This is a genomic window from Pseudomonas avellanae BPIC 631 (assembly GCF_000444135.1).
Lineage (GTDB): Bacteria > Pseudomonadota > Gammaproteobacteria > Pseudomonadales > Pseudomonadaceae > Aquipseudomonas > Aquipseudomonas avellanae.
In genome coordinates, this window is sequence record NZ_ATDK01000231.1 from 1 (window position 1) to 50136 (window position 50136).

The window sequence follows — 50136 nt, forward strand, 5'->3', positions numbered from 1 at the left end:
CTGCTGCTAAGCTTATCCACAATTGCTGGGACAGAAATCAGCAATCCGTCCTGGGTCAATTTTCAATCGGCAGGGTGGGTCAGTTTTCAATCAGCGCCAACAGGTGGGTACACAGAGTCTGAGCGAGCGAGCGCTCGCGACTCGAGCAGCGCTAGACCCTCGAACAGTCCGCAGGTACCGCCTACTTCGACGGCTCCTGCCGGGCGTGAAATGCTTTTGCTACGGTCCACGGAGTTGTTGCGCCGAACCAGAGAGCGGCTCGAGCAGAGCTTTTCGACAGCGGAGGAAGACAAGCAGCAGGCTACTAGCATCGTTCAACGTGGCAGAACGAGGGTCAGGTCAGGGGCTGGTCTTCATCGGTTAGAAATACTTACTCACCAATCTGTGGAACGCGGCTGTTCATCGTCCAAGGCCTTGAGTAGTTCAGATGACGACGTGTCCTCTGCTGAGTCCTCTGAGGCGGATATCGACGCAGTATTTAACTATAGAATTGCAGCGTTGAATAATGCGAACGCTAGTCAATCTTGTATGGGCTTGGCAATCCAATGGCTGCGATTGCGTGATGAGGGGGAGGCGAGTTACAGAATGGAGGCGCTGGATCTTGACCATGCTTCGGACATCCAGAACCAATACGAAAATGCAGCAGGTTCAGTGAGCGGGTCGCGGGAGCAGCGAGAAGCAGGTCGAATATCGGCGCGCAAAACCCTTTTGCGAAGTCAAGATTTGCAGCCTGTAGGTGAACCCTCGGTATTCCATGCGGATCGGCAATCGACCGCATTGCAAAAAATTGCGCGCGATGGTAGCGCCCATTTGATCAGCTTGTGCTTTGAAAACAATGGAAAGCGTGTAAGGCATGCCATCACTGCTTCCAGCTCCGAAGGCAGTGTGAACCTCTTTGATCCAAACTATGGCGAGTTCTCTAGCACTTTGCCGGAGTTGCCTTCGATGTTCCAGAATCTGATGACCAGATACGGCAGTCGACTGAATGGGCACCTGCAATTGGAGAGCATGGTTATTCAGCGTGTGCAGTGACGCAGCTCGATGTATAGGGATTTCAAAGTTCCTATACAGTGCAGTCCGCCGAAAAAGGCATCCTGGCCAAGTAACGTGGAGCTTACCGGGCTCGCAAGAAGACCCTGTCCGACGAACAGGCCGTCGCAGTCCGGCAACTGGGCTTCCGGGAACTGAAAGCCCAGTTGGCTCGTGAGTTCGGTATAAATAGGGAAACCCTCTACCAATACCTTCGCACGGATAACTGACACATGCCCCGTCGCTCGATCCTCTCGGCCAGTGAGCGCGACACCCTGCTTGCACTACCGGACAGCCAAGATGACCTTATCCGCTATTACACCTTCAACGAGTCCGACCTGTCGCTGATCCGTCAGCGACGGGGTGATGCCAATCGCCTCGGCTTTGCCGTGCAACTTTGTCTGTTGCGCTACCCTGGTTACGCGCTGGCCAGCGACAGCGTGTTGGCCGCTTCGATCAAACAGGGCACCGTCACCGCCTCGTTGATGTTGCGCAAACTGGGCAGTTACCCACGCCAGAACGGACTAGCCGTCGCCCTGCGGGAGTTGGGCCGTATCGAGCGCACGCTATTTATCCTGGACTGGCTGCAAAGTGCCGAGCTGCGCCGCCGTGTGCATGCAGGCCTGAACAAAGGCGAGGCGCGCAACGCCTTGGCCAGGGCGGTGTTCTTCAATAGCCTCGGTGAAATCAGGGATCGGAGCTTCGAGCAGCAGCGCTATAGGGCCAGCGGATTGGACCTGGTGACCGCTGCCATTGTGCTGTGGAACACGGTCTACCTGGAGCGGGCCACCCAAGGGCTGACTGAGGCCGGAAAGCCGGTGAATACCGATCTGTATAAGTAACTGTCGCCGTTGGGTTGGGAGCACATCAACCTGACCGGCGATTACGTCTGGCGGCAGAGCCGCAAGCTGGAAGACGGAAAATTCAGGCCGTTACGACAGCTCGGAAAACCTTAGCGTACGATTTTTTCCGAATTCTCTAGGCTCCCCAGAAGCAGCCTGTCGCCGATGATCGCATTCGAGCCTTCCGACGTTCATGGATAACTGGTTCTGGTTAGAAGCCTACGGCAGCTATCTGAACCCTTCCGCTCTGGCACTAACGACGGCCACTGCCTATGGACATCGAAGACCTAATTTAAACCCTCACAAATATTCATCCAAATCGATGTCCATGGGTTGACATTTTTCCTTTACATCGATGAAGCGTTTGCCGATCTGACGGGCATACCGGGCGACATGACCGAATTTGGCCGACGCATCCGGTCGAAAATCCTCAAATGCACCGGTATACCAGTTGGCGTTGGCATTGGGCCTACCAAGACGCTTGCCAAGCTGGCGAACCACACCGCTAAGAGACTGCTGGCCCAAACAGGTGGCGTCGTTGACATCTGCGACCTGCACAAGCGCAACTGGGTGCTGCGCAATACGTGTGTGTCAGAGGTGTGGGGAGTGGGAAAGAAGATGAAAGCGCATCTGGAGGCCATGAACATCCGAAGCGCAATGGATTTGGCCAATGCTGACGCGCGTACCCTACGTACCAAATTCAGTGTCGTCATTGAAAAGACTGCGCGAGAGCTGGCCGGCACGTCGTGCTTGGAAATGAGCGAAGCTGATCCGCCCAAACAGGAAATCTGCAGCAGTCGAATGTTTGGGCAGCGCCTGACCACCATCGAGCCGATCAAGGAAGCGGTGGCCGCCTACACGCAGCGCGCCGCTGAAAAACTGCGTGCCCAGAATTCACTGTGCAAGAAGATGCGCGTCAGTATCCGCACAGGTATGTTCAACCCGGATGAACCTAAATATGCGAATGGTGCGCTGGTCGAGCTGCCGTATCCCACCAATGGCGTGCGCTTGCTGACAAAGGGGGCAACTGAGGCGGTCAACCGGCTTTTCCGCCCAAGCTACAAGTAGAGCAAGGCCGAAGTGCTGCTGCTGGATCTTCGCCAGCCTGGCGAGTTTACGGATGACTTGTTCGCGGAGTCGCAGCCAGCAGCGGCAGAGAAGGTAATGGGTGTACTGGACGAGATCAATGCTCGTTGGGGGAGAGGTACGCTTAGAGCTGGGAGTGTGCCTTCCGATCCGGACTGGGCCATGCGCCGGGACTTGATGAGCAAAAGTTATACAACTCGACTGGATCAGTTGTGGGTGGTCAGGGCCGATTGATGTGTGCACTACTCGCGAGCATCACGTCGTTCATTTTTGTCAGGAGAGTGGTGTTCGTTGGCAGGACGCCAAAGGATGGAGAAAATGAGAATTGCGGCAAGATTCTAGAATTGCGGCAATTTAAACAAAAAAGGCCTACGCACTGAAAGCACGTAAGCCCTTGATATATATGTGGTGCCCCGAGCCAGGGTCGAACCGGCACGTCCAAAGGACGAGGGATTTTAAGCCCCATGAAGTGCCCTCCAATGGCGCAGTGATAGTCAGCGGATAACGCAGAAGCAATACTTGTCCCTATGAAGTGCTTTACTCAACAGCAGGCTGCTGTGGCAGCCTGCTGTTAAAGTCATCCTGTTTTAACGTTTCTTCGTAAGCGATCAGTGCTGATCCTTGAACGCAAGCCGGGACTCATGCAGCAGTGGCTCGGTATAGCCCGAAGGTTGTTCCATACCTTTGAATACCAGCGCGCAGGCGGCTTTGAAGGCGGCGGAGTTCTTGAAGTCTTTGGTCATCGGCCGGTAGTGAGAATCGCCGGCATTCTGCCTGTCCACCACCTTGGCCATGCGCTCCAGTACATTTTGTATGTCCTCCTTGCCTGCGATGTCGTGCAGCAGCCAGTTGGCCATGTGCTGGCTGGAGATGCGCAGGGTCGCCCGGTCTTCCATCAGCCCGACATTATGGATATCCGGCACCTTGGAGCAGCCGATACCTTGCTCCACCCATCGCACAACGTAGCCCAGCAGGCCCTGTGCGTTGTTTTCCAGTTCTTCGAGAATCTGTTCGCGGGTCCACTCCGGTTTGCCCGCCATGGGAATGGTCAGCAGGTCGTCAAGCAACTCATCGCTGACATCAGCCAGTGCCTGTTGCTCGAGTTGCTCCTGAACCTGATGCACATCGACATGATGGTAATGCCACGCATGCAGTGTGGCGGCAGTGGGCGAAGGCACCCAGGCGGTGGTCGCGCCTGATTTCGGATGAGCGATTTTCTGTTCCAGCATGTCGGCCATGCGATCCGGCATCGCCCACATGCCCTTGCCGATCTGTGCCCGGCCGCGCAAGCCGCAGGCCAGACCGACCTGCACATTGTTGCGCTCGTAGGCCTTGATCCACGGCGTGTTTTTCATCTCGCCCTTGCGCAGTACGGGGCCTGCCTGCATGGCGCTGTGAATTTCATCGCCGGTGCGGTCGAGAAAACCGGTGTTGATAAACGCAACCCGTGCAGAAGCCGCATTGATACAGGCCTTGAGGTTGACGCTGGTGCGTCGCTCTTCGTCCATGATGCCCATCTTCAAGGTGTTGCGTGGCAGGTGCAGCACGTCCTCGATGCGGCTGAACAACTGGTCGGCAAACGCCACTTCGGCCGCGCCGTGCATTTTCGGTTTGACGATGTAAATGCTCCCGGCGCGGGAGTTGCCATGCCGGCTCAGGTCGTGCAGGCCGATCAGGCTGGTGATCACGCCGTCGAGAATGCCTTCGGGAATCTCCTTGTCGTCCTGGTCGACAATCGCCGGGTTGCTCATCAGGTGGCCAACGTTGCGAATCAACAGCAGCGAGCGACCGCGCAGCGTCAGTTCACCACCCGCTGCGGCGTGGTAAACGCGGTCGGGGTTGAGGCTGCGGGTGATGGCTTTGCCGCCTTTATCGAGGGTTTCGGTCAGGTCGCCTTTCATCAGGCCCAGCCAGTTGCGGTAGACCAGCACCTTGTCGTCAGCGTCAACGGCGGCGACCGAGTCTTCGCAGTCGACGATGGTCGACAGGGCCGATTCCAGCAGTAGGTCCTTGATGCCGGCGGCATCGGTCTTGCCGACCGGATGCTGCGGGTCGAACTGGATTTCGATATGCAGACCGTGATTCTTGAGCAGAATCGCCTGTGGCTGGTCAGGCTCACCTGTGAAACCGACGTATTTTTCCGGGTGTTGCAGAAGCGTCTGGCTGCCATCCGCCAGGGTGACGCGCAGCTCGCCTTCTTCAATGCGATAGCGGTTTGCGTCGCTATGGCTGCCGTTAGCAAGGGGCGCACTGGTGTCGAGCAGGTCGCGGGCAAACGCGATGACCTTCGCGCCGCGCAGCGGATTATACCCGGCGCGGATTTCAGCGCCGTTGCTGGTCGAGATCACGTCGGTGCCGTACAGCGCGTCGTACAGCGAGCCCCAGCGTGCATTGGCAGCATTCAGCGCATAGCGCGCGTTGCTGGCGGGCACTACAAGTTGCGGTCCCGCCTGCTCGCTGATTTCCAGATCGACATTGGCGGTGGTGGCTGCAACGTGTTCCGGCACGGGTTGCAGGTAGCCAATCGAGTGCAGAAACTCGCGGTAGGCGGGCATGTCGGTGATCGGCCCGGGGTGCGCCTTGTACCATTTGTCCAGTTGGCCCTGCAAACGCTCGCGTTCGGCGAGCAGCTCGCGGTTGACTGGCGCGAGGTCATGAACCAGCGCATCGAAGCCTTTCCAGAATGCCTCTGGTTCCAGGTCAGTACCGGGCAGCACTTCTTCATCGACAAAACGTTGCAGGCTGACGGCGACCTTTAGGCGTTGGCATTTGACGAAATCGGTCATCGAGTGGGCTCCATGTAGGGGGCGTGTTATGGGGCGTATGGCAGGTAGTTCTGATGAGCGCGCTCAGTCGGCATTCAGTGCCGCGATGCCTGCCTTGGCCACTTGTGCGTCCTGCTCGGCCTTGACGCCGGAAACGCCCACTGCGCCGATCACCTGACCGTCGACGATGACCGGCACGCCGCCTTCCAGCGAGGTCAGCAGCGGAGCGCTGAGAAAGGCCATGCGCCCGCTGTTGACCATCTCTTCATAGCCCTTGGACTCGCGTTTGCCGAGTGCCGAGGTGCGGGCCTTTTCAATCGAGATGTAACTGCTGATCGGCGAGGCGTCGTCCAGGCGCTCGAATGCCAGCAGGTGGCCGCCGTCATCCACGACAGCGATGGCCACTGCCCAGCCGTTGGCCTGAGCCTCGTCGCGCGCGGCACCGAGCATCAGGCTGACTTCGGTCTGGGTAAGGACGGCTTTGATTTTCATGGGGTTCTCCAGAGCAAGGGTTATTGACTATGAGTTCAGCTCGATTGAAGAGTGCCAAGGGCTTCGTCAATCAGTTCGATCCAGTGCCGGACCGGTGTCCGGTTGGCGCTTGCCAGATGGGGCTGGCAGCCAACATTTGCGGTGACGATCACCGCTGGCTTGCCGCTTTCCAGTGCGTTCATGCGGTTGTCGCGTAACTGGCGGGCCAGCACCGGTTGAGTGATCGAGTAAGTGCCCGCCGAGCCGCAGCACAAATGGCCATCCGCCACGCTGGCCAGGTTGAAGCCCAGCCGCGCCAGAACACGCTCGACCTCGCCTCCGAGTTTCTGTGCGTGCTGCAAGGTACACGGGCAGTGAAACGCCAGCCGTGTGTCGGCCTTGATGCCAAGGCTGTCCAGCGGCTCGTCGCGCAGGACTTCGACCAGGTCTTTGGTTCGGGCGCTGATGTGTGCGGCCTTGTCGGCATAGGCCGGGTCGTCGTGCAACAGATGACCGTAATCCTTGACGAAGGCGCCGCAGCCGCTGGCGGTCTGGACGATGGTTTCAGCACCGCCCTGAATGGCCGGCCACCAGGCATCGATATTACGCCGCGCCCGATCCAGCCCTGCCGCCTGTGCATTCAAGTGGTAGTCCACTGCGCCGCAGCAGCCGGCCTCGCGGATCGGGCTGACGCTGATGCCGAGGCGATCCAGCACCCGTGCGGTGGCCGCATTGGTATTGGGCGACAGACCGGGCTGTACGCAGCCCTCCAGCAGCAGAATGCTTCGAGCATGGCGGGGTGCCGGACGCAGCCCGGCAGTCTGCGAAGTCGCCGGCAGTTTGCTTTTCAGCGCCTCGGGCAACAGCGGCCTGAAGGTCATGCCCAGCCCGGTCAGAAGTTTGAACAGCCCGGCATTGGGCACGACCTTGCGCAAGCCTTCGCGCAACAAGCGCTGGCCAAGTGGCCGGGGCACAACGGCATCGACTGCGGCCCGCCCGATGTCCAGCAGGTTGTGATAATCCACGCCCGACGGGCAGGTGGTCTCGCAATTACGACAGCTCAGGCAGCGGTCCAGGTGCAACTGGGTTTTTTCCGTGACTTGCTGGCCTTCCAGTACTTGTTTGATCAGGTAGATCCGCCCACGCGGCCCGTCCAGCTCATCGCCGAGCAGTTGATAGGTGGGGCAGGTGGCGTTGCAAAAGCCGCAGTGCACGCAACTGCGCAGGATGCGTTCGGCTTCTTCGGCGCGGGGCTGCGTTCGGGCGTATTCGCTCAAGGTGGTCTGCATGCTTTAAAGCTCCCTGTACAGTCGGGCGGGGTTGAAAATGCCCTGCGGGTCGAGCCGGGTCTTGAGGGCCTGGTGATAGCGCAGCAGCGGCGCGGTCAAGGGATGAAAAGGGCTGTCGTCCCGGCCCTGGCTGTAACAGGTCGCATGCCCGCCGACCGAGGCTGTCATGGCCCGGATGGCGTCGCCGCTGGCTTCGGATTTCAGCCAGCGCTGTGCGCCGCCCCAGTCGATCAGTTGTTCGCCCGGCAGGTCGAGCACGCCCGTGTCGGCAGGCACACAAACCCGCCACAGCGGGCGAGGGTCGAGAAAGAACGGCAGGCGCTGTTCGTTCAACTGCTGCCAGTACGTGGCGTCGATCAGTTCGCCGCCGAGTCGCTCGTGCGCGGCTGCCACCGAGCCTTCGCCGCCTTCAAGGCGCAATCGCAGCACGCGACCGTCGTGGCTGGCAGCGCTGATCGGCATCGGTTGCTGACCCCATTCGGCAAGGCAGGCCAGCGCGCGAGCGCTGTCCATTTCCAGCGCGATGCTGCTGCACAGACGCGGTTTGGGCAGCACTTTGAGTGACACCTCGGTCAACACGCCAAGGCAGCCGAAACTGCCGGTCAGCAGACGCGAGACGTCATAGCCGGCAACGTTTTTCATGACTTCGCCGCCGAAACGCAGGTGCTTGCCCAGGCCGGTGATCAGCCGCGTGCCCAGCACGAAATCACGCACCGATCCGCTCCACGGGCGGCGCGGACCCGACAGACCGGCAGCGACCACGCCGCCGAGTGTCGTCGCGCCAATGTCGGGCGGCTCGCATGGCAGCATCTGCCCTGCGGCGTCCAGCGCCTGCAACACCTCGCTCAGCGGTGTACCGGCGCGGGCAGTGATCACCAGCTCTGTCGGGTCATAGCTGACAATGCCGCGATGCGCGCGGGTGTCGAGCGGTTCGCCGGTGACCTCACGACCGAGGAATGCCTTGCTGTTGCCGCCCCGGATGCGCAGCGGCGTATTGTCCTGCAGCGCCTGATTGACCTGTTCGAGCAGCGCCTGGCTGGCGTCCCTGTCCACTGTATTCATCAGAAACGCTCCAGTTCAGGGAAGGGCAACTGGCCTGCGTGGATGTGCATGGCGCCGAACTCCGCGCAGCGCTGCAGGGTCGGGATGTTCTTGCCGGGGTTGAGCATGCCGCTTTCGTCGAACGCCGCCTTGATGGCATGAAAGAAGGTCAGTTCGTCGCTGTTGAACTGCGCGCACATCTGATTGATTTTCTCGCGGCCGACGCCGTGTTCGCCGGTGATGCTGCCGCCGACCTCGACACACAGTTCCAGAATCTTGCCGCCCAGCGCCTCGGCGCGCTGCAGTTCACCCGGCTGATTGGCGTCGAACAGGATCAACGGATGCATGTTGCCATCACCGGCATGAAACACATTGGCGACGCGCAGGCCGTATTGTCCGGAGAGTTCGCTGATGCCGCGCAGTACCCCCGGCAATGCGCGGCGCGGAATGGTCCCGTCCATGCAGTAGTAATCCGGCGACAGGCGGCCAACGGCGGGGAAGGCGTTCTTGCGTCCGGCCCAGAAACGCACCCGTTCGGCTTCGTCTTTGGCTTGGCGTACTTCGGTCGCGCCAGCCTGGGTCAGCACCTCGCGAACCCGCTCGCAATCGGCATGGACATCGGCTTCGACGCCGTCCAGTTCGCATAGCAGAATGGCTTTGGCGTCGACCGGGTAGCCCGCGTGAATGAAGTCTTCTGCGGCGCGAATCGCCAGGTTGTCCATCATTTCCAGGCCGCCGGGAATAATGCCCGCCGCGATGATATCGGCCACTGCACGGCCAGCTTTTTCCACCGAATCGAACGCGGCGAGCAACACTTTGGCCACCTGCGGTCGGGGCAGCAGCTTGACCGTGACTTCGGTGATGATCCCGAGCATGCCTTCGGAGCCGGTGAACAAGGCCAGCAGGTCGAAGCCCGGCGAGTCCAGCGTATCGCTGCCCAGCGTCATGGCTTCGCCTTCGACGGTGAGGATCTCGACTTTGAGCAGGTTGTGCACGGTCAGGCCGTATTTGAGGCAGTGCACGCCGCCTGCGTTTTCCGCCACGTTGCCACCGATGGAGCAGGCGATTTGCGACGAAGGGTCGGGGGCGTAATAAAGCCCGTGAGGCGCAGCCGCCTGGGAAATGGCCAGGTTGCGCACGCCGGGCTGTACCCGCGCGAGCCGCGCGGCCGGGTCGATAGCGAGGATCTGGTTGAAGCGCGCCATCACCAGCAGCACACCTTTTTCCAGGGGCAGCGCGCCGCCCGACAAGCCGGTGCCCGCACCTCGGGCAACCACTGGCACGCGATGCGCGTGGCACAGCTGCAGCAGCGTCTGCACTTCTTCAAGGTGACGCGGCATTACCACCAGCATCGGCGTGGCGCGGTAAGCCGACAACCCGTCGCACTCGTAAGGCCGCAGCTCTTCGGTGCGGTGCAATACGTCCAGGTCGGGCAGTTGGCGTCGCAGCTCATCGAGCAATTGCTGCTTGTCGACAGCGGGCAGCACGCCGTCAATGCGTTCGTCGTAGAGAATATTCATCAGGCCACCCAGCATTGTTTTTATCGGGTTAACGCATCGTAGCTCATTCGGTGCAAGGCTTGAGTTGACAGGTGAGGGCGGATCGCGCAATTTACGCATTGCGTAATGCGGTTACAAAAATAACAACAGGCAATGTTCCGTGCGTTGAGCAGGCGACTTCCGTGGACCTATTCACTTATTACCGTTCGACATCCAGCTACCGCGTGCGCATCGCGCTGGCCCTCAAAGGGCTGGAGTACACCGCGATCCCGGTCAACCTGCTGCTTGGTGGCGGTGAGCAGCGCACACCCGGCTACAAGGCCGTCAACCCGCAGGGCAGGGTGCCTGCATTGAGGCTCGACGATGGCGGGGTCATCACGCAGTCACTGGCGATCATTGAATACCTGGAAGAGCGCTATCCACAGCCAGCACTGTTGGCAGAGGACCTTGTGCAGCGCGCTCGCCAACGGGCAGTGGCGGCGTTGATCGGCTGTGACATCCATCCGTTGCACAACGTTTCGGTGCTCGATCGGTTGCGTGGTCTGGGCCATGATGAGCCGGTTATTCTCGCCTGGATCGGTCACTGGATCGGCGAAGGCCTGCAGGCCGTCGAGCAGTTGATAGCTGAGGATGGTTTCTGCTTGGGTGCCAGCCCGGGCCTGGCGGATATTTACCTGTTACCCCAGTTGTACGCAGCCCATCGCTATAACGTGGACCTGAGTGCGTACCCGCGTATTCAGCGAGTCGAACGCCTGGCGTTGCAATACCCGGCCTTTCAACGGGCACATCCTGATGCACAACCGGACAAGCCGGAGTAGGCTGCCCTCATGAAGCATTTTGGTCTGCAACTCATCTTTGGTGACTTCCTCGCGCGCAGCGTGCGAGGAATTCCGTGTGCGCCGCCCGCAGGACAGTGATCGCGTCGATTGCTCACTCTCACTTTCCTGCAAGGAGCCAGTCATGGCTGATCTCAACGAAGCTGACAAGTACAAAAACCCGATGGGCCTGATGGGCTTTGAATTCATCGAATTCGCCTCACCGACCCCCAATAGCCTTGAGCCCGTCTTCCTGATGATGGGCTTCACCAAGGTCGCGACCCACCGTTCCAAGGACGTGACCCTGTATCGCCAGGGCGCGATCAACCTGATCCTCAACAACGAGCCGCACAGCCTGGCGTCGTATTTCGCGGCCGAGCACGGGCCTTCGGTGTGCGGCATGGCGTTCCGCGTCAAGGACGAGCAGCACGCCTATAACCGGGCACTGGAACTGGGTGCGCAGCCGCTGGAGATTGCCACTGGCCCCATGGAATTGCGCTTGCCTGCCATCAAGGGTATTGGCGGTGCGCCGTTGTACCTCATCGACCGGTTTGGCGAAGGCACGTCGATCTACGACATCGATTTCAACTTTATTGAAGGTGTTGACCGTCATCCGGTCGGCGCGGGCTTGAAATTCATCGATCACCTGACCCATAACGTGTATCGCGGGCGCATGGCGTACTGGGCGAATTTCTATGAAAAGCTATTCAACTTCCGCGAACTGCGCTACTTCGACATCAAGGGCGAATACACCGGCCTGACGTCCAAGGCCATGACCGCGCCGGATGGCATGATCCGCATCCCGCTGAACGAAGAGTCGTCCAAGGGCGCAGGGCAGATCGAAGAGTTCCTGATGCAGTTCAACGGTGAAGGCATCCAGCACGTGGCGTTCTTCACCGATGACCTGATCAAGACCTGGGATGCGCTGAAAGCCACCGGCATGCGCTTCATGACCGCACCGCCGGACACCTACTACGAAATGCTCCAGGGCCGTTTGCCTGATCACGGCGAGCCGGAAACCGAACTCAAGTCGCGCGGCATCCTCCTGGACGGCTCATCGGAAGGCGGCGAGCGTCGGCTGCTGTTGCAGATATTCTCCGCCACCCTGATGGGGCCGGTGTTCTTCGAGTTCATCCAGCGCAAGGGCGACGACGGTTTTGGCGAAGGCAACTTCAAGGCGCTGTTCGAATCCATCGAGCGCGACCAGATCCAGCGCGGCGTGCTGACGCCGGATTGACTGACTTACTTGTGCCGATGAGTCCAGAAAGTTGAGTTCCTGCAGGAGCAGACCGGGCAACGCTTCGCTTGTCCGCGATCTGCCGGGAACCGGCAGCAAACCCGGCTGCCTCGGTGTACCAGACACAGCCGAGGTCGCCGGTTCCAGGGCTGCTTTGCAGCCCATCGCAGCCGTCGTCACCTCCTGAAGCTCCCACGCCCTCCGGGCAGAAGCCCTGTTCTCCACGCCCAACGAGACTCAGGCATGACAATGATCGCCAGAACCAAGGGGCGAGAACGGTCGTGACTCAGCTGCGCAAGTGGTTGCCCCCCATACGCTCACTGATCGCGGTCGCTGTTTCCAAAAGACGTCGCGCCGCCTGACCCTGCGCCTCATCGTTCAACACCGACCCCGGCCCGACCACGGTGATCACGCCCACCAGCTTGTTGCCCATCGCAAACAGCGGCGAGGACGCTGCATTGATGCCCGGCATCAGCATGCCCTGAATCTGATGCACGCCAGTACTGCGGATCTGCTTGATGTGGCGCTCGACCTCGTGCAACTGATCAGCACTCAGACGAGGCGTCTCCTGCTCGCGCAGCAGCGCCGTTTCACCCTGAGCCAGAAAGCTGTCGAACACCAGGCCGGTAGACGAGCTGAGCAACGGCAGCACCGAGCCGATTTGTGTCACCAGCGTCACCGCGCCCATCGACGGCTCGACATACACCACCGTCGGGCCTTTGTTGCCCCACACGGCCAAAAAGCAGGTCTGATCGAGTTCGTCACGCAGGCTGGCCAGCCACGGCGCCGACACTTTCAGCACGTCCAGCTTGCCCAGCGACGCCAACCCGACCTGCAGCGCCTCGCGGCCCAGCCCGTAATGGTTGTTGACGGCGTCCTGCTCGGCAAAGCCGCTGGCGATCAACGCCTGCAGGTAGCGATGGACTTTGCTGGGCGGCATGCCCAGATGTTCGGCCAGCTTTGACAGGGACGTGGAGGGCGACAGTTCAGCGAGCGCCTTGAGCACGCCCAGGCCGACTTCGGCAGCCTGAACCTTCTGCTGGCGTCCGCCTGCCGGGCTTTCGGTTTCTTGAGTCATGGTCATGCGCCCGTCTGGAGAGGCAGCTTTATAGCTTGACCGGCTTTCAAACTCAAATTACGTTATGCGTAATTGTTTTACGATGTTTCATTTATTGCTGTGTGACCCAATAACAACAAGAGGTCCAGATGGCTATTCATTCCAGTTTCGACGCATTGGCCTGTCAATCGGGCTTCGCCAACCAGTTCAGCAGCGAGGCGCTGCCTGGCGCCCTGCCGATCGGCCAGAACTCGCCCCAGAAACACCCGCTGGGCCTGTATGCCGAGCAGTTCTCAGGGACCGCTTTCACTGTCGCCCGCAGCGACGCCCGACGGACCTGGCTGTACCGCATCAAACCGTCGGCGGCTCATCCGCGCTATCAACGCATGGACCGGCAAATCACTGGCCGTGAACAAGGCCCGATCAACCCCAATCGACTGCGTTGGAACGCGTTTGATATCCCGGCCGAGCCTGTCGATTTCATTGACGGGCTGATTGCGCTGGCCAGCACTTCAGCGGCAGATCAGGCCGAGGGCGTCAGCGTTTATGTATACGCAGCCAATACGTCGATGCAGCGCGCGTTTTTCAGCGCTGACGGAGAATGGCTGATCGTGCCGCAACAGGGGCGACTCAGAGTCGTCACCGAGCTGGGTGTGCTGGACATCGGCCCGCTGGAAATCGCTGTGCTGCCGCGCGGCCTGAAATTCAGCGTGCAACTGCTCGACGGCAGCGCTCGGGGTTACCTGTGCGAGAACCACGGCTGCGCCCTGCGCCTGCCGGAACTGGGACCGATCGGCAGTAATGGTCTGGCCAACCCGCGTGATTTTCTAACGCCCGTGGCCTGGTTTGAAGAGCGTGACGAGCCTGTGCAACTGGTGCAGAAATTTCTCGGCGAACTGTGGACGACGCAACTGGAACACTCGCCGTTCGATGTGGTGGGCTGGCACGGCAACAACGTGCCGTACACGTACGATCTGCGGCGTTTCAATACCATTGGTACGGTCAGCTACGATCACCCCGACCCGTCGATCTTCACCGTGCTGACCTCTCCAGGTGCCGTCCACGGGCAGGCCAACATTGATTTCGTGATCTTCCCGCCACGCTGGATGGTCGCTGAAAATACCTTCCGGCCGCCGTGGTTTCATCGCAACCTGATGAACGAATTCATGGGCCTGATCGACGGTGCTTACGACGCCAAGGCCGAGGGCTTCATGCCGGGTGGCTCGTCGCTGCACAACTGCATGAGCGCCCACGGCCCGGATAATGTCACCGCGGAAAAAGCCATCGCTGCCGACCTGAAACCGCACAAGATCGAAAACACCATGGCGTTCATGTTCGAGACCGGCAAAGTGCTGCGCCCCAGCCTGCATGCGCTGGCGTGCCCGCAGTTGCAGGCCGATTACGATGCCTGCTGGAACGGCATGGCCAGAACTTTCAACAAGGAATCATTCTGATGAGCGCCTCTTCACATCGCCGCAGCTGGGTCGCGTCGGCCAATGGTCACGCCGATTTTCCGCTGCAGAACCTGCCGCTGGGTGTGTTCAGCCACGGTGACACCGGCCTACGCGGCGGCGTGGCCATCGGCGAGCTGATTGTTGATCTGCGTGCAGCGTTGGCCGCCGGGTTCTTTCAGGGCCCGGCTGCGCAAGCGGCCGAGGTCGCCAGCCGCGATCAGCTCAATGATTTCTTCGCGTTGGGCGCGGCAGCCCGGCAGGCATTGCGCACCGCTTTGTTACAACTGCTGGATGAAAACAGCCCGCAACACGATCTTCTGCAAGCCACAACCGGCGTGCTGCTACCCATGAGCGAGTGCACGATGCACCTGCCGGCGCAGGTCGGTGACTACACCGATTTCTATGTGGGCATTCACCATGCGCTGAATGTCGGCAAGCTGTTCCGCCCGGACAACCCCTTGCTGCCCAACTACAAGTACGTGCCCATCGGCTATCACGGCCGGGCTTCGACCCTGTGCATTTCCGGCACACCCATCAGACGGCCCAACGGCCAGACCCTGGCGCCCGGTCAGGACGCCCCGGCCCTGGGCTCTTGCAAACGACTGGATTACGAGCTGGAGCTGGGCGTATGGATCGGGCCAGGCAACGCGCAGGGCGACGCCATCGGCATTGATCGCGCAGCCGAGCACATCGCCGGTTTTTGCCTGCTCAACGACTGGTCGGCGCGTGACATTCAGGCCTGGGAATACCAGCCGCTGGGCCCGTTTCTGTCCAAGAGTTTCGCCACTACGATTTCGCCCTGGGTGATCACCGCCGAAGCCCTCGAACCGTTTCGCAGCCCTCAGCCGCCGCGACCGGAGGGCGATCCGCAGCCGCTGCCGTACCTGTCTGACCAGAACGATCAACTGCGCGGGGCGCTGGACATCGAGCTGGAGGTCTTGCTGCTTACCAAACGGATGAAAACCCAGAGGCTGGCGCCTCATCGACTGGGCTTGAGCAACTCATTGAACATGTACTGGACCGTCGCGCAGATGGTTGCGCATCACAGCGTCAACGGCTGCAAGCTGCAAGCGGGCGATCTGCTCGGCACCGGCACGTTGTCCGGCCCCCAGGCGGGCCAGTTCGGCAGCCTGCTGGAAATGACCGAGGGCGGCAAACAGTCCGTGACGTTACCCGGTGGTGAAACACGAACGTTTCTGGAGAACGGCGACGAGGTGATTCTGCGTGCCCGGTGTCATCGCGAAGGGCAGGTATCGATTGGCTTTGGCGAGTGCCGGGGCAGGGTGACGGGTTGAGCGATTGCTCGGTCAACCGGGTATTTCGTACCAGCCGAGGAACATGTTCAGGGCTGACTCGACCACATTGCTCTGTTCTTGCGGGGTGAGCAATGCGGCATTGAAGGTCACTTGCGGCCAGAACGCGAACGACTTGAGCAGGGCGTGCATCTGCGTCGCTGCAAAGCCTGGATCGACCGCTTTCAGGCGGCCGTCCTTTTGCGCGGCGCGAATCCAGGCGCTGAAGGTTTCTTCGCGCTCGTTGATGCGTGCCATCCACACCTGAGCACGTTCCGGCGAGTGTATCGTGGCACCTACCACTACCCGCGCAAGGTCCAGAAAACTGCTGTCAGTGAGGTTGCGTATTTTGCCCCAGAGCAATTCCAGCAGTTGCTCGCGCAGGCCGACGTGCGGGCGATAAACCACCTCCGATTGCGGCGGAGCGCAGTTCCACAGGCGCTGAAGCATTTCGGCGAACAGTTCTTCCTTGCTGGGAAAGTGGTTGTACACCGTGCGTTTGGAAACCTGTGCCCGTGCGGCGATACGGTCCATGCTGGTGATCTCGAAACCACGATCGCCAAACTCGGCAATGGCCGCCTGGACGATGGACTCGCGTTTCTGATCGGTGAGGCGCATGGGTTCGGTCATAGGTTCGCTTCAAACGTGTGTTTAGAGAAAATTACACTCGGCAGTTTACTTGTCGCCAAGGATCATGCAAGCTTAAAACTATACCGTGTAGTGTAAAACACTGTTACATATTTTTCATCGGACATCCTGCAACGGGATTCACGTACAAAGTATGCACGGCTGGAGCCTCAACCTGTCCCCAGGAGTCAGCAAATCATGGCCTCGACACACCCGAAAAAGGATGTCTCTTCACTGCCTGTCTTGTCTCGTCACGAAGGGCGCTATCAGAATCACACGCCCATGAAACCATTGGGCTTTTTTCGCATGCTCGGCATCTTCTGGGATCAGGCCTTCAACAAGCCCAAGGACACGCGCCCGGCGGGAGATATCCCGGTACAGCCGCTGTCGCGTCAGCAATTGCTCGCAGCACCGAACAACACCGTGTATCGCCTGGGGCATTCGACCGTGCTGCTCAAGTTGCGCAACCGGTTCTGGCTGACCGACCCGGTGTTTGCCGAGCGTGCTTCGCCGGTGCAATGGGCCGGGCCGCAGCGCTTTCACCAGCCGCCGATCAGCCTTGAAGAACTGCCGCCGATCACTGGCGTGATCCTCTCGCACAACCATTACGATCATCTTGACCACATGGCCATCAAGGCACTGGTCGACAAGACCGAGCACTTCCTCGCACCGTTGGGCGTGGGCGACAAGCTGATCGAATGGGGCGTGCCTGCGCACAAGGTGCAGCAACTGGACTGGTGGCAGTCCACAGAAGTGGCGGGCATAACATTCGTCGCCACGCCTTCGCAGCATTTTTCCGGACGCACCCTGCGCGACAGCAACCGCAGCTTGTGGGCCTCCTGGGTGATGATCGACGACGATCAGCGGATCTTTTTCAGCGGTGACAGCGGCTACTTCGACGGCTTCAAGACCATCGGTGAGCAGTACGGGCCGTTCGACCTGACCCTGATGGAAACCGGTGCCTACAACGTCGAATGGCCGCAGGTGCATATGCAGCCAGAGCAGACCCTGCAAGCCCACCTGGACCTGCGCGGTCGCTGGCTGCTGCCGATTCATAACGGCACCTTCGACCTGGCGATGCACGCCTGGCACGAACCGTTCGACCGAATTCTGGCCCTGGCCTGGGAGCAGAATGTGTCGATCACCACGCCGATGATGGGCCAGCCGTTCTATCTGCAATACCCGTGTCGCGCAATGACCTGGTGGCTGGGGGTCGATGAAGCGGTCGCGCCCGAGTCAACCCAGGCGCATCCGGCGAGTGGCGAACGGTCCTGTAACTGCCGTCGGCAAAATGCCTGATATCGTCGGACGAGGCGCTGCTTGATTGCATTTTGATGCTATCTTTCTCGCGCAGACCTGCTCGGCCGGTCGCAGCGCCAGCGAGATGCCTCGATGCTCAACAGTAATGCCCTGAGAAAGCTGGACATGCAGGACCTGATGGTCTTTGTCTCGGTGTATGAGCAGCGCAACCTGACGCTGGTTGCGGAGGCGCTGCATGTCAGCCAGTCGACGGTCAGTTACTGCCTGAAAAAGCTGCGTGCCAATTTCGAGGATGACCTGTTCATCTGCACCCGCAACGGCATGCGCCCGACCCGCAAGGCGCTGGCGATGCACGACCACGTGCAGCAGATTCTGCAGCGGGTCAATCTGTGTCATGACGGCCTGAACCTGTTTGACCCGACCCGCAGGCACACCACGTTCACCGTCTGCGCTCCCGAGTATTTCGAGCTGCTGGTATTGCCGCATTTGCTGCGTGACTTTGCGACTGCCGGGTTCTCGGTCACGGTTAATCTGCAGAAACTGGACAAACAACTGCCGGCCGAGTCGCTGAGCGATGGTCGCGTCGATCTGGCCCTGTGTTTTGGCCCCGGGTTTCATCGCCTGCCAGACAGCCTTGTTTCGCAGGTATTGCTTGAAGATGACCTGGTCTGTGTCATGGACACGCGATTTGCGCCGCTGAGCGCATTGATCGACACGCAGACGTTCACCCAGCGTCGCCACGTGTACCCGACACCGTGGACATCCGACACCAATATCGTCGACGGCTGGTTGCAGGGGCAGGGGCTGTCGCGGGACATCGTCACCCGTGCCGACAGTTACCGTGCGGCGCTGCAATTGCTGGAAGGCACCGATCTCATTCTGGTGCTGCCACGGCGCATCCAGACCCTGCTGGGTAACGAGCCGTGGATATCCGTTTTCGAGCTGCCGCCCGACCTGCCGGGTTTCAGCCTGGACATGGTCTGGAGCGAAAACGCCGATCAGGCCGAGGCCAGTGGCTGGCTGCGTGAGCAGATCGTGAAGGTGTGCGCCGAGCGCGGGTTGCTTTGAGCTGTGCGTCGCGCTCGTGGTGGTACACACATCTGTTTTTGATTTCAGCCGCAGGCCGAGGGATCGGGCGACACGTCGCTTGTGTGGGAGCGGACCGGGCGACGCTTCGCTTGTCCGCGACCTCTTGTTTTTTGTAGGAGCGGACTTGTCCGCGAACTGCCGGGCACCGGCAACAAAATCTATACATACGGTACATCGGACACAACCGAGGTCACCGGTTTCAGGTCCGCTTCGCAGCCCTTCGCAGACAAGCCCGCTCCCACGCCCTTCGGGCAGAAGCCGTTCTCTGAGCTCTTCGGGACTTGTGCATAGCGACCAGTGCTCAACTACCGGACTTGTCTTTCTGCGGATCAGGTGAGGTAGCAGGCCGGGGTTGTTCGCCCTGCTGGTTGAGCGCTTTGTTCTTTTCGCCTACTTTGCCGGCGTTTTCCGGTTTGTGATCAAGGTCTTCGCGTTTGGATTCATCTTTCATGACCGTTCTCCAGATAGGTAGGCTGTCTGAATATTGGTCAGTAGGGGATCAGCAAGATTCGATTTATATGACGCGCGGTCCGGTACGGTATTTTCAGACACCGAACCGCGCAAAACGCATCAGCTCAGCAAGGTCAGTACATCTTTGGCCGCCTGCGCAGAGCTGGCCGGGTTTTGCCCGGTGACCAGCTTGCCGTCGGTCAGCACGTAAACGCTCCAGTCATCGCCCTTGGAGTAGTCGCCGCCCAATTCCTTGAGTGCATCTTCGACCAGAAACGGCACCACGTCGGTCAGGCCAACGGCTTCTTCTTCGCTGTTGGTAAAGCCGGTAACGCGACGGCCCTTGACCAGCGGCTCGCCATTTTGTGCTTTGACTTTACGCAGCACGCCGGGCGCGTGGCACACCAGGCCATGCGGCTTGTCAGCCTTGGCGAATGCTTCGATCAGAGCGATGGAATGCTGGTCTTCTGCCAGGTCCCATAGTGGGCCATGGCCGCCCGGATAAAACACGGCGTCGAAATCGGCAGCGTTGACTTCGGCGAGAAGGCCAGTATTGGCCAGCACTTTCTGAGCATCGGCGTCTTTGGCGAAACGCTCGGTTTCAGCGGTCTGTGCGTCAGGCTCATCGCTTTTCGGGTCAAGCGGCGGTTGACCGCCAGCAGGCGAAACCAGCGTGACTTCGGCGCCGGCATCCTTGAACACGTAGTACGGCGCAGCAAACTCTTCGAGCCAGAAACCGGTTTTCTTGCCGGTGTCGCCCAGTTGGTCATGGGAAGTCAGAACCATCAGGATTTTCATATGCACGCTCGTTGTTGAAGGGTTGAGAGGGTGTAGACAGGCAAAAGCCCCAGGAGTTATCAGAAACTTTACAGCCCAAACGAAACAAGGCCGGATGTCGACGTATTGGCGTACGTCGAGGCCCGGCCTTGTTCAGCAAGCAGCGCTGAAAGTTTCAGTGATGGATCATTGCTCTTTGGTCAGGTTCACCAACGGCTCTTTGCGCACTTCGGTCTCGCGACCGTCCTGAATGCGCTTGATCTGCCCCAGCGTCTTGTCGACAGCTCCCTTGTCAGCCAGCAGGCTGTAGGTGATCTGGAACTGACGTTGTTCTTTGGGCGCGATGGTCGGCACCAGGTTCAGTGGGCGCTGAAAGCGGCGGTTGTAGGAGAAACTGGTGCCTGGCTCCAGCCCGGTTACGTAACCCTGGCCTTTGGTGTCGGTGTTTTTCCACAGCGAGAACACCGGCAGCTGCTGTGTATTGAAGCCGACCGCTACGCCGAGGTTGCCGGCCTTGTTGTGCAGCACGGTGACGGTGTCGCCCTTGGCGTCGCCATAAGGCACGATGTTGTAGACGGTTTCGTCGTAGTCCGGCGTCGGTGCGCGGTAAGTCTGCCAGTCGCCCAGATCACCCTTGGCCTTCTCGTTGAACGGCGAGACCTGTTTGACCGGCGCTTCAAAACGCGCGCCTTGTTCCAGGAACGGCGTGCTGAAGTTGCTGTGGTAGAGCGCCTGGTATTCCTTCGGATAATCGCCGTTGTTGGTCAGCGTATCGTTGAGCGAAAAGCTCGTGCTGCCGGGCTCGGTGACCAGTTCGGTCTGCACCGAGAAATCGACTTTCTTGAATGCCTGTTCCTTCAGCTCACCCTTGAGGCGGATCGCATACGGCGGTTTTTCGTCGATCTGCAGCGTGACCTTGCTGGCCGGAATGTTGGCCGCGCGACCGTGCAGGGTCAGCAACTCGCCATTGTCCATGCCCGGATGACCGACCCACTCGTAGCCGCAGCGGGCGACCAGTTCGTTGAAGCCTTCCAGCCAGCCCAGTCCGCCACGGCCATTGAGCTCGATGAACGCCGGGTTGACCACATCCTTGACCGGCGAATCCCAGCCCATGCGCACATCGCCCACCGACGCCTGCAGCACGTTCATGCCACGGGTCGGCACCACCGAAAGCTTCATGGTGCCGTTATCGATATCGATGATGCTCACGCCTTCCTGACGACCACCGTGCAGGGTGCGCAGGGTGATGGTGAATGGCTTGTCGGTCTTGACGCCCAGTTGCTGACTGGTGATCTGCTGGTTCTGCGCAGCCTTGTCGGTGTCGAGCAGCACGTAATCCCAGGCAAAAACACTGGAAGCGGCGGTCAACGCGCCGAGGCCTACGAGCAGGGGAAGGGATTTCATGGCGGTGGTCCTTCTGAAATTATTGGAATTATGGTGTTGCGTCTGAGCGCCTATTTAACGCCCAGTTAAACGATTCAGCAACTGCGCGATATTCAGCGATTGCACTGGCCTCTGTGGGGGCGATCATGCTCGCGAAAGCGGACGGATTGGTACACGAAATATTCAGCGACTGCACCGGCCTCTGTGGGAGCGACCGGGGCGGCGATCCGCATTGCTCGCGAAAGCTTGAGGCGTACTCACCCCGGCATCTGGCCGGCACCAGCCTCGCCCAGCAGCCGCTCGATCTGCGCGTGCTCCCAGCCACTGAGCAAGCTGACCGGGTCAGTACGCAGCCAACTCTCGAACGAGCCTTCCCGGCCTTGTGGGCAGCAACAATATCGGCAACGGGTCGGGCTGCTGTCGGTTATTTCCAGGGTGATTAGCCAGCCTTCTATGTCGACCTGCTGCAACCCCGAGTCAGAGGCTTCGCCGATCAGCCGCAGTGACCTTGTGCCCATCGCCGCATCCCGCAGTTGCTGGTAAACCTCACGCGTGGTCAGGGTTCTCATCGAATTCGCCCGGTTGCATTTGCATGGAGTAAAGCACGATTTTGCCCTGAGCCCGATAAGGTTAATGAGTCATTCAAACCGGCTGAAAAACCATCAGGATTTCGCCGCTGCACCAAACAGGTTTTCGACCTCGGGCCGGGTCTGGTTGATCGCCCCCAGTTGGCGGATCAGCTCGGCCTGCCGGCTGCCACGTATGCCCGCGGTGGTCATGAGCGCATCGCGCACGTAGGTGTAGACACCGCTGACGCCAAACGGCGTGACATGGTGCACGTGCTTGCTGATCCCTTCGGTGATCGCCTTGAAATGTTCGCCAGCATAATAGGTGCGACGTGCCCAGGCCGACTCGAAAACCAGTTCCATCATGACGATATTCAGCCGCGATGCTTCGACCTCGTGATCAACCCCTGGCGCAGGCGGTGCAGGCTCTGCGTTGTCATAGGGTTGCGCCAGGTGCAGGCGCAGCTTGAGCACTGCATCGGAACTGGCCATCTCGCGTGCGAGCTTTTCTACCGCGTCGCGGGCAGCGGGCAGATTGTTGCCGTCGAGGTGGAAATGCAGGTGCATTTTGTCCAGCGTGGCTGTTTCATTGGGGATCGGGTTGGCCAGGCGATCCACCAGCGTGCTGGAACCGTCCGGCACATCGTAGGCGATGGTTTCTTCGAACATGTTTTGCTCGTCGGAGAACAGCAGAGAACTGGCGTCCTTGAATTGCGTCTGGTCTGCGGCAGACAAAAAGCCGATTTCCACGCCGCCATCCAGTACGTAACCCTCCAGAGGCCTGACGCCCTCGATGATCGGCCACAGGTGACCGTCCTTTTCGCGGCTCAGGTGGTGCTGCACGTACCAGCCCAACCCCGGAAGACGGGCGCACAACGGGCCGTGGACATCTCGCCAGTAAGTAGCAAACAACTCGTGAGGCACGCCGTTCTTGCGCAGCACGGTGGTGTAGGAATTGATGACGATGTTCTGGTCTCGAGTGCCGTAGCTGCCAGTGAACGCTGAGTTGTGCATGGGGCTCTCTATCCTGAAGGTGTCTACCTCAGGCGTCTCGCCGGGAACGTAAGTTCAAGGAGATTTACCGGCGGGCACATGCTCGTGCAGCAATGCAAGGCGAAACGAACAGATGACCCCGATACGCGCCCGCCAGGGTATGCACTGCCACAATCGACCACATGACGGCCAGCATCGCGACCAGGCCCACGCCGAACACATCGAAAAAACTCAGGTTCAATGTCGCGCCAAGCTTGAGAGTTGCCAATGCATACACGCCGAGCGGAAAGGTAAAGGCCCACCAGCCCAGATTGAACGCCAGGCCCTGCTTGAAATAACGCAGCGTGATCAGCCCGGCCAGCGCCATCCACCACAGGCCCAGCCCCCAGAAAAGCATACCGACAATCACGCCCACGCCTGCCGCCACGGTCCCGACCGACGCCAGCCCGTGCGCGGCAAAGATCGCCGGGGCGTCGCTGCCCATCACCAGCATGCCCAGTGCGCCCGTACCGATCGGCCCGAGTGCCAGCCAGCTCGACGCCGCCATGCTCTCGTGGGGCAGTTTGTGCAGCGCCAGCCGCAGCAGCAGAATGACCAGAATGCTCAGCGCCACGGGCACCGAATAGGCCCACAGCACATAGCTGGTGATCAGCACGGTGAACTGCGCGTTTGTGGTTGCAAGATGCGCGGTCAGTGAACCACCGCAGGCCGCTGCAACTTCTGCCGCGACCACAGGCAACAGCCACACAGCGGTCATCTTTTCAATGCTGTGCTCCTGACGGGTGAACATCATGAACGGGATCAGTACGCCACAAGCCAATGCCATCGCCACGTCCAGCCACCACAGGGCTTCGGCGACCGGCACCACTGCATCGCCCCAGCGCGCCGGTCCGAACACCAGCAGGCCATTGATAAGGGTTGCCAGGCCCATGGGGATGGTGCCGAAGAACATCGAGACCGTCGAATGGCCAAAGATCTGCCGCGCCTCGTCGAAAAACAGCAGCCAGCGGCTCGCGTACATCACGCTGAACAGGGCGAACAGCGCGACATTGAGAAACCACAGCGCTTCACCTGCGTCGCGCAACACGGCCACATTCCCTGGCAGTTGGGCGAGTGCCAGCGACAGAATGCCGGTGCCCATGGTGACGGCGAACCAGTTGGGCGTGAATTGACGGACGGCTTCCCGTGGGCTTGCCAAAGCGGTGAAGGGCGCGTTACGCGTGATGACAGTGGCGAAGCGGCTCATGACGTTGTCCTGCTGGGTGGCGGTGGAATCTGCCATCAGTGTAAGGGTCGACAATCAATTCTCTAAACGGGTAGTCTCGATACTTGTTACCTGATTTTCAGGTAGGTTTTTTCGGAGTTCAGGCGTGAGGCTCAACCTGCGTCAGCTGCAGATTTTCTGTGCGATCACCCGCTTTGGCAGCACCACCAGCGCTGGCAATGCACTGGCGTTGTCCCAATCGGCAACCAGTGCGGCGCTCAATGAACTGGAAAGCGCGCTGGGCACCCGCCTGTTTGACCGGGTGGGCAAGCGCCTGGTACTCAACGACAGCGGCCAGAGCTTATTACCGCGCGCCATGAAAATGCTCGAAAACGCCCAGCAGATCGAAGACAGCTTTCTATTGCCCGACACCACGTTGAACGCACGCTTGCGAATCGGCAGTAGCAGCACCATCGGCAATTACGAGCTGCCGTCAATTGTCGGCGCACTGCGCGAATCGGCACCCTTGCTGCGGGTGGACGTGGACATCTGCAACAGTGCGCTGATCGCTCGCAAGGTCGCCCGGTTCGAGATCGACATGGGGCTGATCGAGGCACCCTGTCACCTTCCGGAACTGATCGCCGAGCCGTGGAGTGTCGATGAGATGGTCATTGTTGCTGGCATCAATCACCCTCTGGCCCGCCAGAAACAGGTATCGCTGGGTGAGTTGCAGGACGCGGAATGGCTGTTGCGCGAGCCGGGTTCAGGCACCCGCGAAGAAGTCGAACACCTGTTGCTCAGGCACTTGCATGATCTGCAAGACCTGCGCGAGATAGGCAGCTCCGAGGCGATAAAGCGCACCCTGGCTCAGGGCATCGGCATCAGTTGCCTGTCCCGTCGGGTGGCGGCTGACTTGCTGGCGAGCGGGCAGTTAAAAGCGCTTGCCAGCCCGTTACCGCCGTTGAATCGGCGCTTTTTCATGATCCGGCACCGCGACAAGTTCATTTCGCCGAGCCTGGAGCGTTTCCGGCAAGCCTGTCGCCAGGCCACCGATCAGGCGGCCACGTTGCGCCACGGCTTGAGCCACAACGCCAGACCGACCAGCAGCACCACACCATAAAAGCAGCTCAAGCCCAGTTGCAGCCAGGTGTTTTGCAGCGGGTGCAGCAAAAGGGCGGCGATCGCCATCAGCAGGCTGCCCAGCGCCCAATGACTGCGCCACGGCAAAACGCTCAGCAACGACTGCCGGCGCATCAGCAGCACACCGGTGACCAGTGCGCCGCCCAGTGCGGCGATGGCGATGCCGGTCAGGCCGAACACAAAGGGCAATGTGCCGAGCAACAGCGCGTTGCACAGGCTGCCGATCAGTTCGCAGTTGAGCGGCAGGCGCGTGTCAGCGGCCGCGTAGGCATAGCGCGCCAGCAGGGCGTTCCAGGCACCGAACATCAGCGGCACGGCGAACCAGGCCAGCAGCCCCGGCAACGGACCGTCGTGGGTCTGATTGGGCAACAGCAGCGTGACCAGCGCACCCGCCGCGCCAATCAAACCGGCCACGGCGGGCAAGGTCAGCAGCGTGGCGCTGCCCAGCCCGCGCCTCAACAGGGACAGGCGCTGATCACCCGCGCTGCCGCTCATCAGCCCCAGCAGTACCTGATTCAGGCTCATCAGCGCGATCAACGGCAGGTTGATCAGCTTGCGCGCCAGATTGACCCAGGTCACTGCGCCTTCACCGAGCAGCGAAGCGACCATTCGCTCAAGCAGGGCAAGCCCCTGGCTGGCCAGGTTGCTGCTCAGCAGTGGCCCGATGCGTTGCAACAGCTCACGCACGGCACCGGCTTCCGATTGCCACTGGCAGGGTCGCCAGCCTGAACGGTACAGCGCCGGTAACAACACGCTCGGCATCAGCACGCTGCCCAGTACACAGGCACTGGCCACGCCCACCGATGTGGACGCGTGACCAAAAGTGGCGAGATAGACCACCGGTGGTAAATTGAACAGCAGCGAACCCAAACCGGCCAGGACAAACCGCGAACGCGCCTGCAACGGCACGCAGAACAGCGCGTGTAACAGAAAGCCGGGTGCGCACCACGCCAGCCAGTGCAGGCCGCTGGCAGCCTGGGCGTAGCCCTCGGCATCCAGCCCCGGCCCGATCAGACGGACCAGTATTCCGGCACCCGCCGCCAGCGCGATGCTCACTGCCACGCCGGTCAGCAGCAGGCGCGGGGCCATGCCTGCCAGCCAGCGCTGCTGCCGCTCGGCCGAGCGTTGCTGGTACAGCGGCAATGCGGCAGCGCTGAGCAACCCCGCTGCGAGCGACATGCGCAGCGCCTCGGGCACAAACATCGAGACCAGAAAGGCATCGCTCTGGCCCCCCGCACCCCAGGCCGCCACCAGCAGCCATTCACGGGCAAAACCGGCTGCCAGGCCGGTGAGGGTGGCCAGTGTCAGCCAGAGTGTCGAGCCAAGCATCGCCTGCGCCGCTGATCAGTGGAACAAGGTGAACAGGCCTTTGCCGCCCACCTTGTAATTGAGATTACGTGCGCGCTCGCCTTTGACCTCGGCGTTCGGCCCGCTGACGATCGCGTAGGGCGCGACAGGTTTGGACACCACGCTATTGCCGCCTACCACGGCGCCTTCGCCGATATCGGCGCCGAAGGAGAGCAGGGCGCGGCTGCAGATCCACGCATAGTCGCCGATGAACACCGGCCCGCCGACCGCCCAGAATTCAGGTTCGTTGAGGTCGTGGCCGCCGGCGATGATCAGCACATGCGAGGCGATGGTGACGTGATCACCGATCACCAGCCCGCCGCGCGCGTCCAGCTGGCAGTGCCAACCCACGGTGCTGTCGTTGCCGATGCGCAGGCTGTCGACGCCGAGCACCTCGGTGTTGCGCCATACGGTCGAACCCTTGCCGATTTTCGCCCCGCCGATGCGCAGCCACAGCAGGCGCAGAGTATGGCTGGGGATCTTGCAGATGAGGATGTTGTAAGCCTGCTCCCAGGTTCGCAACATACGGTCACGCAGGGTCGGCCAGTTGATTCCGTACAACGGAATCAGTGCCCCCAGCGTCTCGCTCGCCAGCAGCTTGTAGAAGCGCCGCGCCAGCGGGTTTTCGATTCTCGGCTCGATGTTCAGGTAGCAGATGAACGACAGGGTCCGCTCCTTGATACGTGTCTCGAAGCACACTTCGTTGTCGAGCATCCACTGGTACGCTGCTTCCAGCTCGTCGAGTGGCACCGCCATCTTGCGTGCATAGTCGGGCAGTGCCTCTCTGAGATTATGAGAATGCAGCATGCGGTGTTTCATGAGGAGGCTCCCGGCTCGGGTGAGGTGACAGGGTATTGATGACTGTGTGCGGCCTTGGCGCGCAGACGTCTGGTTTCGTGCAGGCTGATGCCGACAAATAGCCAGAACAAGGCAGCCAGCACGCTGGTAAAACTGAAATAGTGGTCAAACAGGCCGCTGAACAACGCCGCCAGCACACCCGTCGTGCAGCCCAGCGCAATGGCGTTTTCGTGAGTCAACACCACTTGGCCGGACGCGGGGCGCACTTCCTTCCACCAACTGAGGGTGATGGCGATGAACAGCAGCATGCCCGGCAGGCCAATCTTGTAGATGAAATTCAGCCACAGGTTGGAAATACCGAACTGGGTGTAGCCCAGCACCGGCGGGTCGGTCTTGAAGCCGATGCCGAACGGAAAGGTGGCCATGGCGTCCGGGAAATGGCTGTACTCCAGGAAGCGAATCGCCGTACTGACGTCGTCGTTGGTGAACAGGCTCATCAGTCGCTCTTGCAACGGCGGATAGAACATCAACAGCACGACACCGGCAATCATGCCACCCATCAACAACCGTCCCAAATGCGGAATACGCCGCCGGGCCATCCACAGCATCACGGCCACCAGGCTCACCAACGCACCGCGTGAACCGGTCAGCAGCAGGCCGATGGCCCCCAGCACCGCCACCGCCAGGCCCAGCTTGCGGGCTGCGCCACTGCGCGTCATGCCAAAGCAGAACGCCAGCGGCATCAGCATTGCCAGCGCTCCGCCTGCCACGTTGGGGTGCATCCACGGCGAGCCCATCCGGCTGGAGAACGATTGCAGGCTTTCGTTGAGAATATCGGCGCCGCTGTAACCCAGGCTGCCAAGGATAGGAATAATGGCCGTCCCCGAGCGTTTGGTCACGTAGACCGAAATCGACATAAGCAACAACAGTAATGTCCCGCCAAGCACCGCCACGACCAGGCTTTCCAGGGTCTTGAGGTCGGTGAGCAGGCGCGGCACGAGAAACAGAATCGACAGGTTGAACAGCCAGCGGACCCAGTTGACCGGCCCGTTGCCTTCGGCGACGACGGTCAGCTGGCCGACCAGAAACGGGAAGGCACTGAACAGCATCAACGCTACCAGCAGCCGCTCGGTGCGCAGCATGGCGGGCGCCTTGTCGTGACCCTGAAACACACCCTGCAGCAGGTAGCTGGCCCACGTCAGCATGATCAGCGCTTCGGACACCGTGGTGCGAATGCCGATCTGCACCGTGGAGTAGGGCAGAAAGGTGCCGATCAGACCAAACAGCAGCAGCCCGAGCACCGGGCGGCGAATTACGGTGAGCACCGCGGCGATACCGAGCACAGCCATCAGCACCAGCGGTATTGGCAATAGCCAGATCATCACCCCGAACAACAGGCTGACCAGTAATCCAACGGGCATGGCCAATGGCATCAGCGCAGTTCCTCCAGTGTGGCGTGCACGCGCTCGCAAAAGGCTTTCAGCTGATAGCGTTGCGTCCATTCCAGGGCAATGGCGGGGTCTTCTTCGGGGGCAGGGGAAAGGCTGCCCATCAGCCTGATGAGGTTGGCGCTGTCGTCAGGCGAAAAGCGCGGACTATGGGGCGGTGCAACTTCGTCCAGTGACGATCCGGTGGCCACGGCAACCGGTGTGCCGACGTTCAGCGCCTCGATCACCGGCAGCCCGAAACCTTCGCTTCTGGAGGGCTGCCAGAGCCGCTCGGCGTGTTTGTAGACCGCGTGCAGCTCGGCATCGCTGAGGCCGCTCAGCACATGCAGCCCCGGCAACTGACGCTGGGCTTCGGTCAACGGCTCGTCGCCACCGACCAGTACCAGCTCCGGGGTGTCGGCAAACTGCATGCGGGCGGTCTGCCAGGCATCGACGAACCATTTGATGTTCTTGCGCGGCTCGCGCGTGCCCACGCACAGCCAGTAACGCTGAGGCAGACGCAACTGAGTGATATCAGCCGGCTCGCCCTGAAAGCGCTCGACCAACAATGGCACGACGCGCAGTTTGTCCCTGATGGCGGGAAACAGGCGTGCGGCCTCGTCGGCGGTGAATTGCGACGGCGTCCAGATCTGGTCGGCGACCTTGAGCGACCAGGCAATCGACACATGGTCGGTGAAGCGGTACACCCGGGCTTTGAGGCGTGAACCGTGATTGTTCTGCTGAGTGAGCTGAAACAGGTCATGCAGTTGCAGCACGTAGCGCATGCCCGCCGGTTTGCGGCCCAGCGGCAGGCCCATGTTGATGTTGGCGACGTAGATCTCGATCCCTGCATCGCGCAGTGCACCGGGCAGAAACGCGCCTTCGAAGCGCAGGCGGTCCGGCAGACGATGCACCGAGTCCAGTGGCGCTGCCCAGCGCGGGGCATGAATCAGGCGGCGCACCGGATGGTCGTAAGGCGCTACGCCGAACAATTGCAGTTGCACGTCCGGATGTGCGCGAAAGGCTTTTTCCAGCGCGAAGTTCTGCCGGCCAATGCCGCTGATGGGGTAACCGGCAGCCGCGCGGTAGTCGAGTCCTATACGCATGAGCGCGATCCTTGCTTGGGTTGCGAAAAACGGGTGTAGATGACTTCCAGTTGCGCGGCCGACACAGACCAGTCGTGCCGGGCGCGTACATAAACGCGGCCAGCCTCGCCGATCTGTTCGAGCCGTGACGGTTTGTCGGCGTATTCGACGATCAGTGTTGCCAGCCCGGACGCGTCTTCGCTGCCCAGATAATGTTCACCATTGGTGACCGACAGGCCGGAAACGCCCTGCGCGGTGGTCACCACCGGCAGACCGGCAGCCATGGCTTCAAGGGTCTTGAGTTTCGAGCCGCCGCCCTGGCGCAGTGGCGCGAAGAACATCGCAGCGCTGGCCTGCAGGGTGCGCAAGTCCGGTACAAAACCGAGCCATTCGATGCGCGGGTCAGGCCAGCGCTCACGCCAGGTTTGAGGCATGCCAAAGCCGCCGATGGCAAAGCGCACATCGGGTGCCTGAGCCCAGACCTGCGGCATGATTTCGTCCAGCGCCCATTCGATGGCGTCGAGGTTGGGGCCGTACTCGTAGTTGCCGATGAACAGCAGGCGACGGCTGTTACGGTCAGCGTGAACGCTGGCGTAGTAGCCGCAATCGACACTGTTGACCACATAGGAGGTGGCCCTGCCGCTGAGGCGCGACAGCACTTTGGCGTCGTCTTCGGTGACCGCGATCAGTTCGCCGGTCTGGCGAAATACGCGGGTTTCCCAGCGCCGGTAGCGCCAGCGATCGTACACCGCGAACGCATTGGCCCAGCGTGGCAGGCGATCGTAACTGGCCGCACCCAGATCGGACTCGACGTTGTGCTCGGTGAGCACGAACGGCTTGCCCGAGCGCTTCAGCGCGCGCTCGAATGGCTGAAAGGAATAGGTATGCTGCAACTGAATGATGTCCCAGTGTTCCTCAAGCAACTGCTCGAATGCTTTTTCCAGTTTCGGCGCGTAACCGTTGACGCTGGCGAGCATCGGCGCCGGTGCGAACGCCACGGCCAGCAGGGTGCGCAGGCTCGACAGCGGGCGACGCTCGATCACGATCAGGCGTTCCAGCCAGGGCTCCAGCGCCGAGCGAGTGTTTTCGTCCAGGGCAGTCTTGGACTGTACCAGCAGGGTAATACGGTGGCCGCGCGCTGCCAGGTTGCGCAGCAAATGGTATTCCCGGGTCTTGCCGCCACTGGTGGTCGGCCACGGCAGATAAGGGAGCGTCCATAGAATTCGCATGGCTCAGGGCTTCCATTCCAGGATTTGCAGAGATGGCTTGAGCAGCAAAGTGATGCCCTGGCTGCCGGACAGCGGGGTTCGGCCGCCGGTCAGCGGGTCATGCACGACGGCGCTGGTAATGTTCGGGAACGTCAGCGATGTGCCGGCGGCACTCCAGAACATCAGCAGGCGGGTGCCGTCTTCACGGGTCCACGGCACGGCGTACAGGTCGTCCGGCACGCTGCTTACCGCAGGCGGATCGGCAGGTTGCAGGCGGGGGCCGGTGATCTTCAGAAAATTCTGCAGCGCGGTGTAGACCGGTTTGGGGCTGGCTTGCAGGTCGAGCAGCCCGTAGCCTTGGTCGCGGGCCGAAGCGCGCTCATCCAGATCGCTGAGGTTGAACAGGAAGATGCGCTGGAAATCCATGGCGCTCATCAGCGCCAGGCGTCGCAGGGTGTAGTCGGCCTGGCCGGGAGTGCCGATCAGACGCTGCATCTCCACAGGGCCGGCGTAGCTCGACCAGCCCCATTCGGTGGCCCACACCTGACTGACGCCATTGCTGTGCAGCAACTGGTTCATGGCATTGGCGCGCACCAGAAAATCACGGTCCGGCACCGAGTCGCCTTCCGGGTACTCGGAATACGGGTGGTAGGCGGCGACGATGTTCTGCTGGCCCAGGCCGTTGTCGATCAAGGTCTGCAACATATAGCCGGAGGTGCTGTGCATCTGGCTGTAATAGGCCATGCCTGCGGTAACGATGGTCTTGTTCGGCAGCACGGCGCGAATCGCATCGGCGGTGGTGGTCAGCAGACGGCCATACGCCGCCGGGTCCTCCTTGGGCAGCCAGATGATGTTCGGCTCGTTCCACACCTGCCAGTTGTTCACTTGCGGGTAGCGCTGGGCGAGGGCGGTCATGCGTGCGGCAAAAACGTTGAAGCCCTTGGGCGGGTATTGATCGCGGCTCTGCGCATCGGCCGGCGCGCTGCTGGCGAAAGACGCCGAACCGACCAGGTACGCCAGCGTGTTGTAGTTGCGGGCCTTGATCGCCGCCATGGCGGCATCCAGTTCGGTCAGGGCGTACTGGTCCTTTTGCGGTTCGATGATTGGCCAGTGGATGGTCAGCCGCACCCAGTTCAGGCCCAGCTCGTCGAGGCGGTTCATCTGCTGCTGATAGATGTCCGGCGCGAAGTACTGAAACTGTACGTTGACGCCGAGAAAATCCTTCCAGACCACTTCGCGCGGGCCTTTGAGCACTGTCGCAGCCTGAGCGGCGCCGCTCAGTGTGGCGGCGATCAGTGCCGTGGTGATGGCTAGCCGGAATCTGGATGGACGTTGCATATCACTTTTCCTCGCAGGCTTGGCGGAAGACATCCCGGAAATGTTCGGCAGTGTGACTCCAGACCCTGGCCTTGCCCATGTGCGCGGCGTTTGCGGCCCATTGTTCGACCAGCTCCGGTGTTGCGCAAACACGCGCCAGCGCGCTGGTCAGCCCCGCTACATCGCCCTGCGGGTAGATCATGCCGTTGCCGTGCGAGACTTCCTCGGCAAATGATCGCGCGTCCGAGGTAATCACGCCTCTGCCACAGGCCACTGCCCACGACAGTGCGCCGCTGGTACCGCGCAGTTTGCCAAGAATCTTCAGTTTGCTCGACTCGCGATAGGGCAGGACCATCACATGATGGGCCTGAATGACCTGCGGGATCTGTTCGGCAGGCAGGTCCAGTTGCCAGTCGATCAGGTCGACCAATCCCAACTGACGAATGTGCAGGCGCAACTGTTCCAGGTAGCTGCCCGACGGGCCGAAGGCCATTTCCGGCTCGCTGCCGCCGGCCAGGGTCAGGCGTACGGCGGAGCGTAGTTGCGGCTGAGCGGTGAACACATTGGCCAGCGCGTCGAGCAGGTCCTCGATGCCCTTGCCGCGATAGATAAAACCGAAATACAGCAGGTGCAAGGGCTTCAAGGGCGGCAACGGCACAGGATCGATGGCGACGTTGCCATGATTGATCACCACCATCTGCCTGGCGTCGAGCCCCATGCGCTGGCGCAGGCACTGGCTGCCAGCCTGAGTCAGCGTTACAAGGCGGGTCATGTGCCGCGCCAGTTGCCGCTCCTCATGCAGGCACAGCGGGTCGGCCAGCACCGTGGCGATCTCCGGCAAGGGCGAACGCATGCCGGCCGCTATCGACAGCGACCAAGGCAGTTTTTCGCGCCGCCACACCAGCCGCTCGGGGTCGTGCACGGTTGCCGTCAGCGGCAGGTTCGGGAACCGCTTGCGCAGGGTACGCAGGGCCTGAAATTCAGCCAGTCGCCCGCCGCCCAGTTCGGCATGAACCAGATCGATTTCGCTCCAGTCCGTATCGGCAACACGCTGCTGCGCGGCACGAGGATCGTTACCGATCCCCTGCAGCGGCGTGCTGACTTGCAGGCCGAGGCCTTCGAGCGCCTGGCGCAGATGCCCGGCGTAGTCGGCGATGCCGTTCTGCTCGGGTGGCAGTGGCGCAAGCAGGGCAATGCGCATCAGCCACGGCTCCCTATCCGCTTGAGGAATCTGAGCACCTGCTCCGGCACTTCAAAGCGACGCCGGTTGATGATGATGCCGTCGACTTTCTTGAACGCGGTATTGAGGTTGTGCAGCGTGTCTTCAAGCATGGGCACCGTGGTGTCTTCGGCGCGCACCACCAGAACGATCAGTTCGGCCTTGCGCAACAGCACAAATGCGTCCTGATTAGCCGACAGCGCCGAGGCGTTGATCAGCACTATTTCGCCAGGGCTTGCCGGGCCGGGGCCTTGGCTGCGGACCCGATGGCCCTGTTCGGCCAACAGCGTGCTGAGCCGCTCGATCACAAACGACACGCCTGCGCCGGACTTGACCGAGGTGAAACCGAGGGTCAGCCCGCGTTCTTCCACCTGATCCAGCGGCAGAACGCCGTACACCCGATGCAGGTTGGAGGTAAAGGCGGCGCTGCGTTCCTGAGCGCGCTCAAGATCGGGCAGGCTGGTCCAGACCGGAACGCCAAAACTGCTCTCGATCTTGTCGCCGTCATGAATGCGCTGGTCGAGCAAGTAGAAGAAGTACAGCGCCAGCGCGCCCACCACGAAGCTCAGCGGCAGTGCCAGGAGCAGCATCAGCAGGCTTTTCGGGAAGACGCGGCTCGGGTTGAAGGTCGCTTCCTCGATGGTCGCGATATTGCTGATCTGGCTGTTGTCCAGCTCACGGTCAATGCGCGACTTTTCCAGGCTGTCCTTGTACAGCGCGTAGCTTTTCTCGGCTGCGTCCAGTTCGTTCTGCAGGCGCGAAAGCTCCGGTTCCAGATTCAAGGCCTGCTGACGGTCGGTTTCCAGCTGAGCGATCTGCGCGTTCTGCTGGGCGAACTGGGTTTGCAGGCGTGCGTAGCTGGTCTGCTGATCGGCATAGACGTTCTGCATCCGGTTGTAGATCGGGTTGGGCGTGATGCTTTCCGAGCGCTGAACCGTCGCATCCTGCCCGTTGAGCAGCTTCTTGAGGTTGTCGATTTCCTCGTTGATGGCGCGAATCGGCGGTGCCTGCTCCTTGAAGGAACGAAGCATTTCCTGGCGCTCCACTTCCTTGCCGTTGATGCGGGTCTGCAAGTCCTGGCGATTGGGGTTGAGCGCCAGTTCGCGTCCGGCTGAAACCGTCTTGGGCTGCTCGGCCAGTTGCTTTTTCAGCAGGTCCAGACCGGCCTTGGTCGAGGCGATGGAGCGGGTCGTGTTATTGCGCTCGGTGCGCAGATCGTTGAGCCCCTGCGAGGTATCGGCCAGGCGCTGGGAAATACTGACCGCGCTCAGTTGATTGAGGTAGTTCTGAATCTGCTTCTTGTACTCGATGATGTTGTCGCCGGTGCTCTTCACTTCCGACTCGTAAAACGCATACAGGCTGACCCGGCCCAGGGTCTTGGTGCGTTGCAACTGGTACTCCTCGATCCAGGTCTTGAGCACGGTTTGCGCGGTGGCAGGGTCGTTCCAGGTAAACCTCAGCTCCATCACCGATGAGCCAGGCTCATGGCTGACCTTGAAGCTTTTCTCCAGGTCTTCGGCGAGTCGGTCGGACTGCGAACGGTTTTCCACCAGGCCGATAAACTGCAGAACGCTACGCACACCGTCGGCGACGGCCCCGACGACCGCTTTGATGCCGTTCTTTATCGACGCCAGCACACCGGTTTCAGGGGGCGCCATCGACAACTCTGCAAGGTACTTCTCGGACACCGCACGCATGATCGGCCGACCGGTCAGCATGCGCTCTTCGTCCAGCAACGGGTCGCGCAGGCCGCTCGGTATCACGATGGCTTGTCGGTCGGAAAGCTCGATAGGCACGGTGCTGCTGTCGCGGCCGGGCTTGACCAGCAGCAGGGCCGTCGATTCGTAGCGGTTGGGCAGCAGAAAGGCACCCAGCAAAATGATGACGAAGGTCGCCAGCACAGTAATCTTGACGTCGCGCTTGAAAATGAAGAACAGGCGCAGCAGGTCGCGGAATGAGCGGATGTTGATCATGTCGGTATCCCTGACAATTAATTGGTACTGCGCAACTCGTAATTCAGGCCCAGGCCGATCGACTTCGCAAAGGGAATCAGCTGGTTGAAATACAGGGATACGCCGTCAACCTTGTTGCCGACCGTGGATTTGGGAACGAACACGATATCGCCGCGTTTCAACAGCACCGGCGCGGTCATGCCACCGGCATCCGCCCAGAGGAACTTGCTGTAGTCGAAAAAGTAGGTCTTGTAGAGCCCGTTTTCTTCCTGGCGCAGCAGTGCGACCTGGCCAGCGTCGGCGTCCAGCGCCACGCCGCCTGCGCCGAGAATCGCTTGATTGAGGTTGGTGGCCACATTGATCGGCAGCGTGACCGAGTTGCGCACCGCGCCGCCGACAAACACGGTATTGCCTGGCGACTGGGAAATATTGATGGTCAGCGCAGTCTCGCGGTAGACGTTCTGCAACTTGCTTTCCAGCAGATCATTGAGCTGTTGCAACGTCAGGCCGGCAGCCTTGACAGTGCCGATATAGGGGTAGGAAAAAGTGCCGTCGTTGAGCACCTGAAACAGGGTCAGTTCATAGATGGAGTTGGCCGTGAACGCCGAAATCGACGGGGCCTCGCCGCTATTGCGCACGATTCGCAAGGTGTCGCCAGGACGAATTCTCTCCGGCGGCAGCGGTTTGCCGGCAAGCGCGCGGCCAGCCGCCTGGCCGGCCTCGATCTGTGCACGGTCGTCGGGCAAACCCACCCTTGACGGGGTGTTGCACGCACTCAACAGCAATAAGCTGGCGATCAGCATCATGCTTTTCATTGGTCCTGAGCTCCTGTCATGCACAAATACGGCTCCCTTGCGGGTAATAAATTCATGTTGGCGGGTACTGCCTGTTCCGGTTGCTATCGATTCAGGCCGTTTACGTGAACGGCGCTTTTTATAGGTGTGCGTTTACAGGTGTGTGTTTATAGATGTGCGCTCAGCTCTTCACTGCCTTTTCAGGCACCCGTCCGTAGATGTCGGTAAACCGCACGATGTCGTCTTCACCCAGGTACTCGCCGCTCTGCACCTCGATCATCACCAGATCGATGACGCCGGGGTTGACCAGCCGGTGCGTGAAGCCCGGTTTGATAAACGTCGATTCGTTGGTGTCGAGCATGAATTCGCGCTCGCCGTTGGTCACCGTGGCCATGCCGCTGACCACGATCCAGTGTTCGCTGCGGTGGTGGTGCATCTGCAACGACAGGGACGCCTGCGGGCGAACCACGATGCGTTTGATCTTGAAGCGCTTGCCTTCTTCGAGCACGGTGTAGGTGCCCCAGGGGCGGGTGACGGTGCGGTGCAGGCGGTACGCATCATGGCCCTGGCGCTTGAGTTCCTGGGCAATGATCTTGACGTCCTGGCTGCGGCGACCGTCTGCGATCAGCAAGGCGTCGGGGGTGTCGATGATGATCAGGTTATCGAGACCGACAGCGCCGACCAGCCGTTTGGGGGAGTCGATGTAACAGCTGCTGACGTCATGCAGCACCGTTTCACCGTTGCAATGGTTGCCCTGCGCATCGACGGGAGACAGCTCGCGCACCGCCTGCCACGAACCGATGTCGCTCCAGCCAAGCTGGCAGGGCACCACGGCGACCTTGTCGGAACGCTCCATCAGCGCGTAGTCGATGGAAATGTCCGGGGTCAGTGCAAACGACTCACTGTCCAGTTCGATCTGCAGTTCGCGACCGCCTTCCTTGCGCTGGCTCGCCGCCATGCAGGTGCTGACCGCGCTGAGTACGTCGGGCGCGTGGGTCTGCAATTCGCGCAACACGGCGTCGGCGCGCATGCAGAACATGCCCGCATTCCAAAGGTGCAGACCGCTCTGCAGATAGCCCTGCGCAACGGCCGCATCGGGTTTTTCGACAAAGCGGGCGACCTGACAGGCGTCAGCGTTGAGCGCCTGGCCTTTTTCGATGTAGCCAAAACCGGTTTCCGGTGCGGTCGGCACGATACCGAAGGTGACCAGCCAGCCCTCGGCGGCCAGTGCCTGGGCGGCGGCCACAGCTTTGGAAAAGGCCGCTACATCAGTGATCAGGTGATCGGCCGGCAGCACCAGCAATTGTGCATCGTCGCCATACAGCGTGCTGACATGCAGCGCGGCGGCGGCAATGGCCGCTGCCGTATTGCGGCCGAAGGGTTCGAGGATGAAATCCAGGCGCGCATGGCTTTTGTTCAGCAGCCGATAGTCGTCCACCGTGCGAAAATACACTTCCCGGTTGGTGACGGTCAGCAAGCGGTCTACGCCAGACAGGCCAGCGGCACGCAAAAATGTTTTCTGCAGCAGACTTTCGCCATCGGGCAGGCGCATGAACGGTTTGGGCATGGCTTCGCGCGATACGGGCCACAAGCGTGTCCCGGAGCCGCCAGCGATAATGCAGGGAATGAGGATGCTCATCAGTAAGCCTCACGAGTGAATAGCACTGCAGGCACAGTGCGCATTAGGATGTACAGGTCGAACCAGACGGACCAGTTTTCTATGTACTCAAGATCGAACTCGACGCGTTTTTCGATTTTTTCCACGGTGTCTGTTTCACCACGATAGCCGTTGATCTGCGCCAGCCCGGTAATGCCGGGTTTGACGCGATGTCGCGACGTGTACTCCTTCACCGCTTGCTCGAAGAGGATGCCGGCTGCCTTGGTCGCGGTCGCATGTGGGCGCGGCCCTACCATCGACATGCTGCCCGCTGCCACGTTGAACAGTTGGGGCAGTTCATCCAGGCTGGTCTTGCGAATGAAGCGCCCGACGCGGGTGATTCTGGAATCGCCCCGGGTGGTCTGTTGCTCGGCCGTCGCGTCGGCCTGGTGCTGATGCATGGAGCGGAACTTGAACACTTCGATCAGGCGATTGTTGTAGCCATAACGCTTCTGGCGAAACAGCACCGGGCCTGGCGAATCGAGCTTGATCGCCAGCGCTACCAGCAGCATCACCGGCGACAGCAGCAGCAAGGCCAGCGAGGAGAGGACAATATCCTCAGCGCGCTTGATGAACGGTGACCAGCCGTTGAGGGGCAAGTCCGAGGCGTTGAACATCGGCAGCCTGGCGACTTCGGTAATGCGGTTGTGGGTGTGCCGAAAAGCAATCATGTCGGGCACCAGCAGCACATTGACCGGTAACCGGCGCAGCTCGCGGATGATGTAATCCATGCGGTTTTCCGCGGTCCACGGCAGGGCCACCAGCACCTGGGTCACTTTCTCTTCACGAATCAGCCGTTCCAGATCGCTGGTGTTGCCCAGCAGCGGAAGGTTGGCGACAGTCTTGGGCATACGGCCAATGCGGTCATCGATAAAGCCGGTCACGCCTGAACGAATGTCCTGATGTTCAAGCAGGTATTCGGCCAGGCGCAGGCCGTTTTCCGTGGCACCCAGAATCACCGCATTTTGCAGAAACACGCCCTTGCGCATCTGGTGCTTGAACAGCATCAGCAGCAACAGGCGAATGACGCCGAACAGGGCAAGGCTGGTCAGGTACCAGATAAGCAGTTCTTCATTGGAGAGATAACCGAACAGCCCCATTGCCTGTTGCATGAACAGCAAAAGCCCGAAGGCGGCCGTCCAGGCAAGTGCCATTGCGCCCATGCGCAGGTCATTGCTGAACAGTGCCTCGGAATAAACGCCCATGGCCTGAAACACCAATACGCCGACACAGCCGAAAAACAGCAGCATGGTCAGGTAACTTTGCGGTGTTTGCAGGCTGTTGTCCTTGATCAGCAAAAGAATCGCCAGACCGGGCAGAATGCAGGCAACGCCGTGAGCCAGGCGGATACCAAACAGAAAGTATTCGACCAGGCTGGTACGGGTGAGTGAAAGACTGCCAACGGGCTGCAACCTCATAGAACTCCCTTTCTACCTGTATACGTCTGAACCCTGCGGATCCTGGACGTCTCTCGATGGTGTGTTTGAGGAGTCAAAAAACTATCTCTTCGCAGATAATGATCAAGCGTAGTCAGCTAAATGTCACAAGGCTGAGCAATGCGGACTGTATTTTGTGAATATCACTGTGTACATGTCGTCCGGTGGAGAATTTTATTTAAACCTTTTCAACCGTTTGAAGATAAAACTTCATTCAAACGGGTGGGTGTGGGCGTCAGTAAAGCTCATGAAACAAAGGGCGTCAGTACGAAAATGTTCAAATGCTGATGCAACGTTGTATCCAGAAACGCCGACTCCGGGTTTTATCCCGTGTCGGCGGGGTTGAACGCCTTCTCGATGACGTGAATTTTTTTCTGCAACCAATGGGTTTTTTTGAGTTGGCCGGGGTCACAGTCATGCGTCGTGCGAAATGTACGCGGGCGCTGATACAGAAAGAGCGTCGCTCGCAGATTTTGATCGGTACAGTTCGGCAGGGGAGGTGTCATGACACAACGCAGGGCAATGCTCATTCTTCACGGCAAGCAGTCACTCAACGAAGACGTGCGTGATGCTGTCGCAGACAAGCGCAAGCAGGGCTGGGAGCTGGACGTTCGGCTGACCTGGGAGGCGGGCGATGCGCAGCGTCTGGTCAATGAAGCGCTGGCGGCCGGGCACCGGCATATTGTGGCGGGCGGCGGTGACGGCACCTTGCGTGACATTGCCGAAGCCCTGGCGCTGGCTGAAACCAAGGCCAGTCTGACCATCCTGCCGCTGGGCACTGCCAACGATTTTGCCCGTGCTGCCGGTGTGCCGCTTGATGTGTCGAAGGCCCTGCAACTCATGGACGTGGCGCCGCGCGCTGTCGATCTGGGCGAGGTGGGCGGCAAGCTGTTTCTCAACATGGCCACGGGTGGTTTTGGCAGCCAGGTGACGGCCAATACGTCCGAAGACCTGAAGAAAGTGCTGGGTGGCGCGGCCTATCTGTTCACCGGCCTGACTCGCTTCAGCGAACTGCATGCCGCTCATGGCGAGCTCACGGGGCCGGATTTCCACTGGCGCGGCGATCTGCTCGCGCTGGGCATCGGCAATGGCCGCCAGGCGGGCGGTGGGCACGAGCTGTGCCCGACCGCGCTGGCCGACGACGGTCTGCTCGACATAAGCATCCTGCCAGCACCGCAGGAAGTGGTTGGCACGCTCAGAAGCCTGCTGGAAGGCGGCCTGGGCATCGACAACATGTTTATCCGTGCACGCCTGCCCTGGGTGGAACTCAAGTCGGCTCAGGGGCTGGACATCAATCTTGACGGCGAGCCGCTGTCGGGCGAGGACCTGCGCTTCGTCGCGCGGCCGGGGGCCTTGCAGGTGCACCTGCCTGCAAACTCGCCGGTGCTAGGCAGCACGCCGCTGCTCAATCGTCCAGACTGATAATCCGTTCGCGCACGCAAAACAGCACCAATCCTGCGACGTCGAAAATCTGCAGCCGTTTCATGATCTGCGAGCGGTGAGTCTCGACCGTCTTGATGCTCAGGCCCAGGCCGCTGGCGATTTCTCGTGTGGACTTGCCACGCACAATCAGGCGCAGGATTTCCAATTGGCGAGCGGTGAGGTTGCAACGTTCTCTCGCCGCCCTGGCCCGTTGGGCCCGCGTACCGTGCGCCGCACGCTCAAGAACAGTATGGGCGATGGCCGGGCTCAGGTAACGTTCATCGTTACGCAGCGCTTCCAGTGCCTGTTCCAGTTCAGTTGCGGTGGTGTCCTTGAGCAGATAGCCACGAGCGCCTGCGTCGAGCGCACGCGCGACCATGTCCGGGTCGGTATGCATCGACAGGATGAGCACCTTGCAGTGCGGTTGCACCTTGAACAGTTGCTTCAACGCGTCGAAGCCGTCGATGCTCTTCATCCAGATGTCGAGCAGGATGATATCGGGCTCCAGGCGCTGTGCCAGGCCTGATAGCTGCGCGCCGTCAGCCGCTTCGCCGACGATGGCGTAACCCGGTATGTCAGCGACCAGCGCTCGCACACCGGCTCTGATCAGGGAGTGGTCGTCGACCAGTAACAGATTGCAGGTCATTGTGGCTTCTTGTGCAAATTGGCCCGCTCATGAGTGCGAGCGGCCCTTCTTCAACCCTGAAGACAATGGACGAAAATGGCTGAAGTGACAATGCCTCTTCAATGGCAGTGCAAAGGCTATTCAACCGTCAGGCGTGAACAGACGTTACTGCCGGGCTGCATCCTTTGCAGAGCTCGACGCTGTCGAACCGCTGGCCAGTTTTTCGAGCAATTCCAGTTGTTCGTTGGTGTCCATCGGCAACTCGCCCGTCTGCGGATCAAGAAGTTCGACCTGCCAGGAAATCAGCATCAGACAGTTTTTAACCGTCAGCAGTGTTTCCTGTGACAGTTCGTGGGCTCGATGCCCTGTTTTCAGTAACACACACAACTGACGCGAGAAATCGGCAATACAGGGAACAGAAGCGGCTTCCGCTTCCTGACCCAGTTTGCGCAGGGTAGTCAGAAGGCAGCCGGTTGCATCTTCGTCATTGGGAATCAACTCCAGATGCGAAAGACATTCTTCGGACGTATAGAGAAGCGCCTGAGACGTGCTCAGGAACTGATCATGTTTGTGCTGCCAATCGTTGTTGCTCAGCATCCTTTGTCTCCACTGATCATGGATAGCGAACTTCCGCCCGCGGCGAATGGCTGACAGTTAATGTCGATTTCAAACAAAAGTATGTAGGGCATTTCCGATTGTTGCCAGTGCCGCTTGGTTGCAGGGCTTGAGAAGCGGACACGAACCGGACTCCATTCATGTATTGAGAATGGCGTCACAATAGTGGCAATCAGATGTTGATCATATCAGGTTATCCCTGATTGACTTTTTGCGGGCTGGAGAGGCGCTGAATCAAATATTTTCAGGTGGCAGGTCGATAACGCAGGTTTGTCGCGGTCTTCGTCGGTTTGAGATGCGACACCAGTAAAGCGTGATGGTAAAGTGACATCAGTGCTTGGGCGTTGCCGTTCATCGCCATTAAAGGTCCGGATGGTTTCAGCCGATACACATTCAACAGACTCATCGTGACCATCGCTTCAGGAGCTAATAATGGCAGGCATTCTCGACACAGTAGATCAGCGCACACAGTTGGTGGGCGAGAATCGCCTGGAAATTCTCATGTTTCGCCTTGCCGGTCGGCAATTGTTCGCGATCAACGTGTTCAAGGTTCAGGAAGTGCTGCAGCTTCCCAAGCTGACCCTTATGCCGCAACGCCACTCATTCGTCTGTGGGGTGGTCAACCTGCGTGGTCAGACCCTCCCGGTGATCGACCTTTCCCAGGCCATCGGTATGCGCCCGTTGGTGCCAGGCCCTGGCAGTACCATCATCGTCACCGAATACAATCGCTCGGTTCAGGCGTTTCTGGTCGGCGGTGTGGATCGCATCGTCAACATGAACTGGGATGCAATCATGCCGCCGCCGGTCAGTGCCGGCCGCCAGCATTATCTGACCGCCATCAGCAAGGTCGATGACCAGTTGGTGGAAATCATCGACGTCGAAAAAGTCCTTGCCGAGATCGTGCCTTACAACGCCAAGGTGTCGCGCGAGAAGCTCGAAGACCCGGTGCTGGAGAACGCACGGGGTCGTGAAGTGCTGCTGGTCGACGATTCCAAGGTGGCACTGTCGCAGTTGCGTGACACGCTGTCTCAGTTGGGCCTGAAGCTGCATGTGGCCAGCGACGGCCTCAAGGCGCTGAATATGCTCAAGGGCTGGGCAGATGCAGGCGAGAACGTGCAGGAAAAACTGCTGATGGTGTTCACCGACGCAGAAATGCCGGAAATGGACGGCTACCGCCTGACGACCGAGATCCGTAACGATCCCCGTTTGCGCAGCCTGTACATCGTTCTGCACACCTCTCTGTCCGGCAGCTTCAACGAATCGATGGTGAAGAAGGTCGGTTGCGACAACTTCCTGTCCAAGTTCCAGCCCGACAAGCTCGTCGAAGTGGTGCGTGAGCGCCTGTTGATGGTGATCTGAAACCGCTGATCACAGATGCCTGCCGCTCCGGCTTGATATAAGCTTTGACGTTCGCCTCAAAGCTTATCGAGCCCTCAAAGGAACCGGCCCTCATGTTACGTCTCAGCTCGCTCTATCGTTTCCCCCTCAAATCCTGCAAGGCTGAGGCGTTGCCGCGCGCATCGTTTGACCGGTTGGGGTTGGCGGGGGATCGACGCTGGATGCTGGTCGACGAAAGCAACGGGCGGTTTTTCACCCAGCGGGCGCTGCCGCACATGTCCCGGCTGTCGGTGTTGTGGAATGCCGACGGTGGTGTAACCCTTTCTGCGCCTGGTTTCGAGCCTCTGGATGTCGCGGTGCCGCTGGACATCGACGCCAATCTGCGCGGTGTGACCGTCTGGAGCGACTCGCTGCGAGTGCCGGACGCCGGCGATGCGGCGGCCGAGTGGGTCAGCAGGTTTATCGGCAAGCCCACACGCATGGTGTACCTGCCAGTCGAGCGTGCTCGGTGGATGCCCAGCGGCTATGGGTCAGTCGATGATCGGGTGAATTTTGCCGATGGTTTCCCGTTGCTGCTTATCGGCCAGGGTTCACTGGATGACCTCTCGGCGCGTCTTGGCCGGTCGATGGAAATGCTGCGTTTCAGGCCCAATCTGGTGATCGAAGGCGCCGAGGCCTTTGCCGAGGATGGCTGGAAACGTATCCGCATCGGCGATATCGAATTCCGCCTGCTCAAGCCCTGTGCGCGCTGCATCCTGACCACCATCGACCCGGCCACCGGCGAGCGTAGTCCTGACCGCGAACCGTTCGCCACGCTCAAGACTTATCGGGAAGTGGAGGGCAATGTGCTGTTTGGCCAGAACATGGTCAATGACGGGCCGGGCGAGCTGGAAGTGGGCATGCCGGTGCACGTGCTCGAATAGCAGCGTCCGGCGGCAAGGGTGCTCTGCGCAGCACCCTTGCCAACGACTTACAGATCGTCGAAGAAGCGTTCGTGCCAGTCCACCAGCGGCTGTGGCGAATTGAGCTTCTGGCCGTAGATCACCGAATAAGACAACACGTTCTGCACGTACTGTCGGGTTTCGTCGAACGGGATGCTTTCAACCCAGACGTCGAAGGCCAGATGGTTGGCACCCTTGAGCCATTGACGCACGCGCCCGGGGCCTGCGTTGTAGGCAGCAGAGGCGAGCACGCGGTTGCCGTTGAACTGGGCGTGCACCGAGCTCAGGTAGGCAGCGCCGAGCTGAATGTTGGTGTCCGGGTCCAGCACCTGCTGCGGGGAAGACAGCGGGATGCTGAACTTGCGGGCAGTTTCCTTGGCGGTGGCCGGCATCAGTTGCATCAGGCCGCTGGCACCGACGCCTGAGCGAGCGTCGTCCATGAAGGCGCTCTCCTGACGGGTGATGGCGAACACCCAGCTTGAGTGCAGGCCGCGGACCTTGGCTTCGCGCACCAGCGTGTCGCGGCGTGCCATCGGGAAGCGAATGTCCAGGTCATCCCAGTACTGCGCCTGACTGATCGTGCGGATGGCCGGGAAGTACCACTTCAGGTCGTAAGCCAGTTTGGCCTGGGCAACCATTTCATCGCGGTTGAACAGGCGGCTGACGTGATACCACTCGCGCCGCCCGTCGACGATTTCGCCGCGATCATGAAACTCCAGCGCGCGACGCACCCCCGGCGTGTTGCGCACCTTGTTGATCAGCGCCTGGCTGAGCACCAGCGGTTTGTTGTTGAGTTGATAAGGGCTCTGGGTGCGGTCTGCCGCCAGAAAACCGTAGAAGTCACGCTCCTTGGCCACGTCCTTGTACAGAGAAGCAATCAGCGGGCTGTTGGGTTGGGCCAGTTCCAGAGAGCGCGCCTCCCAGTAGCGCCAGCGATTGGTTGCAGCGAGATCCTTGGGCAGGCGGCGCGCCAGTTCGTAGGCCTCTTCCCAGCGCCCAAGGCGCAACAGCAGGCGCAAGCGCCACTCGGTTACGGTGTTGTCGCGCAGTTCTGGATCATATTTGGTCATGACCTCCAGCGCCCGGTCGTCGTAGCGACGTGCCAGGGTCAGGCCGATTTCCTTGGCGATTTCTACCTGCTCTTCACGGGAGAAGTGCATGGTCGCCGAGTAACCGTCGAGCATCGACAGGGCTTTTTGCGGATCGTCCTTGGCCAGGCGGCGCAGGCCAAGGCCGACCACGTCGGACATGGCCTCATCGACCGGCGCAAATTGCCCCGGGTTACTGACCATGTCCGGCTTCTGTGCGACAGCCAGCAGCAGGCGTCCTTGCGGTGCCAGGGAGTTGAGGCTGTTGACCAGTGTGTTGGCCAGGCTGTAATTGCGCGCCTGAGCCGCCAGTTTGGCCCGCTGCCAGCGCTTCTGTTCGGTCAGTTGGCCGGCGGCTGCCCACTGGGCGAAAAAGCCGTCACAGGCTGCTGGTAATGTTTTGCCGGTCATCCAGAGCTTTTCGGCGCTGGCGTAACCTTCGGCGCGCTGGTTGTTGTTCAACTGGTACTGCCCGTACAGGCAGTCCAGTTCGACGAAATTCATCTTCGGGTCGTAATACTTGACGAAGGGCTGCCAGTCGCCACGGTCTGCCAGCCAGCGCAACCAGCGCAGCTTCATCCAGTTGGCCTGGGGCAGGTCGCCATGCTCGGCAAGAAACTTCTCGATTTCTGCATTGCTGGCGGTTTTCAGGCGAGCGGTCAACTCGTCGTATTCGAGGTAAGGCTCCAGCGGATAGTCGGCCAGCGCCGTGCTGTACATCTGATAAGGGCCTGAATCGCCCTTGGCCAGCGCACGTTTCGCTTCGTCGTAATACTTGCGTTGTTGGTTGAGGTCTACCGCATGAGCAGTCTGGACGGCGGTGGTGGAGAGGAGCAGGCACGATAAAAAGCTGAACAAACGACTGCGCATGAGACTTCCGAGCAGATGAGTCGTGAAAAGTATCGCTAGCTTAGCCTTTTGCCAGCGCATGGTGAAAGCATTGCCGACAAGCTTGACTCATGTAGCAATAATTACCGGTTATAAAGGGCCGATGGATGTCATCAAGGGTGCCATGAATCCCGACATCCGCCTGTTATCTCAGGTAGAATGCGCGCCCGGTTTTTGGAGAAGCTCATGACCCTGCTCAAATTCAGCGATGTGTCCCTTGCTTTCGGCGCCATGCCGTTATTGGACAAGGTGTCCTGGCAGATCGCCCGTGGTGAGCGGGTGTGCATCATTGGCCGTAACGGCACAGGCAAGTCCAGCATGTTGAAGCTGGTGAAAGGCGTTCAGAAGCCCGATGACGGCGCTGTCTGGCGTGCGCCAGGCCTCAAGATCGGCGAATTGCCCCAGGAATTGCCGGTAGCCGACGGACGGACAGTGTTCGACGTGGTGGCCGAAGGTCTGGATGGCGTAGGCGCCTTGTTGGCTGAATATCACCACCTGGCGCAGAACTGCGTCACCGAGGAAGACCTGAACAAGCTGATGCATGTTCAGCAGGACCTCGAAGCCCGTGACGGCTGGCGTTTGCAGCAACTGGTCGACAGCACCCTGAGCCGTCTGCAGTTGCCTGCCGACAAGACGCTGGCCGAGCTGTCCGGCGGCTGGCGTCGTCGCGTCCTGCTGGCTCAGGCGCTGGTTTCCGAGCCAGACCTGTTGCTGCTCGACGAACCGACCAACCACCTGGACATCGGTGCCATTGCCTGGCTTGAAGAAGCCCTCAAGGAATTCCAGGGCGCTGTGCTGTTCATCACGCACGACCGGGCATTCCTGCAAAACCTTGCCACGCGCATTCTGGAGCTGGATCGCGGCGGCCTGATCGACTGGAACGGCGACTACGCCAGCTTCCTGGTCCACAAGGAAGCTGCACTGGCAGCCGAAGAAACCGCCAATGCGCTCTTCGACAAGCGTCTGGCTCAGGAAGAAGTCTGGATCCGCCAGGGCATCAAGGCCCGCCGTACCCGTAACGAAGGCCGTGTGCGCGCCCTCAAGGAGCTGCGTGTAGAGCGTAGCGAACGTCGTGAGCGTACCGGCAAGGCCAACATCCAGCTGGACACCGCCGAGAAATCCGGCAAACAGGTCATGATCCTCGACAACGTCAGCTTTGCCCACCCGGGCGGCCCGATGCTGATCAAGGACTTCTCCATGGTCCTGCAGCGCGAAGACCGTATCGGTCTGCTGGGTGCGAACGGTACCGGCAAGACCACACTGCTCAAGCTGATGCTCGACAACCTGCAGCCTACCGGCGGCAAGGTTGAAGTGGGTACGCGTCTGGACGTGGCGTATTTCGACCAGTTGCGTCACCAGCTCGATCTGGAAAAGACCGTGATCGACAACGTCGCCGAAGGCCGTGACTTCATCGACATCGATGGCCAGAGCCGTCACGTCCTGAGTTACCTCGGCGATTTCCTGTTAAGCCCGCAGCGTGCCCGCACGCCGGTCAAGGCGCTGTCTGGTGGCGAGCGTGCCCGTCTGTTGCTGGCCAAGCTGTTCAGCAAGCCAGCCAACCTGCTGGTACTCGACGAACCGACCAACGACCTCGACGTTGAAACCCTCGAGCTGCTCGAAGAAGTGCTGCTGACCTTCAAGGGCACCGTGCTGATGGTCAGTCACGACCGGGCATTCCTCGACAACGTCGTCACCAGCACGCTGGTGTTTGAAGGCGAGGGCAAGGTGCGCGAGTACGTGGGCGGTTATCAGGACTGGCTGCGTCAGGGCGGTTCGCCGCGTCTGCTGGGCGTTGCCGACACCAAGTCGGGCAAGGCTGAACTGGCCAGTGCGGTGGTGCAGGCTGCACCTGTAGCGGCTCAGGACATGCCGGTCGCGAAAAAGAAACTCAGCTACAAGCTTCAGCGTGAGCTGGAAGCGTTGCCGGCGCAGATCGACGAAGTGGAAGGCAAGATGGCCGTCCTCAACGCCGAGATGGCCGAGCCGGGTTTCTACCAGCGTTCTGCAGAGCAGACCGCGGCGGTGCTTGCTCAGCTGGAAAACCTGCAGGCCGATCTGGACAAGCTGCTGGAGCGTTGGGCCGAACTGGACGAGTGATCGTCTGACCTGTTCGTGCCATGTAGAAAAGCCCGGGTAACCGGGCTTTTTGCTATAGCCGGTTCAGATTACTCCGGCTTGCGGGCATCCGCTTTCTTGAGGCTCACTGCCAGCACATCGCAGGGCGCACCGTGCAGAACGTCATTGGCAGTGGAGCCGAGCAGCAAGGCCAGGCCGTGGCGACCATGGCTGCCGACGACGATCAGGTCGCATGCCTGATTCTTCGCCAACTGATGGATTTCCTGGCGTGGCTGACCGTAGACCAGATGGCTTTCGCCCCACTTGACGTCCAGGTCTTTGTATTTGTCCTGTACCTGTTTGAGTTTTTCCTTGGCCTGGTCGAATTGCTGTTGCTGCAATTGCGAGAGGTCCATGGGTACATCGCCGCCGAAAGCCATCGCCATAGGCTCGACGATGTGCACGATCGACAACTTCGTGCCGCTGGCTTTGGCCAGCAGGCTGGCGCGGCGGATGACCGGATCACACTCATCGGTGAGGTCAATGGCAACCAGAATGTGTTCGTATGGCATTAGGGTGTCCTCCGGGAAAATTGCGATGCTGAGAGTATGGCTCTTTCGTTCGCATCTGGGCAGACCCTTGTGCAAGCCATTGTTTTCAAAATTGTTGTGAACAGCCTGTAATCGGGCGGAGGCAAGAAATATGACGGTCTGGATCGTCCTGTCAATCATTGGTGTGATGTTGAGCCCGCTTGTCTGGCTGCGTCCATCGCGCCATCAGAGCGGCAGGATGGCGTTGCGCATGGAGGCAAGGCGCATGGGCATGGGCATGCAGCTCACGCCGCAAGAATGGCCGCACTGGTTGGCGAAAGAGCCGCCGAGCCCTTGTGCCCAATACCATCGACCGCGCCGGGCTGCCAGCACAGACGCCTGGGTGTACTGGCAGAGCGAGCCGGGCGTCTGGCGCAACCGCTGGCGCGAGGCCTGCGAGGATGCTCGGTTATTGACCCACCTGGCTACGTTGCCCGCAGACGTATTCAAGGTCGAGGCTGACAACCAGATGATTGCGCTGTACTGGGCAGAGCGGGGCGAGCCGGAAGTGTTACAGCGTATAGACGCCATGCTCAAGGCATTGGCCTGAGACTGACTCACAGGCATCAAATCGCAGGCAATAAAAAGCCCGATAACAACATCGGGCCGGGGTTGGCCAGGCAGGCCGATAATTCGTCGCGTGCCGACAGGCTTTCTCTGCCATGTCGGCCTTCGCTGTTGCGCACCCGCAAATCAGCTGCATTGCGAGCCTCTTGTGGCGCAGTTCTGCGACTCTAGACCTTTTGCTCCTTTTTGTCGCTATTTCTGCAACTATTTTTGCCTATGCTCTCGGGTGGTGCGTTTTGGTCTGCTTTTTTTTGAAAATCGGGGGGATGTTCATAATGGTCCGCCCGGAATCACACCGTGCTTTATGCACTGAGTGACGCTTCACGTCACAGATCTGCGCCGCACATTCAAGATCGGACGCAGAGCGTCCAGAACGGCATGCGACGCGGAGCGTCGCACGA

The 50136-nt window shown here is 60.3% G+C and carries 43 protein-coding genes and 4 pseudogenes; 18 read left to right on the plus strand and 29 right to left on the minus strand.

What is annotated here, in order from left to right; translation table 11 throughout:
* The first annotated feature begins 210 nt into the window (after positions 1–210).
* The 5 genes and pseudogenes from DW49_RS0111585 to DW49_RS01000000128285 form a co-directional block, all read left to right on the plus strand.
* Complete coding sequence (locus DW49_RS0111585) at positions 211–1032, plus strand: C58 family peptidase (RefSeq protein ID WP_024420767.1); 822 nt, start codon at positions 211–213, stop codon at positions 1030–1032.
* Between the two features lie 74 nt (positions 1033–1106).
* Positions 1107–1259, plus strand: a pseudogene (locus DW49_RS1000000130035) (helix-turn-helix domain-containing protein); the annotation flags it as partial.
* 3 nt (positions 1260–1262) lie between these two features.
* Positions 1263–1472: pseudogene (locus DW49_RS1000000134225) on the plus strand (DUF4158 domain-containing protein); the annotation flags it as partial.
* Positions 1473–1985, plus strand: a pseudogene (locus tag DW49_RS0111590) (Tn3 family transposase); the annotation flags it as partial.
* Positions 1986–2222: 237 nt separating this feature from the next.
* Positions 2223–3191: pseudogene (locus DW49_RS01000000128285) on the plus strand (DUF4113 domain-containing protein); the annotation flags it as partial.
* 374 nt (positions 3192–3565) lie between these two features.
* Here DW49_RS01000000128285 and DW49_RS0111600 read toward each other — a convergent pair.
* From DW49_RS0111600 to glcD, 5 genes are all read right to left on the minus strand, one after another.
* On the minus strand, positions 3566–5743 hold the full coding sequence (locus DW49_RS0111600; RefSeq protein WP_005619320.1) for a malate synthase G: 2178 nt from the start codon (positions 5741–5743) through the stop codon (positions 3566–3568).
* Between the two features lie 63 nt (positions 5744–5806).
* Positions 5807–6214 (minus strand): heme-binding protein, encoded by a 408-nt coding sequence (locus DW49_RS0111605; protein ID WP_005619318.1) that lies wholly within the window; start codon positions 6212–6214, stop codon positions 5807–5809.
* A 35-nt stretch (positions 6215–6249) separates the two neighbouring features.
* Positions 6250–7482: a glycolate oxidase subunit GlcF gene (glcF, locus tag DW49_RS0111610; RefSeq protein ID WP_005619317.1), complete on the minus strand. Its 1233-nt coding sequence runs from the start codon at positions 7480–7482 to the stop codon at positions 6250–6252.
* A gap of 3 nt (positions 7483–7485) precedes the next feature.
* Positions 7486–8544: a glycolate oxidase subunit GlcE gene (glcE, locus tag DW49_RS0111615; RefSeq protein WP_024419701.1), complete on the minus strand. Its 1059-nt coding sequence runs from the start codon at positions 8542–8544 to the stop codon at positions 7486–7488.
* Positions 8544–10043 (minus strand): glycolate oxidase subunit GlcD, encoded by a 1500-nt coding sequence (gene glcD, locus DW49_RS0111620; RefSeq protein WP_024419700.1) that lies wholly within the window; start codon positions 10041–10043, stop codon positions 8544–8546. The genes glcE and glcD overlap by 1 nt, the downstream gene beginning before the upstream one ends.
* 161 nt (positions 10044–10204) lie before the next feature.
* On the opposite strand from glcD, the gene maiA reads away from it, so the two are divergent.
* Together maiA and hppD are read left to right on the plus strand one after the other, a co-directional pair.
* Entirely contained in the window at positions 10205–10840 is a 636-nt protein-coding gene (gene maiA / locus DW49_RS0111625) for a maleylacetoacetate isomerase (protein WP_005619312.1), read from the plus strand.
* Positions 10841–10982: 142 nt separating this feature from the next.
* Complete coding sequence (gene hppD / locus DW49_RS0111630) at positions 10983–12074, plus strand: 4-hydroxyphenylpyruvate dioxygenase (RefSeq protein ID WP_005619311.1); 1092 nt, start codon at positions 10983–10985, stop codon at positions 12072–12074.
* Positions 12075–12360: 286 nt separating this feature from the next.
* On the opposite strand, the gene DW49_RS0111635 is transcribed toward hppD, so the two are convergent.
* The gene (locus DW49_RS0111635) at positions 12361–13158 is read right to left on the minus strand and encodes an IclR family transcriptional regulator (RefSeq protein WP_029768452.1); all 798 of its coding nucleotides are present in this window, start codon (positions 13156–13158) and stop codon (positions 12361–12363) included.
* Positions 13159–13280: 122 nt separating this feature from the next.
* Between DW49_RS0111635 and hmgA the strand changes: the two genes are divergently transcribed.
* Positions 13281–14585: a homogentisate 1,2-dioxygenase gene (gene hmgA, locus DW49_RS0111640; RefSeq protein ID WP_005619309.1), complete on the plus strand. Its 1305-nt coding sequence runs from the start codon at positions 13281–13283 to the stop codon at positions 14583–14585.
* Complete coding sequence (fahA, locus tag DW49_RS0111645; RefSeq protein WP_005619308.1) at positions 14585–15880, plus strand: fumarylacetoacetase; 1296 nt, start codon at positions 14585–14587, stop codon at positions 15878–15880. The genes hmgA and fahA overlap by 1 nt, the downstream gene beginning before the upstream one ends.
* A gap of 12 nt (positions 15881–15892) precedes the next feature.
* Here the strand turns inward: fahA and DW49_RS0111650 are convergent, their stop codons facing one another.
* The gene (locus DW49_RS0111650; protein ID WP_005619307.1) at positions 15893–16507 is read right to left on the minus strand and encodes a TetR/AcrR family transcriptional regulator; all 615 of its coding nucleotides are present in this window, start codon (positions 16505–16507) and stop codon (positions 15893–15895) included.
* Positions 16508–16702: 195 nt separating this feature from the next.
* On the opposite strand from DW49_RS0111650, the gene DW49_RS0111655 reads away from it, so the two are divergent.
* Together DW49_RS0111655 and DW49_RS0111660 are read left to right on the plus strand one after the other, a co-directional pair.
* On the plus strand, positions 16703–17803 hold the full coding sequence (locus DW49_RS0111655; RefSeq protein WP_005619305.1) for an MBL fold metallo-hydrolase: 1101 nt from the start codon (positions 16703–16705) through the stop codon (positions 17801–17803).
* A 93-nt stretch (positions 17804–17896) separates the two neighbouring features.
* The gene (locus tag DW49_RS0111660) at positions 17897–18832 is read left to right on the plus strand and encodes a LysR family transcriptional regulator (protein ID WP_005619303.1); all 936 of its coding nucleotides are present in this window, start codon (positions 17897–17899) and stop codon (positions 18830–18832) included.
* Between the two features lie 322 nt (positions 18833–19154).
* Here DW49_RS0111660 and DW49_RS1000000133100 read toward each other — a convergent pair whose 3' ends face one another.
* The 6 genes from DW49_RS1000000133100 to DW49_RS0111690 form a co-directional block, all read right to left on the minus strand.
* A complete protein-coding gene (locus DW49_RS1000000133100) occupies positions 19155–19304 on the minus strand; it encodes a hypothetical protein (protein WP_005619301.1) in 150 nt (49 codons plus the stop codon).
* A gap of 119 nt (positions 19305–19423) precedes the next feature.
* The gene (locus tag DW49_RS0111670; protein ID WP_003378111.1) at positions 19424–20101 is read right to left on the minus strand and encodes a type 1 glutamine amidotransferase domain-containing protein; all 678 of its coding nucleotides are present in this window, start codon (positions 20099–20101) and stop codon (positions 19424–19426) included.
* A gap of 165 nt (positions 20102–20266) precedes the next feature.
* Entirely contained in the window at positions 20267–21484 is a 1218-nt protein-coding gene (locus DW49_RS0111675; RefSeq protein WP_005619293.1) for an aldose 1-epimerase family protein, read from the minus strand.
* A gap of 236 nt (positions 21485–21720) precedes the next feature.
* On the minus strand, positions 21721–22032 hold the full coding sequence (locus tag DW49_RS0111680; protein WP_005619291.1) for a DUF7693 family protein: 312 nt from the start codon (positions 22030–22032) through the stop codon (positions 21721–21723).
* Positions 22033–22125: 93 nt separating this feature from the next.
* On the minus strand, positions 22126–23043 hold the full coding sequence (locus DW49_RS0111685; protein ID WP_005619288.1) for an EthD domain-containing protein: 918 nt from the start codon (positions 23041–23043) through the stop codon (positions 22126–22128).
* A 64-nt stretch (positions 23044–23107) separates the two neighbouring features.
* Entirely contained in the window at positions 23108–24268 is a 1161-nt protein-coding gene (locus DW49_RS0111690) for a TDT family transporter (protein ID WP_024420019.1), read from the minus strand.
* Between the two features lie 124 nt (positions 24269–24392).
* Here DW49_RS0111690 and DW49_RS0111695 point away from each other — a divergent pair, with 124 nt between their 5' ends.
* Positions 24393–25346: a LysR family transcriptional regulator gene (locus DW49_RS0111695; RefSeq protein WP_024420018.1), complete on the plus strand. Its 954-nt coding sequence runs from the start codon at positions 24393–24395 to the stop codon at positions 25344–25346.
* Here the strand turns inward: DW49_RS0111695 and DW49_RS0111700 are convergent.
* The 12 genes from DW49_RS0111700 to DW49_RS0111755 all read right to left on the minus strand — a co-directional run bounded on the left by DW49_RS0111700 (position 25280) and on the right by DW49_RS0111755 (position 40112).
* Entirely contained in the window at positions 25280–26695 is a 1416-nt protein-coding gene (locus DW49_RS0111700; RefSeq protein WP_024420017.1) for a lipid II flippase MurJ, read from the minus strand. The two genes, DW49_RS0111695 and DW49_RS0111700, sit on opposite strands and share 67 nt — an antisense overlap.
* A gap of 15 nt (positions 26696–26710) precedes the next feature.
* The gene (locus DW49_RS0111705; protein ID WP_003378095.1) at positions 26711–27532 is read right to left on the minus strand and encodes an acyltransferase; all 822 of its coding nucleotides are present in this window, start codon (positions 27530–27532) and stop codon (positions 26711–26713) included.
* Positions 27529–28944 (minus strand): O-antigen ligase family protein, encoded by a 1416-nt coding sequence (locus tag DW49_RS0111710; RefSeq protein ID WP_005619280.1) that lies wholly within the window; start codon positions 28942–28944, stop codon positions 27529–27531. The genes DW49_RS0111705 and DW49_RS0111710 overlap by 4 nt, the downstream gene beginning before the upstream one ends.
* On the minus strand, positions 28944–30044 hold the full coding sequence (locus DW49_RS0111715; RefSeq protein WP_005619279.1) for a glycosyltransferase family 4 protein: 1101 nt from the start codon (positions 30042–30044) through the stop codon (positions 28944–28946). Before DW49_RS0111715 ends, DW49_RS0111710 begins: the two co-directional genes overlap by 1 nt.
* Complete coding sequence (locus tag DW49_RS0111720) at positions 30035–31252, minus strand: glycosyltransferase family 4 protein (protein WP_005619278.1); 1218 nt, start codon at positions 31250–31252, stop codon at positions 30035–30037. Before DW49_RS0111720 ends, DW49_RS0111715 begins: the two co-directional genes overlap by 10 nt.
* A gap of 3 nt (positions 31253–31255) precedes the next feature.
* On the minus strand, positions 31256–32569 hold the full coding sequence (locus tag DW49_RS0111725) for a cellulase family glycosylhydrolase (protein WP_024420016.1): 1314 nt from the start codon (positions 32567–32569) through the stop codon (positions 31256–31258).
* Position 32570: 1 nt separating this feature from the next.
* Positions 32571–33749 carry a glycosyltransferase gene (locus tag DW49_RS0111730; protein ID WP_005619276.1) on the minus strand — a complete coding sequence of 393 codons (1179 nt, stop codon included), beginning with the start codon at positions 33747–33749 and terminating at the stop codon, positions 32571–32573.
* Positions 33749–35740, minus strand: coding sequence for a GumC family protein (locus DW49_RS0111735; RefSeq protein WP_005619275.1), 1992 nt, complete (start codon positions 35738–35740; stop codon positions 33749–33751). Before DW49_RS0111735 ends, DW49_RS0111730 begins: the two co-directional genes overlap by 1 nt.
* A gap of 17 nt (positions 35741–35757) precedes the next feature.
* The gene (locus DW49_RS0111740; protein WP_003378084.1) at positions 35758–36534 is read right to left on the minus strand and encodes a polysaccharide biosynthesis/export family protein; all 777 of its coding nucleotides are present in this window, start codon (positions 36532–36534) and stop codon (positions 35758–35760) included.
* Between the two features lie 160 nt (positions 36535–36694).
* Positions 36695–38152 carry a mannose-1-phosphate guanylyltransferase/mannose-6-phosphate isomerase gene (locus DW49_RS0111745; RefSeq protein ID WP_005619274.1) on the minus strand — a complete coding sequence of 486 codons (1458 nt, stop codon included), beginning with the start codon at positions 38150–38152 and terminating at the stop codon, positions 36695–36697.
* A complete protein-coding gene (locus DW49_RS0111750) occupies positions 38152–39588 on the minus strand; it encodes an undecaprenyl-phosphate glucose phosphotransferase (RefSeq protein WP_005619272.1) in 1437 nt (478 codons plus the stop codon). The genes DW49_RS0111745 and DW49_RS0111750 overlap by 1 nt, the downstream gene beginning before the upstream one ends.
* 341 nt (positions 39589–39929) lie before the next feature.
* A complete protein-coding gene (locus DW49_RS0111755) occupies positions 39930–40112 on the minus strand; it encodes a hypothetical protein (protein WP_024420014.1) in 183 nt (60 codons plus the stop codon).
* Here DW49_RS0111755 and yegS point away from each other — a divergent pair.
* A complete protein-coding gene (gene yegS / locus DW49_RS0111760) occupies positions 40111–41028 on the plus strand; it encodes a lipid kinase YegS (RefSeq protein ID WP_003378080.1) in 918 nt (305 codons plus the stop codon). The two genes, DW49_RS0111755 and yegS, sit on opposite strands and share 2 nt — an antisense overlap.
* Here yegS and DW49_RS0111765 read toward each other — a convergent pair.
* Positions 41012–41674, minus strand: a complete 663-nt coding sequence (locus DW49_RS0111765; protein ID WP_005619271.1) for a response regulator — start codon at positions 41672–41674, stop codon at positions 41012–41014. The two genes, yegS and DW49_RS0111765, sit on opposite strands and share 17 nt — an antisense overlap.
* A gap of 144 nt (positions 41675–41818) precedes the next feature.
* Positions 41819–42250, minus strand: a complete 432-nt coding sequence (locus DW49_RS0111770) for a hypothetical protein (RefSeq protein WP_005619270.1) — start codon at positions 42248–42250, stop codon at positions 41819–41821.
* Between the two features lie 450 nt (positions 42251–42700).
* Between DW49_RS0111770 and DW49_RS0111775 the strand changes: the two genes are divergently transcribed.
* Complete coding sequence (locus DW49_RS0111775) at positions 42701–43627, plus strand: chemotaxis protein CheV (protein WP_003378076.1); 927 nt, start codon at positions 42701–42703, stop codon at positions 43625–43627.
* 92 nt (positions 43628–43719) lie between these two features.
* Positions 43720–44529 (plus strand): MOSC domain-containing protein, encoded by an 810-nt coding sequence (locus DW49_RS0111780; RefSeq protein ID WP_005619268.1) that lies wholly within the window; start codon positions 43720–43722, stop codon positions 44527–44529.
* A gap of 47 nt (positions 44530–44576) precedes the next feature.
* Here DW49_RS0111780 and DW49_RS0111785 read toward each other — a convergent pair whose 3' ends face one another.
* Positions 44577–46505: a transglycosylase SLT domain-containing protein gene (locus DW49_RS0111785; RefSeq protein WP_024421242.1), complete on the minus strand. Its 1929-nt coding sequence runs from the start codon at positions 46503–46505 to the stop codon at positions 44577–44579.
* Positions 46506–46709: 204 nt separating this feature from the next.
* Between DW49_RS0111785 and DW49_RS0111790 the strand changes: the two genes are divergently transcribed.
* Positions 46710–48620, plus strand: coding sequence for an ATP-binding cassette domain-containing protein (locus DW49_RS0111790; protein ID WP_024421243.1), 1911 nt, complete (start codon positions 46710–46712; stop codon positions 48618–48620).
* Between the two features lie 68 nt (positions 48621–48688).
* Here the strand turns inward: DW49_RS0111790 and DW49_RS0111795 are convergent, their stop codons facing one another.
* Positions 48689–49150 carry a universal stress protein gene (locus tag DW49_RS0111795; RefSeq protein ID WP_003378068.1) on the minus strand — a complete coding sequence of 154 codons (462 nt, stop codon included), beginning with the start codon at positions 49148–49150 and terminating at the stop codon, positions 48689–48691.
* Positions 49151–49280: 130 nt separating this feature from the next.
* Between DW49_RS0111795 and DW49_RS0111800 the strand changes: the two genes are divergently transcribed.
* Together DW49_RS0111800 and DW49_RS1000000134025 are read left to right on the plus strand one after the other, a co-directional pair.
* Positions 49281–49718: a hypothetical protein gene (locus tag DW49_RS0111800; RefSeq protein ID WP_005619265.1), complete on the plus strand. Its 438-nt coding sequence runs from the start codon at positions 49281–49283 to the stop codon at positions 49716–49718.
* A gap of 112 nt (positions 49719–49830) precedes the next feature.
* A complete protein-coding gene (locus tag DW49_RS1000000134025; RefSeq protein ID WP_003378063.1) occupies positions 49831–50052 on the plus strand; it encodes a hypothetical protein in 222 nt (73 codons plus the stop codon).
* Positions 50053–50136 lie beyond the last annotated feature (84 nt).

What these genes read in the sequence shown, in the direction of transcription:
- DW49_RS0111585 (WP_024420767.1), top strand. Translation starts at nt 211, where the DNA reads ATGCTTTTGCTACGGTCCACGGAGTTGTTGCGCCGAACCAGAGAGCGG.
- DW49_RS0111600 (WP_005619320.1), bottom strand. Translation starts at nt 5,743, where the DNA reads ATGACCGATTTCGTCAAATGCCAACGCCTAAAGGTCGCCGTCAGCCTG.
- DW49_RS0111605 (WP_005619318.1), bottom strand. Translation starts at nt 6,214, where the DNA reads ATGAAAATCAAAGCCGTCCTTACCCAGACCGAAGTCAGCCTGATGCTC.
- glcF (WP_005619317.1), bottom strand. Translation starts at nt 7,482, where the DNA reads ATGCAGACCACCTTGAGCGAATACGCCCGAACGCAGCCCCGCGCCGAA.
- glcE (WP_024419701.1), bottom strand. Translation starts at nt 8,544, where the DNA reads ATGAATACAGTGGACAGGGACGCCAGCCAGGCGCTGCTCGAACAGGTC.
- glcD (WP_024419700.1), bottom strand. Translation starts at nt 10,043, where the DNA reads ATGAATATTCTCTACGACGAACGCATTGACGGCGTGCTGCCCGCTGTC.
- hppD (WP_005619311.1), top strand. Translation starts at nt 10,983, where the DNA reads ATGGCTGATCTCAACGAAGCTGACAAGTACAAAAACCCGATGGGCCTG.
- DW49_RS0111635 (WP_029768452.1), bottom strand. Translation starts at nt 13,158, where the DNA reads ATGACCATGACTCAAGAAACCGAAAGCCCGGCAGGCGGACGCCAGCAG.
- hmgA (WP_005619309.1), top strand. Translation starts at nt 13,281, where the DNA reads ATGGCTATTCATTCCAGTTTCGACGCATTGGCCTGTCAATCGGGCTTC.
- fahA (WP_005619308.1), top strand. Translation starts at nt 14,585, where the DNA reads ATGAGCGCCTCTTCACATCGCCGCAGCTGGGTCGCGTCGGCCAATGGT.
- DW49_RS0111650 (WP_005619307.1), bottom strand. Translation starts at nt 16,507, where the DNA reads ATGACCGAACCCATGCGCCTCACCGATCAGAAACGCGAGTCCATCGTC.
- DW49_RS0111655 (WP_005619305.1), top strand. Translation starts at nt 16,703, where the DNA reads ATGGCCTCGACACACCCGAAAAAGGATGTCTCTTCACTGCCTGTCTTG.
- DW49_RS0111660 (WP_005619303.1), top strand. Translation starts at nt 17,897, where the DNA reads ATGCTCAACAGTAATGCCCTGAGAAAGCTGGACATGCAGGACCTGATG.
- DW49_RS1000000133100 (WP_005619301.1), bottom strand. Translation starts at nt 19,304, where the DNA reads ATGAAAGATGAATCCAAACGCGAAGACCTTGATCACAAACCGGAAAAC.
- DW49_RS0111670 (WP_003378111.1), bottom strand. Translation starts at nt 20,101, where the DNA reads ATGAAAATCCTGATGGTTCTGACTTCCCATGACCAACTGGGCGACACC.
- DW49_RS0111675 (WP_005619293.1), bottom strand. Translation starts at nt 21,484, where the DNA reads ATGAAATCCCTTCCCCTGCTCGTAGGCCTCGGCGCGTTGACCGCCGCT.
- DW49_RS0111680 (WP_005619291.1), bottom strand. Translation starts at nt 22,032, where the DNA reads ATGAGAACCCTGACCACGCGTGAGGTTTACCAGCAACTGCGGGATGCG.
- DW49_RS0111685 (WP_005619288.1), bottom strand. Translation starts at nt 23,043, where the DNA reads ATGCACAACTCAGCGTTCACTGGCAGCTACGGCACTCGAGACCAGAAC.
- DW49_RS0111690 (WP_024420019.1), bottom strand. Translation starts at nt 24,268, where the DNA reads ATGAGCCGCTTCGCCACTGTCATCACGCGTAACGCGCCCTTCACCGCT.
- DW49_RS0111700 (WP_024420017.1), bottom strand. Translation starts at nt 26,695, where the DNA reads ATGCTTGGCTCGACACTCTGGCTGACACTGGCCACCCTCACCGGCCTG.
- DW49_RS0111705 (WP_003378095.1), bottom strand. Translation starts at nt 27,532, where the DNA reads ATGAAACACCGCATGCTGCATTCTCATAATCTCAGAGAGGCACTGCCC.
- DW49_RS0111710 (WP_005619280.1), bottom strand. Translation starts at nt 28,944, where the DNA reads ATGCCATTGGCCATGCCCGTTGGATTACTGGTCAGCCTGTTGTTCGGG.
- DW49_RS0111715 (WP_005619279.1), bottom strand. Translation starts at nt 30,044, where the DNA reads ATGCGTATAGGACTCGACTACCGCGCGGCTGCCGGTTACCCCATCAGC.
- DW49_RS0111720 (WP_005619278.1), bottom strand. Translation starts at nt 31,252, where the DNA reads ATGCGAATTCTATGGACGCTCCCTTATCTGCCGTGGCCGACCACCAGT.
- DW49_RS0111725 (WP_024420016.1), bottom strand. Translation starts at nt 32,569, where the DNA reads ATGCAACGTCCATCCAGATTCCGGCTAGCCATCACCACGGCACTGATC.
- DW49_RS0111730 (WP_005619276.1), bottom strand. Translation starts at nt 33,749, where the DNA reads ATGCGCATTGCCCTGCTTGCGCCACTGCCACCCGAGCAGAACGGCATC.
- DW49_RS0111735 (WP_005619275.1), bottom strand. Translation starts at nt 35,740, where the DNA reads ATGATCAACATCCGCTCATTCCGCGACCTGCTGCGCCTGTTCTTCATT.
- DW49_RS0111740 (WP_003378084.1), bottom strand. Translation starts at nt 36,534, where the DNA reads ATGAAAAGCATGATGCTGATCGCCAGCTTATTGCTGTTGAGTGCGTGC.
- DW49_RS0111745 (WP_005619274.1), bottom strand. Translation starts at nt 38,152, where the DNA reads ATGAGCATCCTCATTCCCTGCATTATCGCTGGCGGCTCCGGGACACGC.
- DW49_RS0111750 (WP_005619272.1), bottom strand. Translation starts at nt 39,588, where the DNA reads ATGAGGTTGCAGCCCGTTGGCAGTCTTTCACTCACCCGTACCAGCCTG.
- yegS (WP_003378080.1), top strand. Translation starts at nt 40,111, where the DNA reads ATGACACAACGCAGGGCAATGCTCATTCTTCACGGCAAGCAGTCACTC.
- DW49_RS0111755 (WP_024420014.1), bottom strand. Translation starts at nt 40,112, where the DNA reads ATGACACCTCCCCTGCCGAACTGTACCGATCAAAATCTGCGAGCGACG.
- DW49_RS0111765 (WP_005619271.1), bottom strand. Translation starts at nt 41,674, where the DNA reads ATGACCTGCAATCTGTTACTGGTCGACGACCACTCCCTGATCAGAGCC.
- DW49_RS0111770 (WP_005619270.1), bottom strand. Translation starts at nt 42,250, where the DNA reads ATGCTGAGCAACAACGATTGGCAGCACAAACATGATCAGTTCCTGAGC.
- DW49_RS0111775 (WP_003378076.1), top strand. Translation starts at nt 42,701, where the DNA reads ATGGCAGGCATTCTCGACACAGTAGATCAGCGCACACAGTTGGTGGGC.
- DW49_RS0111780 (WP_005619268.1), top strand. Translation starts at nt 43,720, where the DNA reads ATGTTACGTCTCAGCTCGCTCTATCGTTTCCCCCTCAAATCCTGCAAG.
- DW49_RS0111785 (WP_024421242.1), bottom strand. Translation starts at nt 46,505, where the DNA reads ATGCGCAGTCGTTTGTTCAGCTTTTTATCGTGCCTGCTCCTCTCCACC.
- DW49_RS0111790 (WP_024421243.1), top strand. Translation starts at nt 46,710, where the DNA reads ATGACCCTGCTCAAATTCAGCGATGTGTCCCTTGCTTTCGGCGCCATG.
- DW49_RS0111795 (WP_003378068.1), bottom strand. Translation starts at nt 49,150, where the DNA reads ATGCCATACGAACACATTCTGGTTGCCATTGACCTCACCGATGAGTGT.
- DW49_RS0111800 (WP_005619265.1), top strand. Translation starts at nt 49,281, where the DNA reads ATGACGGTCTGGATCGTCCTGTCAATCATTGGTGTGATGTTGAGCCCG.
- DW49_RS1000000134025 (WP_003378063.1), top strand. Translation starts at nt 49,831, where the DNA reads ATGTCGGCCTTCGCTGTTGCGCACCCGCAAATCAGCTGCATTGCGAGC.